52 protein-coding genes, 1 pseudogene and 1 riboswitch (1 of these 54 running past the window's edge) are annotated in these 55,693 nt (G+C 69.2%); of the genes and pseudogenes, 19 read left to right on the top strand and 34 right to left on the bottom strand.

The features are described 5' to 3' along the window. The 5 genes from argF to argC form a co-directional block, all read right to left on the bottom strand. Positions 1-338 carry the start of an ornithine carbamoyltransferase gene (gene argF, locus ABD255_RS22525; protein WP_344217040.1) on the bottom strand. 595 nt of this gene lie to the left of the window's left edge, so only the first 338 of its 933 coding nucleotides appear in the window; the start codon lies at positions 336-338; its stop codon lies off the left edge, out of view. Positions 339-369: 31 nt separating this feature from the next. Continuing rightward, positions 370-1,587, bottom strand: coding sequence for an acetylornithine transaminase (locus ABD255_RS22520; RefSeq protein ID WP_344217037.1), 1,218 nt, complete (start codon positions 1,585-1,587; stop codon positions 370-372). Then, positions 1,584-2,462, bottom strand: a complete 879-nt coding sequence (gene argB, locus ABD255_RS22515; protein ID WP_344217035.1) for an acetylglutamate kinase — start codon at positions 2,460-2,462, stop codon at positions 1,584-1,586. Before argB ends, ABD255_RS22520 begins: the two co-directional genes overlap by 4 nt. Before the next feature lie 162 nt (positions 2,463-2,624). Further along, positions 2,625-3,842 carry a bifunctional glutamate N-acetyltransferase/amino-acid acetyltransferase ArgJ gene (argJ, locus tag ABD255_RS22510; protein WP_344217033.1) on the bottom strand — a complete coding sequence of 406 codons (1,218 nt, stop codon included), beginning with the start codon at positions 3,840-3,842 and terminating at the stop codon, positions 2,625-2,627. Next, a complete protein-coding gene (gene argC / locus ABD255_RS22505; RefSeq protein ID WP_344217031.1) occupies positions 3,839-4,870 on the bottom strand; it encodes an N-acetyl-gamma-glutamyl-phosphate reductase in 1,032 nt (343 codons plus the stop codon). The genes argJ and argC overlap by 4 nt, the downstream gene beginning before the upstream one ends. 93 nt (positions 4,871-4,963) lie before the next feature. Between argC and ABD255_RS22500 the strand changes: the two genes are divergently transcribed. The 4 genes from ABD255_RS22500 to ABD255_RS22485 are packed head-to-tail and all read left to right on the top strand — an operon-like array spanning position 4,964 to position 7,806. After that, on the top strand, positions 4,964-5,515 hold the full coding sequence (locus ABD255_RS22500; RefSeq protein WP_344217029.1) for a carboxymuconolactone decarboxylase family protein: 552 nt from the start codon (positions 4,964-4,966) through the stop codon (positions 5,513-5,515). Next, the gene (sigJ, locus tag ABD255_RS22495) at positions 5,512-6,417 is read left to right on the top strand and encodes an RNA polymerase sigma factor SigJ (RefSeq protein WP_344217027.1); all 906 of its coding nucleotides are present in this window, start codon (positions 5,512-5,514) and stop codon (positions 6,415-6,417) included. The genes ABD255_RS22500 and sigJ overlap by 4 nt, the downstream gene beginning before the upstream one ends. Positions 6,418-6,441: 24 nt before the next feature. Beyond that, on the top strand, positions 6,442-7,233 hold the full coding sequence (locus ABD255_RS22490; protein WP_344217025.1) for a class I SAM-dependent methyltransferase: 792 nt from the start codon (positions 6,442-6,444) through the stop codon (positions 7,231-7,233). 54 nt (positions 7,234-7,287) lie between these two features. Next, positions 7,288-7,806 (top strand): GNAT family N-acetyltransferase, encoded by a 519-nt coding sequence (locus ABD255_RS22485; RefSeq protein ID WP_344217023.1) that lies wholly within the window; start codon positions 7,288-7,290, stop codon positions 7,804-7,806. Between the two features lie 52 nt (positions 7,807-7,858). Here ABD255_RS22485 and ABD255_RS22480 read toward each other — a convergent pair whose 3' ends face one another. The 7 genes from ABD255_RS22480 to ABD255_RS22450 form a co-directional block, all read right to left on the bottom strand. Beyond that, positions 7,859-13,729, bottom strand: a complete 5,871-nt coding sequence (locus ABD255_RS22480) for an Ig-like domain-containing protein (RefSeq protein ID WP_344217021.1) — start codon at positions 13,727-13,729, stop codon at positions 7,859-7,861. Between the two features lie 100 nt (positions 13,730-13,829). Further along, on the bottom strand, positions 13,830-16,118 hold the full coding sequence (locus tag ABD255_RS22475) for a hypothetical protein (protein ID WP_344217019.1): 2,289 nt from the start codon (positions 16,116-16,118) through the stop codon (positions 13,830-13,832). Continuing rightward, the gene (locus ABD255_RS22470; RefSeq protein ID WP_344217017.1) at positions 16,115-17,086 is read right to left on the bottom strand and encodes a glycosyltransferase family 2 protein; all 972 of its coding nucleotides are present in this window, start codon (positions 17,084-17,086) and stop codon (positions 16,115-16,117) included. Before ABD255_RS22470 ends, ABD255_RS22475 begins: the two co-directional genes overlap by 4 nt. 55 nt (positions 17,087-17,141) lie before the next feature. Further along, positions 17,142-18,686, bottom strand: coding sequence for a gamma-glutamyltransferase (locus tag ABD255_RS22465; protein ID WP_344217015.1), 1,545 nt, complete (start codon positions 18,684-18,686; stop codon positions 17,142-17,144). Between the two features lie 7 nt (positions 18,687-18,693). Beyond that, positions 18,694-21,195, bottom strand: coding sequence for a phenylalanine--tRNA ligase subunit beta (pheT, locus tag ABD255_RS22460; RefSeq protein WP_344217012.1), 2,502 nt, complete (start codon positions 21,193-21,195; stop codon positions 18,694-18,696). Beyond that, positions 21,195-22,304, bottom strand: coding sequence for a phenylalanine--tRNA ligase subunit alpha (pheS, locus tag ABD255_RS22455; protein ID WP_344217010.1), 1,110 nt, complete (start codon positions 22,302-22,304; stop codon positions 21,195-21,197). Before pheS ends, pheT begins: the two co-directional genes overlap by 1 nt. A gap of 210 nt (positions 22,305-22,514) precedes the next feature. After that, positions 22,515-24,038, bottom strand: a complete 1,524-nt coding sequence (locus ABD255_RS22450; RefSeq protein WP_344217008.1) for an MFS transporter — start codon at positions 24,036-24,038, stop codon at positions 22,515-22,517. Positions 24,039-24,093: 55 nt separating this feature from the next. Between ABD255_RS22450 and ABD255_RS22445 the strand changes: the two genes are divergently transcribed. Then, positions 24,094-24,798 (top strand): TetR/AcrR family transcriptional regulator C-terminal domain-containing protein, encoded by a 705-nt coding sequence (locus ABD255_RS22445; RefSeq protein ID WP_344217006.1) that lies wholly within the window; start codon positions 24,094-24,096, stop codon positions 24,796-24,798. Here ABD255_RS22445 and ABD255_RS22440 read toward each other — a convergent pair whose 3' ends face one another. From ABD255_RS22440 to infC, 4 genes are all read right to left on the bottom strand, one after another. After that, the gene (locus ABD255_RS22440; RefSeq protein WP_344217004.1) at positions 24,799-25,617 is read right to left on the bottom strand and encodes a TrmH family RNA methyltransferase; all 819 of its coding nucleotides are present in this window, start codon (positions 25,615-25,617) and stop codon (positions 24,799-24,801) included. A 38-nt stretch (positions 25,618-25,655) separates the two neighbouring features. Beyond that, the gene (rplT, locus tag ABD255_RS22435) at positions 25,656-26,045 is read right to left on the bottom strand and encodes a 50S ribosomal protein L20 (protein ID WP_132196459.1); all 390 of its coding nucleotides are present in this window, start codon (positions 26,043-26,045) and stop codon (positions 25,656-25,658) included. 76 nt (positions 26,046-26,121) lie between these two features. Further along, positions 26,122-26,316 (bottom strand): 50S ribosomal protein L35, encoded by a 195-nt coding sequence (gene rpmI / locus ABD255_RS22430; protein WP_344216999.1) that lies wholly within the window; start codon positions 26,314-26,316, stop codon positions 26,122-26,124. A gap of 97 nt (positions 26,317-26,413) precedes the next feature. After that, a complete protein-coding gene (infC, locus tag ABD255_RS22425) occupies positions 26,414-27,058 on the bottom strand; it encodes a translation initiation factor IF-3 (protein ID WP_425554503.1) in 645 nt (214 codons plus the stop codon). A gap of 388 nt (positions 27,059-27,446) precedes the next feature. Between infC and ABD255_RS22420 the strand changes: the two genes are divergently transcribed. Then, positions 27,447-27,875, top strand: a complete 429-nt coding sequence (locus ABD255_RS22420; protein ID WP_344216997.1) for a DUF1844 domain-containing protein — start codon at positions 27,447-27,449, stop codon at positions 27,873-27,875. Positions 27,876-27,879: 4 nt separating this feature from the next. Here the strand turns inward: ABD255_RS22420 and ABD255_RS22415 are convergent, their stop codons facing one another. Then, a complete protein-coding gene (locus ABD255_RS22415) occupies positions 27,880-28,842 on the bottom strand; it encodes an ArsR/SmtB family transcription factor (protein ID WP_344216995.1) in 963 nt (320 codons plus the stop codon). A 71-nt stretch (positions 28,843-28,913) separates the two neighbouring features. On the opposite strand from ABD255_RS22415, the gene ABD255_RS22410 reads away from it, so the two are divergent. Beyond that, the gene (locus tag ABD255_RS22410) at positions 28,914-29,885 is read left to right on the top strand and encodes an SMP-30/gluconolactonase/LRE family protein (protein ID WP_344216993.1); all 972 of its coding nucleotides are present in this window, start codon (positions 28,914-28,916) and stop codon (positions 29,883-29,885) included. 80 nt (positions 29,886-29,965) lie between these two features. On the opposite strand, the gene ABD255_RS22405 is transcribed toward ABD255_RS22410, so the two are convergent. The 5 genes from ABD255_RS22405 to ABD255_RS22385 all read right to left on the bottom strand — a co-directional run bounded on the left by ABD255_RS22405 (position 29,966) and on the right by ABD255_RS22385 (position 36,332). Continuing rightward, the gene (locus ABD255_RS22405) at positions 29,966-31,357 is read right to left on the bottom strand and encodes an MFS transporter (RefSeq protein ID WP_344216991.1); all 1,392 of its coding nucleotides are present in this window, start codon (positions 31,355-31,357) and stop codon (positions 29,966-29,968) included. 202 nt (positions 31,358-31,559) lie between these two features. After that, the gene (locus ABD255_RS22400) at positions 31,560-32,906 is read right to left on the bottom strand and encodes a galactose-binding domain-containing protein (RefSeq protein WP_344216989.1); all 1,347 of its coding nucleotides are present in this window, start codon (positions 32,904-32,906) and stop codon (positions 31,560-31,562) included. A 220-nt stretch (positions 32,907-33,126) separates the two neighbouring features. Continuing rightward, positions 33,127-34,056, bottom strand: coding sequence for a carbohydrate ABC transporter permease (locus tag ABD255_RS22395; protein WP_344216987.1), 930 nt, complete (start codon positions 34,054-34,056; stop codon positions 33,127-33,129). Between the two features lie 100 nt (positions 34,057-34,156). Further along, positions 34,157-35,035 (bottom strand): carbohydrate ABC transporter permease, encoded by an 879-nt coding sequence (locus ABD255_RS22390; protein WP_344216985.1) that lies wholly within the window; start codon positions 35,033-35,035, stop codon positions 34,157-34,159. A gap of 4 nt (positions 35,036-35,039) precedes the next feature. Next, positions 35,040-36,332, bottom strand: coding sequence for an ABC transporter substrate-binding protein (locus ABD255_RS22385; protein ID WP_344216984.1), 1,293 nt, complete (start codon positions 36,330-36,332; stop codon positions 35,040-35,042). Between the two features lie 93 nt (positions 36,333-36,425). Between ABD255_RS22385 and ABD255_RS22380 the strand changes: the two genes are divergently transcribed. After that, positions 36,426-37,448: a LacI family DNA-binding transcriptional regulator gene (locus tag ABD255_RS22380; RefSeq protein WP_344216981.1), complete on the top strand. Its 1,023-nt coding sequence runs from the start codon at positions 36,426-36,428 to the stop codon at positions 37,446-37,448. Between the two features lie 43 nt (positions 37,449-37,491). After that, positions 37,492-38,658, top strand: coding sequence for a glycoside hydrolase 5 family protein (locus tag ABD255_RS22375; RefSeq protein ID WP_344216979.1), 1,167 nt, complete (start codon positions 37,492-37,494; stop codon positions 38,656-38,658). 32 nt (positions 38,659-38,690) lie between these two features. Here the strand turns inward: ABD255_RS22375 and ABD255_RS22370 are convergent, their stop codons facing one another. Then, entirely contained in the window at positions 38,691-39,182 is a 492-nt protein-coding gene (locus ABD255_RS22370) for an SseB family protein (RefSeq protein WP_344216977.1), read from the bottom strand. An 88-nt stretch (positions 39,183-39,270) separates the two neighbouring features. Here ABD255_RS22370 and ABD255_RS22365 point away from each other — a divergent pair, with 88 nt between their 5' ends. The 3 genes from ABD255_RS22365 to ABD255_RS22355 are packed head-to-tail and all read left to right on the top strand — an operon-like array spanning position 39,271 to position 41,350. Next, entirely contained in the window at positions 39,271-39,786 is a 516-nt protein-coding gene (locus ABD255_RS22365; protein WP_344216975.1) for a hypothetical protein, read from the top strand. Further along, positions 39,773-40,435 carry a uridine kinase family protein gene (locus ABD255_RS22360; RefSeq protein ID WP_344216973.1) on the top strand — a complete coding sequence of 221 codons (663 nt, stop codon included), beginning with the start codon at positions 39,773-39,775 and terminating at the stop codon, positions 40,433-40,435. The genes ABD255_RS22365 and ABD255_RS22360 overlap by 14 nt, the downstream gene beginning before the upstream one ends. A 27-nt stretch (positions 40,436-40,462) precedes the next feature. Then, positions 40,463-41,350 carry an aldose 1-epimerase family protein gene (locus tag ABD255_RS22355; RefSeq protein WP_344216971.1) on the top strand — a complete coding sequence of 296 codons (888 nt, stop codon included), beginning with the start codon at positions 40,463-40,465 and terminating at the stop codon, positions 41,348-41,350. On the opposite strand, the gene ABD255_RS22350 is transcribed toward ABD255_RS22355, so the two are convergent. The 4 genes from ABD255_RS22350 to ABD255_RS22335 are packed head-to-tail and all read right to left on the bottom strand — an operon-like array spanning position 41,347 to position 43,174. Beyond that, positions 41,347-41,805: a PH domain-containing protein gene (locus tag ABD255_RS22350; RefSeq protein ID WP_344216969.1), complete on the bottom strand. Its 459-nt coding sequence runs from the start codon at positions 41,803-41,805 to the stop codon at positions 41,347-41,349. The genes ABD255_RS22355 and ABD255_RS22350 overlap by 4 nt on opposite strands. Further along, positions 41,793-42,638, bottom strand: coding sequence for an ATP phosphoribosyltransferase (gene hisG / locus ABD255_RS22345; protein WP_344216967.1), 846 nt, complete (start codon positions 42,636-42,638; stop codon positions 41,793-41,795). The genes ABD255_RS22350 and hisG overlap by 13 nt, the downstream gene beginning before the upstream one ends. Positions 42,639-42,684: 46 nt before the next feature. Then, positions 42,685-42,948, bottom strand: coding sequence for a phosphoribosyl-ATP diphosphatase (locus ABD255_RS22340; RefSeq protein WP_020390973.1), 264 nt, complete (start codon positions 42,946-42,948; stop codon positions 42,685-42,687). Positions 42,949-42,988: 40 nt separating this feature from the next. Next, on the bottom strand, positions 42,989-43,174 hold the full coding sequence (locus ABD255_RS22335; RefSeq protein WP_344216964.1) for a hypothetical protein: 186 nt from the start codon (positions 43,172-43,174) through the stop codon (positions 42,989-42,991). Between the two features lie 44 nt (positions 43,175-43,218). Between ABD255_RS22335 and ABD255_RS22330 the strand changes: the two genes are divergently transcribed. Beyond that, positions 43,219-44,205 carry a P1 family peptidase gene (locus ABD255_RS22330; protein WP_344216962.1) on the top strand — a complete coding sequence of 329 codons (987 nt, stop codon included), beginning with the start codon at positions 43,219-43,221 and terminating at the stop codon, positions 44,203-44,205. Positions 44,206-44,297: 92 nt separating this feature from the next. Further along, positions 44,298-45,044 (top strand): DUF2382 domain-containing protein, encoded by a 747-nt coding sequence (locus ABD255_RS22325; RefSeq protein ID WP_344216961.1) that lies wholly within the window; start codon positions 44,298-44,300, stop codon positions 45,042-45,044. A gap of 5 nt (positions 45,045-45,049) precedes the next feature. On the opposite strand, the gene ABD255_RS22320 is transcribed toward ABD255_RS22325, so the two are convergent. Then, complete coding sequence (locus tag ABD255_RS22320; protein WP_344216959.1) at positions 45,050-46,039, bottom strand: helix-turn-helix transcriptional regulator; 990 nt, start codon at positions 46,037-46,039, stop codon at positions 45,050-45,052. A gap of 61 nt (positions 46,040-46,100) precedes the next feature. Between ABD255_RS22320 and ABD255_RS22315 the strand changes: the two genes are divergently transcribed. Then, a complete protein-coding gene (locus tag ABD255_RS22315) occupies positions 46,101-47,057 on the top strand; it encodes a hypothetical protein (RefSeq protein ID WP_344216957.1) in 957 nt (318 codons plus the stop codon). Positions 47,058-47,112: 55 nt separating this feature from the next. Here the strand turns inward: ABD255_RS22315 and ABD255_RS22310 are convergent, their stop codons facing one another. Then, positions 47,113-47,586 (bottom strand): carboxymuconolactone decarboxylase family protein, encoded by a 474-nt coding sequence (locus ABD255_RS22310; protein WP_344216955.1) that lies wholly within the window; start codon positions 47,584-47,586, stop codon positions 47,113-47,115. 167 nt (positions 47,587-47,753) lie between these two features. Between ABD255_RS22310 and ABD255_RS22305 the strand changes: the two genes are divergently transcribed. Then, positions 47,754-48,644: an RNA polymerase sigma-70 factor gene (locus tag ABD255_RS22305; protein ID WP_344216954.1), complete on the top strand. Its 891-nt coding sequence runs from the start codon at positions 47,754-47,756 to the stop codon at positions 48,642-48,644. 48 nt (positions 48,645-48,692) lie between these two features. Here the strand turns inward: ABD255_RS22305 and ribH are convergent, their stop codons facing one another. The 5 genes from ribH to ribD are packed head-to-tail and all read right to left on the bottom strand — an operon-like array spanning position 48,693 to position 52,711. Continuing rightward, entirely contained in the window at positions 48,693-49,163 is a 471-nt protein-coding gene (ribH, locus tag ABD255_RS22300) for a 6,7-dimethyl-8-ribityllumazine synthase (protein WP_344216952.1), read from the bottom strand. After that, a complete protein-coding gene (locus tag ABD255_RS22295; protein WP_344216950.1) occupies positions 49,163-50,395 on the bottom strand; it encodes a bifunctional 3,4-dihydroxy-2-butanone-4-phosphate synthase/GTP cyclohydrolase II in 1,233 nt (410 codons plus the stop codon). The genes ribH and ABD255_RS22295 overlap by 1 nt, the downstream gene beginning before the upstream one ends. A 2-nt stretch (positions 50,396-50,397) precedes the next feature. Next, positions 50,398-51,078: a nicotinamide riboside transporter PnuC gene (gene pnuC / locus ABD255_RS22290; RefSeq protein ID WP_344216948.1), complete on the bottom strand. Its 681-nt coding sequence runs from the start codon at positions 51,076-51,078 to the stop codon at positions 50,398-50,400. Then, positions 51,075-51,680 carry a riboflavin synthase gene (locus tag ABD255_RS22285; protein ID WP_344216946.1) on the bottom strand — a complete coding sequence of 202 codons (606 nt, stop codon included), beginning with the start codon at positions 51,678-51,680 and terminating at the stop codon, positions 51,075-51,077. Before ABD255_RS22285 ends, pnuC begins: the two co-directional genes overlap by 4 nt. A 2-nt stretch (positions 51,681-51,682) precedes the next feature. Beyond that, positions 51,683-52,711, bottom strand: coding sequence for a bifunctional diaminohydroxyphosphoribosylaminopyrimidine deaminase/5-amino-6-(5-phosphoribosylamino)uracil reductase RibD (gene ribD, locus ABD255_RS22280; RefSeq protein ID WP_344216944.1), 1,029 nt, complete (start codon positions 52,709-52,711; stop codon positions 51,683-51,685). Positions 52,712-52,820: 109 nt separating this feature from the next. Then, a riboswitch (FMN riboswitch) is annotated at positions 52,821-52,952 on the bottom strand. 132 nt (positions 52,953-53,084) lie between these two features. Here ribD and ABD255_RS22275 point away from each other — a divergent pair. The 3 genes and pseudogenes from ABD255_RS22275 to ABD255_RS22265 all read left to right on the top strand — a co-directional run. Then, positions 53,085-53,999: a 2-dehydropantoate 2-reductase gene (locus tag ABD255_RS22275; RefSeq protein WP_344216942.1), complete on the top strand. Its 915-nt coding sequence runs from the start codon at positions 53,085-53,087 to the stop codon at positions 53,997-53,999. Further along, positions 53,989-54,540: a CGNR zinc finger domain-containing protein gene (locus ABD255_RS22270; RefSeq protein WP_344216940.1), complete on the top strand. Its 552-nt coding sequence runs from the start codon at positions 53,989-53,991 to the stop codon at positions 54,538-54,540. Before ABD255_RS22275 ends, ABD255_RS22270 begins: the two co-directional genes overlap by 11 nt. A 192-nt stretch (positions 54,541-54,732) precedes the next feature. After that, positions 54,733-55,693 (top strand): annotated as a pseudogene (locus ABD255_RS22265) (serine/threonine-protein kinase); the annotation flags it as partial.

Here is a 55,693-nt window from a genome sequence, read left to right as displayed (position 1 = left end):
CCGGCCATCTCCTCGATCCGCACCTGCCCCGAGGTCCGCCAGACGATCGCGCCGACCTGCCGGTCCAGCACCTTCGCGGTGTCGGCGATCGGCTCGCCCCGGCCCATCTGCGAGGTCTGCGCGTCGATGATCAGCGGTATTCCGCCGAGCTCGGCGATGCCGACCGCGAACGAGATCCGGGTCCGGGTGGAGGTCTTGTCGAAGATCACCGCGACGGTCTGCGGGCCCTTCAGCGGCTGGTGGCCGAACCGGTCGGTGACCATCTGCTCCGCCAGCGTCAGGACCTCGTCCTGCTCGATCGGGCTGAGGTCGTCGTCCCGCAGGAAGTGCCTGGTCATGGGGCCTCCCGGAGGCGTGGCATCAATACCGTCATACGCCCTCCTCCTGGTCGAGCCCCACCTGGTCCAGCAGGCCGGGCAGCGCGGCGACGAAGCTGTCCGCGTCAGCCTTGCTCAGAATGTACGGCGGCGCCAGCCGAATCGCCTCCGGAATCGGGTTGTTCACCACGAATCCGGCTTCCAGGGCCAGCGCGGCGACCTGGTCCGACACCGGCCGGGTCAGCTGGATCGCGAGCAGCAGCCCACGCCCCCGGACGCCGGAGATCAGCGGGTGGTCCAGCGCCTCGATGGCCGACACCAGGTGGTTGCCGACGGCATTGACGTTGGCGAGCAGGCCGTCCCGCTCGATCACCGTGAGGACGGCGAGCCCTGCGATCGCGGCGACCGGGTTGCCACCGAACGTCGTGCCGTGGTTCCCCGGCTGCAGCAGGTCGGCCGCGGCCCCGAAGCCCAGGCACGCACCGATCGGGATCCCCGCGCCGAGCCCCTTCGCCACGGTGACGAGGTCGGGCGTGATTCCCTCGGCCTGGAAGGCGAACCAGTCGCCGGTCCGGCCGACGCCGGTCTGGATCTCGTCGATCCACAGCAACGCGCCGTGCGCGGAGGTGATCTGCCGGGCGGCCGCGAGATACCCGTCCGGCGGGACGACGACGCCGTTCTCGCCCTGGATCGGTTCGAGTACCACCGCCGCCGTCTCGTCGTCGACCGCGGCGGCGAGCGCGGCCGCGTCGCCGTACGGGACGAAGGTGACGTCGCCCGGCAGCGGGGCGAACTGCTCGCGGTACGCGGGCTTCCAGGTGATGGCGAGCGCGCCCATCGTCCGGCCGTGGAAGGCGCCGACGGTGGAGACGATCTTGGTTCGGCCGGTCTTGCGGGTGATCTTGAAGGCGGCCTCGTTCGCCTCGGTGCCGGAGTTGGTGAAGAACACCTTGCCCGGAGCGTCGAACAACGACAGCAGCTTCTCGGCCAGCGCGATCTGCGGCGCGGAGGCGAAGAAGTTCGACACGTGGCCGAGGGTGGCGAGCTGGCTCGTCACGGCCGACACCACGAACGGGTGCGCGTGGCCGAGGCTGTTCACCGCGAGCCCGCCGAGCAGGTCGAGGTACTTGCGGCCGTCGGCGTCCCACAGGTAGGCGCCTTCGCCGCGGACCAGTACGCGCTTGGGTGCGCCGAAGGTGTTCATCAAGGCGCCGGTGTAGCGCTCGGTGAGGGCGGACTGGGAGCCCTCGACAGTGACTAGCTCGGTCATGACGGAATCACCTGGGTTCCACTTCCGGCGTCGGTGAAGATCTCCAGCAGCAACGAGTGCGGCACCCGCCCGTCGATCACGGTCGCCCGGGACACCCCGGACTGGACCGCGCGCAGGCAGGCCTCCATCTTCGGGACCATCCCCGAGGCCAGCGAGGGCAGCAGTTCGGCCAGTTCGGCGGCGTCGATCTCGGTGACGATCTCGTCGCTCTCGGGCCAGTTGCGGTACAGGCCCGCGACGTCGGTCAGGACGACGAGTTTCTCGGCGCCGAGGGCGACGGCCAGGGCGGAGGCGGCGGTGTCGGCGTTCACGTTGTGCGCCTGGCCGTCCTCGTCCGGGGCGATCGTCGAGACGACCGGGATCCGGCCGGCATCGATCAGGTCGACGACGGCCTCCGGACGGACGTGCACCACGTCGCCGACCAGGCCGATGTCGACCGACTCGCCGTCGATCATCGCGCCCCGCCGTTCCGCGGTGAACAGGCCCGCGTCCTCGCCGGACATGCCGACGGCGAACGGGCCGTGCGCGTTCAGCAGCCCGACGAGTTCGCGGCCGACCTTGCCCACCAGGACCATGCCGACCACGTCCATCGCCTCGGGCGTGGTGACCCGCAGCCCGCCGCGGAACTCGCTGTCGATGCCGAGCCGGCCGAGCATGTCGCTGATCTGCGGGCCGCCGCCGTGCACGACGACCACCCGGACGCCGCAGTGGCGCAGAAACACGATGTCGGAGGCGAACGCCTGCTTGAGCTCGTCGTCCACCATCGCGTTGCCGCCGTACTTGACCACAATCGTCTTACCGTGGAACTCCTTCAACCACGGCAGCGCCTCGGTGAGGACCGCCGCCTTCTCGAGCGCAGTCGCAAGGACGGTCATTGGGCCTCCCGGCCTGGACTGAGGACTGGAGGGAGCCCGGTCATGGGGCCTCCCGGCCTGGACTGAGGAGTGGAGGGAGCGAAGCGACTGGAGCGACGAGGGAAGGCCGGGAGTTCCAGCCCCATGACCACGCCGGCGCCGGAGGCCCGGCCGAAAGTACCGTCATGAGGAGTACGCCGAGTTCTCTTCGACGTAGGCGTGTGACAGGTCCGTGGTCAGTACGGTTGCCGACGCGTTGCCGGCGTGCAGGTCGATCACCACGTCGATCTCGAGGCCGCTCAGGTCGGCCTCGGACCGGTCGACGCCCTTGCCGCCCGCAACGCAGATCGCGGCGCCGTTCAAGGTGATGTCCAGCAGCGACGGGTCGAAGGCGGTCGGGGCATTCCCGACGGCCATCGCGATCCGGCCCCAGTTCGGGTCGGCGGCGAAGAAGGCGGTCTTGCAGAGGTTGTCCTCGGCCACGACCTTGGCGGCGGCGACCGCCTCGGCCTCGGTGGCCGCGTTCAGCACGGTGATGCTGACGTGCTTGGTCACGCCCTCGGCGTCCGCCTGCAACTGCTTCACCAGGTCAGCAGCCAGGGCGGTGAGAGCCACCTCGAACTCGTCCGGATCCACCGTGACACCGGAGGCACCCGAGCTGAGCAGGAGCACGGTGTCGTTGGTCGACGTACCGCCGTCCACGTCGAGCCGGTTGAAGGTCTTGCCGACCGCGTTCCGCAGTACGTGGTCGAGGTGCGGCTGGTCGACGATCGCGTCGGTGGTGATGACGCTGAGCATGGTCGCCATGTTCGGGGCGCACATGCCGGCGCCCTTGGCGAAGCCGCCGATGCTCCAGCCGTCCGGGTGCGTCAGCACCGCCTGCTTCGGCACGTTGTCGGTGGTCATCACCGCGGTCGCCGCGGCCAGACTGTGGCCGGCAGTGTTGCCGAGGGCATCGACTGCCGCCTGGAGACCGGGCAGCAGCTTGTCCATCGGCAGCCGCTCGCCGATCAGGCCGGTGGAGCAGACGCCGATCTCGATCGCGCCGACGCCCAGGATCGCGGCCAGTTCCTCGGCGGTCTTGTGGGTGTCCTGGAATCCCTCCGGGCCGGTGCAGGCGTTGGCGCCGCCCGAGTTCAGCACGACGGCCTTCAGCTTGCCGTCGGTGAGCACCTGCTGGGACCAGAGCACCGGAGCCGCCTTCACCTTGTTCGTGGTGAAGACGCCCGCGGCGAGGTCGTACGGGCCGTCGTTGACGACGACGGTGAGGTCCGGCTTGCCGGCCGGCTTGATCCCGGCGATCACCCCGGCCGCACGGAAGCCGGCCGGCGCGGTCACTCCGGCGCTCCGATCGACTTGGGTGTCCTGGGATGTCACAGCTAGGGTCCCGCCGGATGTCATGGCGCTACTCCTACGAGGGGAAGGGCCAGGGTCTCGTCGAGACCGGCGGCCAGGTTCATGCACTGCACGGCGGCGCCGGTAGTACCCTTGGTGAGGTTGTCCATCGCGGCGACGACCACAGCGCGGCCGATCCGCTCGTCCAGCGTCACTTGCAACTGGACTGTGTTCGCCCCGAGCGTGGCCTGCGTCTGCGGCCACTGTCCTTCGGGGAGCAGGTGGATGAAGGGCTCGTCGCCGTAGGCCTCTTCATAGGCCTGGCGCAGAGTCTCGTCGGTGGTGCCTTCGGTGACCGGCGCGCTGCAGGTCGCGAGGATTCCCCGCGCCATCGGTGCCAGGACCGGGGTGAAGGAGACGGACACGGGCTGGTCGGTGACCAAGCCGAGGTTCTGCTCGATCTCCGGAGTGTGTCGGTGCACGCCGCCCACGCCGTACGCGGTCGCCGAGCCCATCACCTCGGCACCCATCAGGTGCGTCTTGGGACCCTTGCCCGCTCCCGACGTCCCGCTCACCGCGACCACCACCAGTTGGCCGGGATCAACGAGACCGCCCTGTACTGCGGGGAGCAGGGCAAGGGTGGACACAGTGGGATAACACCCCGGTACTGCGACCCGGTTCGCGCCGCGGAGCTTGTCCCGTTGACCGGGCAGTTCGGGCAGACCGTACGGCCAGTGGCCGGCGTGCTTGCCACCGTAGAACTCCACCCACGCCTCGGCCTCGACCAGCCGGAAGTCCGCGCCGCAGTCGATCACGGTGACGTCCTCGCCGAGTTGCTCGGCGATTTCGGCGGACTGCCCATGGGGAAGGGCCAGAAAGACCACGTCGTGCCCGGCCAGCGTCTCCGCCGAGGTCTCGAGCAGGATGCGCCCGGCCAGTGGTAGAAGGTGTGGATGGTGGCCGCCCAGCGCAGTACCGGCGCTGCCGCCGGCGGTGAGCGCCCCGATCTCGACCTCAGGGTGGACCGACAGCAGCCGAAGCAACTCTCCCCCGGCATACCCACTGGCGCCGGCGACCGCGACCTTGATGCTCATATGAATGAGTATGTCAGAGATCGGAAGAATATCCAACGATGTCACATCCGAGCCGGTCCGCCGTGTCCGGAAGGGCGACCGGAGGAGGTTGAGATGGCTCGGATCGAGTTGGAGCACCGGCGGACGGTGCTCGTGCGGGCGGCTGAGTGGTTCAGCCGGAAGAAGTACGGCCAGGTGCTGGATCCCGGGAAGGTGGGGTTGCACAATCGGCGGGTGCTGACCACGACGCTGTTGATGGAGGCGTCGGCGGCGCGCTGGAACACCGCCGATCCGACGTTGAAGGCGCTCGCGGTGATGGCGACGAGCGCCAGGGTCGGGTGCAGTTGGTGCATGGATTTCGGCTATTGGGAGTACCACCACCAGGGCATCGCCCCGGCTAAGCTGCGCGCCGTGCCACGCTGGCGGGACAGCGACGTCTACACGGATCTGGAGCGCGCGGTGATGGAGTACGCCGAGGCGATGACAGCGACGCCGCCCGAGGTGACCGACGAGCAGGTCGAACGGCTCAGGCGCGACCTGAGCGACGCCGAGATCGTCGAACTCACGTCGATGGTCGCGCTGGAGAACCTCCGCTCCCGGACCAACGCCGCCCTCGGACTGACCAGCCAGGGATTCAAGGAGTACTGCGAAGTGAGGCCGGCGTGACGGGAGAGGACGAACTGGCCACGGAGTTCGCGGAGCACCGGGCGGTCCTGATCGGAGCGGCGTACCGGGTGGTCGGGAGTGTGGTCGACGCGGAGGACGTCGTACAGGAGACCTGGTTGCGGTGGTCCGCCGCGGAGCGCGAGGAGGTGCGCGACGTCCGGGCGTATCTGATCAGGATCACCACCAGGCTCGCGCTGAACCGGCTCCGGCAGCAGAAGTCCCAGCGCGAGCAGTACGTCGGTCCGTGGCTGCCCGAGCCGCTGATCTCGACCGCCGCCGAGGACGACCCGGCCGCGGTCGCGGAAGTCGCGGACTCGGTGTCGATGGCGATGCTGGTCGTGCTCGAGACGTTGTCGCCGCTCGAGCGGGCGACGTTCGTACTGCGCGAGGTGTTCGATCTGCCGTTCGCGGAGATCGCCGAGACGCTCGGGCGGTCGGAGTCCGCGGTACGGCAGTTGGCGCACCGGGCTCGGGAGCACGTCCATGCCCGCCAGCCGCGGCACCAGGTCGACAAGGCGCGCCACACCGAGATCACCAGCCGGTTCCTGGCCGCCGCGTGGTCGGGTGACTTCGAGCAGGTCGTCTCACTCCTTGCCCCCGATGTCGTCCTGGTGAGCGACGGTGGCGGCAAGAAGAGGGCCGCGCTCCGCCCGCTGCATGGTCCGGAGAAGGTCGCTCGCTGGTTGTTCGGGGTGCTGGCGACCGATCCCGACATCCAGAACTTCGAGGTCCGGCTGGCCGAACTGAACGGGGAACAGGCGTTCATCGCCTACAACGGCGACGAGGTCGACAGCGCGGGGTTCATGGAGATCGATGAGTCCGGCGTGATCAGCGAGCTGTATCTGATCCGGAATCCGGACAAGCTCACGCTGCTGCCCCGCTTGAGCGAGCTTCCTCACTAGATTGACGGCTGAGGAGTGGCAGCCATGGACGAGATCCGGCGGATCAACAAGGCAGTCTGGTCGGCTGGCGAGTGGGACGAGGTCGCCGCGCTGATCGCGGCGGCCGGACCGCGCCTGCTCGACGAAGTACCGGTCGGCGCGGGGATGGAGGTGCTCGACGTCGCCACCGGGTCGGGCAGTTCGGTCGCGATCCAGGCGGCGCTGCGGGGCGCGACGGTGACGGCGTCGGACCTGACGCCGGCGCACTTCGAGGCCGGCCGGCGACGAGCGGCGGACGCGGGCGTCAGCATCGACTGGGTGGAGGCGGATGCCGAGGATCTGCCGTTCGACGACGGCCGCTTCGACCGGGTGTTCTCCACCTTCGGGCACATGTTCGCGCCCGACCAGCAGCGGGCCGCCGACGAGTTGGTCCGGGTCTGCAAACCGGGCGGCATCGTGGCGCTCGCCACCTGGACGCCGGCCGGGTACAGCGGGCAACTGTTCGGAGTGATCGACCGCCACCTGCCGCCCTCGCCCGAAACCCGCTCGCCGGTGCTCTGGGGCGATCCGGAGGAGGTCACCCGGCTGTTGCCCGGGCTGGACCTCGACTTCCACCTCGACCACATCCTCTTCAAGTCGCCGTCGGCCGAGGCGCGAGTGCGGTTCTACGAGGAGAAGTTCGGTCCCCTCGTGATGGCCCGGCAGGTGCTCGGCGACCGGTGGCCGGAGCTCAGGGCGGACGTCGTGGCCTTCGACGAGGAATGGAACACCGCGACGGACGGCACGCTGGAGATCTCGGCGGAGTACCTGGTGACCATTGGGCGGAAGCCCGCGTAGTGCGGCCGTTCCGTACACTTCCAGGTGCAAATCAGTCGCATCTGGGAGGCATTGATGGAGTACGTCGTGATCGAGGCGGACGGGGTCGCCGATCCCGGGTTGCGGGCGGATCTGCTGGACACCTGGATCGCCGCGACCGATGCCGGTGGGAGCGTCGGGTTCACCGCGCCGGCGCCGGTGCACCTGGTCGCCGAGGAGTTGGACCTGGCCCTCGAGCGGGTTGCCGGTGGCAAGGATCTGCTGGGCGTGCTGCACAACGGCGAGCGGTATGTCGGGATGGGCCTGCTGGTCGGCAAGGGCAGCGCGCTGAACACCCATTGGCGGACCGTGCTCCGCGTGATGGTGCATCCGAAGTATCAGGGCGGCGGCGCGGGGCGGCTGTTGATGAACGGGCTCCGGCAGTCCGCGGTGGACCTGGGCCTGGAGCAACTACAACTCACCATCCGTGACGGCGGCGGCCTGGAGCAGTTCTACCAGCCACTCGGCTACCGCATCGTGGGGGCGCATCCGCGCGCGGTACGGGTCGCGGCGGACGACTACCGCGACGAGATCATGCTGGTGATGGACCTGTAGCCACCAGTGCCGGGTCCCGCTCCTCAGCGGGACCCGGCACCACGGTTCCCCACTATTGGCGGCCCCGGCGGGCCAGTCCCAGCAGCGTGATACCCAGCGCGACCAGCAGCGTCGCCAGGGTGAGGAGCAGGGCCGAGGGGCCGCCGGTGTCCGGCAGCGCGGCCTTGTCCACCTGGGTCTGCGTGGCCGGCTTGGCCCCGACGGTCATCCTCACCTGGGAGGTCACTGTCACGCCGTTCGTGTCAGCGACCCGGTACGACTGTTTCGCCGTCCCGAGGAAACCCCGCTCCGGAACGAGCCTGATCGACCCGTCGGTACCGACCGTCCAGACTCCGACGTCCGGTACGACCACCCGCTTCCCACAGGTGGCCGGTCCGGTCACCAGGCACACAGTGCCCGGATCCCAGACCGCGCCCTGCGTCGCGGCGTCGTTCAGGAGGGGGTTGACGACCACCGGGTTGCCGGGGCTGCCGGTACCGCTGTCCGGGATGGCCTTCGCCCCGCTGGGACCACTGACGGTGATCTCCAGGCGAGCCGTGTCCGACGTCCCGTTCGCATCGGTCACCCGGTAGGTGAGCGATCTGGTGGTACCGGTGAAACCCTTCACCGGGGTGTATCCGACGGTGCCGTCCGGGCCGGCCACGAACGTGCCCTCACCCTGGATCGTCACCGAAGCCTTGTCCTTGCCGTCCGCCGGGTCGCGCAGCACGACCGACCCGGGAACCAGCGCGGCCGACGGATCGCCGGCCTTGTCGTTGCCGAGCACCCGCACGCTCACCGGTACGCCGTACGCCGTGGTCGCCGTGTCGTCCACGGCCACCGGCCGGACCGGGAGCACGGTCACGCTCACGGTCGACCGCGCGGCGTTCCGGTTGCTGTCCTTCACCTCGTACGCCGTCGGCCGCGAACTGCCCGTGAAGGTGGCCACCGGAGTGAAGGTGATCTTGCCCGCGGCAACCACATGGACGCCTTGCCCGGGCACGGCGACCTTGTCGACCAACTTGCCGGCAGCATCCACCAGCAGCAGCGTCGCCGGATCGAGCTTCGCGCCGGCGCCGGGCTTGTCGTTGACCAGCGGATCGAAACTCACGGGCAGGTGCTGCTTCGTCTGCGCGACGTCAGGTAGTGCGATCGGCTTGGTCCCGACCGTCACCGTCAAGGTCGCGGTTCCGGCAGTCCCGTTCGCGTCGAGAACCTGGTACGCCACCGGCGTGGCCTCACCGGTCAAACCGCCGAAGGGCAGCAACCGGATGCCGCCGTCGGGCTGCACTGTGTACGTGCCCTGCCCGGGAACGAACAGGCTCGTCACCGGATCCCCGCTGGCGAAGTCGATCAGCCGGACGCTGCCCGGCACCAGCGGCGCACTCGGATCCCCGGCCTTGTCGTTCGTGAGCACCGGCACGGTCACTGGTGTGTCGAAAGCGGTCGAGGCCGTGTCGTTCGCCGGGTCCGGAAGGATCGGGTCGACCGTCACGGTCACCGTCGAGGTCGCCGTATTCCGGCTCGTGTCGGTCACCTGGTAGGCGATCGAACTCGGCCCGCTGAACGTCGGCACCGGGTCGAAGGTGATCTTCCCGGTCACCTGATCGACCTTGTACGTGCCCTGCCCGGCGATCGTGACGGTCCTCCCCCACGATCGCGTGGTCGCACCGAACAACTGCACCGAGGTCTTCTCGATCTCGGCGTCCGTGCCCGGCTGGTCGTTCACCAGCGGGTCCACCTTGACGTCGAGGTTCTGCTTCGTCGTACTGGTGTCCGGTTTGGCCTGCGGGCCCTTGCCGACAGTGAGGAAGATCAGTCCGTCCGAGGAGGTCCCGTTGGCGTCGCTCACCCGGTACGTCGCCGGCGTGGTCATGCCCTGGTAGTTCTTCACCGGGGTGAAGGTCACCGAGCCGTCCGGGTTCGCGGTGTAGGTGCCTTCGCGTGGTTGCGTGACGGTTTTCTTGTACGACGTGAGGTCGGCCGGGTCCTGCAGCAGCAGACTGGCCGGGACCAGCGGCGCGCTCGGATCGCCGGGTTTGTCGTTGGTCAGCACCTTCAGCGTGATCGGCTGGTTGAACGGCGTGATCGCGGAATCGTCGACGGTGAACGGCTCGACCGGGGTGACCGCGACGCCGAGAGTCGACCCGGCGACATTCTTGTTGGAGTCGGTGACCTGGTACGCGATCGGCCGGCCGGCCCCGCGGAAGGCGGGCACCGGGTCGAACTGGATCGCCCCACTCGGCTGGACGGTGTAGATGCCCTGTCCGGCCACCCTCACGGTTTTACCGAAGCCGGCCGCGCGGGTGGTCGGGTCGTCGATGACCACCGAGGCCGGATCGAGCTTCGCGCCGGTGCCGGGGCTGTCGTTGGACAGCACGTTCACCGTGACGGTGACGTTCTGCAGGGTCGAGGCGTTGTCGGCCTGCGCGACCGGCGGCAACCCGACGGTCACCCATACCGTGGCGGTCGCGATCGTCTCGTTGTCATCGGCGACTTGATAGGTCAGCACCGTCCCCGGTCCGCTGAACGACGGCGCGGGCACGAAGACGATCACCCCGGCCCGAGCCGTGTAGACACCTTCACCCTTGATCGTCGCCGCGGTCTTGAACAGCCCGTCGGCCGGGTCCTTCAGCACCAGGCTGCCCACGACCAGCGGCGCGCTCACGTCGCCGGCCTTGTCGTTCGAGAGCACCTTGACCGTCGCGGTGGTACCGAACGGCGTGGTGGCGATGTCGTCCTCGGCCGTCGGGACGATCGGCGTCACCGTGACGGTGATGGTCGATCGAGTGGCCTGGTCGAACCAGTCGGAGACCCGGTAGGTGATCGGGGTCGCAGTACCGGTGAAGGCCGGCAGCGGGTCGAAACCGACCGTACCGTCGGGGTTCGCGTGCAAGCTGCCCTGCCCGGCGATCGTGACGACCTTCTTGAGCGAACCGTCGGCGGGGTCGATCAGGACCAGGCTGAGCGGATCGAGGCCGGTGCCGTGACCGGACGTGTCGTTGGCCAGCGGGTCGAGCGTGACCGGGTTGTCCTGCTTCACACTGGCGGTGTCGGGCTTCGCGGTCGGCGCCGGCGGCTTGGCGACGGTGACCGTCAGCGTCGCCGTCGCGATCGTGCCGTTCACGTCCGAGACCGTGTAGGTCAGCGGCGTCGCGACGCCGGTCCAGGTCGGCAGCGGGTCCACCTCGACCGTGCCGTTCGTGAGCGCCTTGAAGGTCGCCTCGCCGTCGACCACCATGGTCGTCTTCGGCTGGTCCGTCAGCGGGTCGATCAGCCGCAGGCTGCTCGGCACCAGCGGCACGGCCGGATCGCCGGCGCTGTCGTTGACGAGCACGTTCACGCTGACGTTCCGGTCGTACGCCGTACTGGCGGTGTCGTCCGTCGCGTCCGGCTGGACCTTGGTGACCTCGACGGTCAGGGTCGACTTCCCGATCGCGCCGTTGCCGTCGGCCACTTGGTAGCCGACCGGGGTCGCCTTGCCGCTGAAGGCCGGGACCGACTCGAAGAGCACCCGGCCGTCGGACATCACCGTGTACTTGCCCTGACCGGGGACGACAAGCGTCGTCACCGGCTGACCCTTGACCTGCGCCGGGAGCAGACGCACGCTGCCCGGTACGAGCGGGGAACCGGTCGGACCTGGTTTGTCGTTGTCCAGCACCGCGATGTAAGCCGAACCACCCTGTAGCGCAACAGCCGTGTCCGGGTTGGCGACGGGCGGGCCGGGCGCATCGACGGAGACGGTGAGTTGGGCTCGTGCGGCAGTGCCGTTCTTGTCGAGCACTTGGTAGGTCAGCGGGGTGGTAACGCCCTGGAAACCCGACACCGGTTCGAAGGTCACCTTGCCGTCGGCAACGGCGAAGCCGCCCTGACGCGGCACGGTCACCTTGTCGACCAAAGCCGAACTGGCGGGGTCGACGAGCTTCAGGCTGAGCGGGTCCAGCGGCGCGTCGGGCGACCCGGGCAGGTCGTTGTCGAGCACCGGGACGACCGCATTGGTGTCGAACGGGGTGCCGGCCGAGTCACCGGCCGCCGTCGGAGTCACTGGCGTGATCGAGACGGCCAGGGTCGACTCGGCGAATTGGCCGGTGCTGTCGGTGACGCGGTACCCGATCGACGTCGCGGCCCCGGTGAACTGGGGCAACGGAACGAAGTCGACGGCACCGCTCGGTTTCACCGTGTAACTGCCCTCGCCCGGCACGATGACCTTCTTCGTGAAGATCGCGTCCGCCGGATCCCGCAGGACGACGGATGCGGGGACGAGGGTGACGCCGGGCGCCGCCTTGTCGTTCGCGAGCGGGGCGAGTGCGAGGCTGACGTTCTGCGGGGTGGTCGCCGTGTCGGGCGCGGCCACCGGCCTGGCGGGGAGCGAGACAGTGACGGTCAGCGTGGCCGTCGCGGTCGTTCCGTTGCTGTCGGCGATCCGATAGGTGACGGGCTTGCCGACGCCGACGAATCCGGGCACCGGCTCGAAGTCGATCTTGCCGTCGGTCTTCGCCACGTACTTGCCCTGGGCGACGACGTTGACCATCTGCACACACTCGTTGCCCTGGACAAGGCAGAGCGTGCCGGGCTGCAAGGGACTGTCGGGATCGCCTGGCTTGTCGTTGCCGAGCACCTCGGCCGTAAGCACGGTGTCGTACGGCGTGGTGGCGGTGTCCGGGGTCGCCACGGGCGGAGGAGGCGGCGCGATCGCGAGTTGGTAGTCCTCGACCTCGCCGCTGTCCGATGCGCCGATCGGCTTCTCGATCTGCGCCGCCGTGTAGCCGGCCCGCACCCGCAGGTACGTCGTACCGGCTATCAGCTTGGGGAGTTTCGGCCAGTTCAGGGTGGCGGTGGTCTGGCCGGCGGCGAAGGTCGCACACGAGCGCTCGCCCGGCTGGAACGTGCCGCTCTTGTCGAGGTCGAGCCACCCGCAGACGCGACCGGGCTTCGTCGTACCGGTGGGGGCGACGGACGCCGCGTACTCCTTGGCCCTGGTGGTCAGCGGTTTGAAGGTGACTCCGTCGTCACCTCGCTCGGGCGTGGTCGGAGTGCTGGTGCCGTTGGCAACGGCCGCGTTGTCCTCGGTCGCCTCCGTGCCGAGCCGGACATCACTGAGCACCGACCAGGCAGCGCCGTACGACGCGGGCGCGTCGCCGAAGTCCTCGCCGGTGGACGCGACGATCGAGAACGCGTCGCCGGAGGATGCCGTGTTGAACGCCGGGAGCGTCGGGTTCTTGGTGAAGACGGCGGTCAGGTCGAAGGCGATGGACTTCGCGACGCCGTTGACCTGGACCGAACCGCAGGCCGCGGTGGCCGACGCGTCGGGTCCGTCGCCGGTGTCGGTGTTGACGCAGTTCGGCCCGGCGTCCGGATTCGCGGGAGCGATCGTGTCGCTGCCGACCGCGAGGTTGTTGCCCTGCCCCACCTTCGTCAGGCTCAGCCCGGCCGTCGTCAGCTTGAGCACGGAGTGCAGTTCGGACTGCGCGCTGATCCGGCCGTTCACGGTCTGCGTCGCGGCGCCGCCGATGCCGGCGAGGTGCAGGATCGGGTTGCGCACCGGCTGGGAGAAGGTGATCGTCACCGTCCCGCGGTTGCCACAGGTGCCGGTCGCGGCGCAGGTGCCGGTGTTGACCACGAGGTCCTGGGCGGGGGTCGTGCGCGGGATCTCCGGCGAGTAGGTCTTCGCCGTTGTTCCCCGCACCCCGGCGGTGGTTGCGTCGAGCAACTCGGTCTGGCCAGTCACGGCGACCGTCTGGATGAGGCCGGAGCCGGGCATCACCGCCGTCGCGGTGGCGGCCTGCTCGAAGGGGGCCGAGGGCACCTGATAGGCGGCGGCCTCAACCGGGCCGAAGGGCCCGACGCCGACAGGTCCGATGCTGAGCGGGCCGATGCCGAGCGGGCTGACGATGCCGATGGCGAGGCAGACGGCGATGAGCCGGCCGGACCGTGTCGCCGTCATTCCCACGCCCTCCCGAGCTCACGTTTCCGCATGCGTCGGCCTCGGGGCGAGCGGGCCAGCGTAGAGGTAACGCTCTACGCCAGCCCGATGTTACGCGGGATCAGCGGGTGAGTTCGTAGATGCGGACCCGTTGCCAACTGTGTCGCAACACGGCCAGGTCGTTCAGCGCCGGAGACACCGGGCCGCCGAACAGATCGGCGTACAGCCAGCGGACGCCGTACTCGTCGCGCAGCCGGCGCAGTACTTCGGGGGTCGGCTTGTAGAGCGCCTGGTTCGTCAGGTCGACGCGGTCCGGCCATGGCGACGGCTGCTGGTTGTAGCGCAGCCCGCCGACTCCTTGGTTCTTCATCGCCTGCGAGGTGTAGCCCCAGCCCTCGAGGAACGTGCGACGGCCGGCGATCCCGCTGACGAGGTAGCCCCGCGCGTCGCAGCCCGGCCCTTGTTTCGGCGCCGGGCGGCACCAGGTGTTGCTCACCACGATGTCGGTGGGCGCGGAGTTCTGCGCCAGCCAGAGCGCGGCGGCCTTCTCATCCGGGTAGACCCACCAGGTGGCGGAGGTGAAGGTCTGCGCCCGCTTGTCTTGCTGCAGGCTCTGCTCGAGGGTGCGAGCCGAGGGAATCACCAGGAGCGTCAAAAGGACGAGCACCCCGCCGAGACCGGCCAAGGCTGGTCTGCGCTTGGTTAGCAGGACCCAGACGAGCGCAAGAACAGCGGTGAGCACGATGACGACGATCACCGGACGAGCGACCAGGAAGATCCGCTGCAGTTGTGATCCGCGCGGTGTCGCGTCTGTCGTCAGCAGAACGAAGGCGTAGAGACCGCCGAGAAGTACAGCCGCGGAGGCGAGCTTGAGCAGGACCGCTCGCCGGGGCGGCCGAAGCGTCGCCCCTGACGTGCCGTAGGCGCGCGTCCAGGATGCGGCGAGCCAACCGGCTGCGGCCAGGCTGAAGGGGACGATGCTGTGGACGAAGTACGCCTCGCTCACGGACGGGTGGTCGATCACCAGGAACCCGGCCCAGCCCGCGATCAGCCCACCCAGCAGGAACCAGCCCAGCGGATCGCGCCGCAGTTCCCGCCCAACGAGCAAGCCGTAGCCCACGACAGCCAGCAGTTGCCCGATCAGCAAGAGCAACGAGACAACCACGACGCCGGCAACCGGCAACAGTCCCGACGTCAGCGCGGGCAGGATCAACCCGCCCTCACCGGCCTGCGTCAGATCGCCGGTCGCCGCCGCATAGCCGCCGGTCGTCTTCACGACCGCCAGAAGCTGAAGCCCGGAACCGCTGGTACTCCCCGCGACTGTGACCATCGTCGCGACAGCGGCCGCCACCAGCAGAGAGCCCGCGGCAACGAACCGCCAGGGCATGCGACGATCCCGGACCAGCAGGAATAGCGCCGACAACCCGACCGCGCCGACCAGGATCGGCAGGATCGTCGGCTTGGAACCACCTCCGACGACCGCGACCGCGAAAGCCAGCAGCCACAACCCCTTGCCACCGGCACCTTTGAAGAGGACGTGGATCAGGAACACGGCGGCCGCGGTACCGGCGATCATTCCGAACGTCTGGGACGGGCTGAGCAGGCTCAGCGGCGGTGTCAGGTTCACCGAGGTGTCGAAGAACAGGAACAGCTGCGGCCCGGCCAGCGCGGCAGCCGCCAGTACGCCGGTCCACCACGCGCGGCTGACCGTGCGAACCAGAGTGGCGGTCACCAGCAGCGCCACCACGAGTTGCGGCAGCAACCACAGGCGGTAGAGCACGATGATCGGCGAGAGCTTGGTGATGTCCACCGAAGCGGCCATGTCGGCGTTCGCGAACCAGTGGTACTCCAGCGACTCCCCCGCCACCTGCGGCAACTCCGGCGGCACCGAGCGGGTCAGTTCGGTCAGCATTGACAGGTGGTAGAGCAGATCCTGATAGTACGACGTACCGTCCGGTGGCGCCGGGTGGTAGCTCATCACCCCCAGAACCGTCCCGCCGAGCAGCACCGCCGCGGCGATCGCCATGCCCCACGTCCAGAACAGTGGAAGCGGCTTGGGCTCAGCGATCCGCCAGTACGTGCGCAGCCGCGGCACCACGCCGAACGCGATAAGGACGAGCGCCGGCCAAACCGCCAGCCAACCCTGCCAGCCGAGCGCGGTGAAAATCGCCCATCCAACCAGTTGGTTGGTTGCGCCGACGGCCGAGCCGAGCCCGACATCCTCCGCCCAGTTGCCCGTACTGCGCCACAACGCCCGCAGGATCAGGATTCCCGGCAGCGCGACGGCCAGAGCGAAGTACAGGGTGTACTTCGCGATCGGGCCGAGCGGCACGTCCAGGGAGAGCAGCGCGACGATCGTGAGAAGGAGCGGGAGCAACCAGGGCAGCAGCCGTGGCAGACAGCGGGTCATCGACGGGCGACCTCGTTGACGGCCTGATGCCCGGTGTCCTCGAGGCTGTCGTAGCCGACCAGGAACTGCGGGCGCCGCTGGCTCGACTGGAACAGCCGCGCCACGTACTCACCCAGCAAGCCCAGGCAGAGGAGTTGGATCGCGCCGATCACGCTGACCGCGAGCACCGTCGACGTCCAGCCAGGCACGCTCTCCCCGGACAGCTTGATCACCAGAGCACCGACCGCGAACAACCCCGACAGCAGACCGCCCAGCAAGCCGAACCAGGTCGCCAGCCGCAGCGGCGCCGCCGAGAACGCCGTCACGCTGTCGAAGGCCAGCCGGAACATCTTCGACCAGTTGTACTTCGTCACGCCTGCCGCCCGCTCGGCGCGTACGTACTCCACTTCCGCGCTCGGGAAGCCCAGCCACGGGATCACCAGCCGGAACACGCGGCCGTCCTCCGGCAGCGCGTTCACCGCGTCGACCACCCGGCGTGAGACCAACCGGAAGTCGGCCGCGTCGAACGGGATCTCCCTGCCGACCAGCCGGCAGATCAGCCGGTAGTAGAGGCGGGCCGTCGTCCGCTTCGCCCACGAATCACTCGAGCGGTCGGAGCGGACGCCGTACACGACATCGACCTGCTGCTCCCGGGCGGTGGCGAGAAAGTCCGCGATGATCTCGGGCGGGTCCTGCAGGTCGGCGTCGATCGTGACCAGGAACCGGCCGCGGGCGCGGCGGAATCCCGCCGACTGTGCGGCCTGGTGCCCGGAGTTGCGGAGCAGCCGGACGACACGAAGCTCGGGCCAGCCGGTGGCCGCCGCGAGCAGCATCGACGCGGTCGCGTCCCGGCTGCCGTCGTCGACCACGAGCACCTCGTAGCTGATCCCGAGCCCGTCCAGCAGCGGCCGCATCCGCTCGAAGAAGATCGGCAGCACGTCTTCCTCGTCGTACATCGGCACGACCACGGAGAGTTCGGGGTCCCGCATGTCCGGCTGTCCTCCATGGCTGATGTGGTGTGGCCGGTGTGAAAGTAGCAGTTCGTCAGGAGGGCGGTGACACCGCGATGGCTCCGGTGCGTCGCGGGTCGCCTACGGCGAGCAGCCCTTCGGCCGGATCCCAGAAGGCGGCGGCGACCCCACCGAAGTACATCGAATGGGGTGGCATCGGCCGGGACGGCAGGTTGCTCGCGTACCCCGAGACGGCCAGATCGTCCTCATAGTCGACGACCACGTTCTCGCGGACCCGGACGTGCAGCCGCGGGTGCTCGATCGCCTCTTCGAGCGACAACCCGCCGTGCGTGTAGAGCGCGTAGACCTGCGCGATCGCGGTCGGGATCCGGTCGGAACCGGGTGAGCTGATCGCCAGCACCGCGCCGTCGCTGTCGCGCCGGGCCACGCTGGGCGCCATGTTCGAGGTCAGCCGGGTGCCCGGCGCGAGGCTGTGCGGACCGGCGTGCACGAGTTCCTGCTCGCCGAGCGCGTTGTTCAGCCAGATCCCGGTGCCGGGCGTCATCACCCCGGAGCCGTAGCCGGACGAGACCGTGATCGCGCAGGCGTCGCCTTCGTCGTCGACCACGGAGACCGTCGCGGTACTGGGCGAACCGAGGGCGCGCGGATCGCCGCCCGCCGCGAGGTCGAGCAGCTTCTGCCCTTCGAGCCGGCGCACGTCCTCCTCGTCCAGCTCAGCCAGCCGACGGCCGAGAACAGCGTGCTGTACTTCGATCAGCCGCTCGAGCTCGGCCGGATTCCAGCTTCCCTGGCGGGGGACTCCATCGAGCAGCGCGAGCATGGCGGCGACGGCGACTCCCCCGACGGCCGGCGGCGGGTTGGTGGCCAGATGCCAGCCGTTCTGCCGGACGATCAAGGCCGGCCGCACGATCGCCTCGTACGCCGCCAGGTCCGCCGCGGTCAGGATGCCGTCGTTGTCGGCCATGTCGCGGACGAGCAGTTCGGCCAGTTCGCCCGTGTAGAGCGTCTCGGCCCCGGCGGCGGCGATCAGCTCGAGCGCTTCCGCGAGCTCGGGGATGACCACGGTCGTCCCGGCCTTGATCACCACGCCTTCGTCGTCGTGGACGACGCCGTGGCTCGGCTTGTGCCAGCCGAAGATGATGTCGTGGGTGTAGTCGAGGTAGTACCCCGAGGTCCGGCTCAGCGTGAACCCCTGCCGGGCGACCTCGATCGCCGGCTGGACCACTTCACTCCAAGGCGCCTTGCCGGAGCGCTGATGAGCCAGGTCGAGCGCCTTCATACCGCCCGGGGTGGCGACCGAGCCGTGCCCGATGGTGGTCCTCGTCCCACCGCCGTACTCGGTCGTGACGTCCCAGACACCCTGGCCGAACTTGTGCTCCGGCAGGCCGCGGCCGGGCATCTCCACCCACCCGTCGATGGTGACGGCCTCGCCACCCTTGACCTGCAGGGTGACGAACCCACCCGAGGCCGGCGAGACGACGCCGATCTCGTTCACCATCGTGACGAGGGTGGCGGCGATCGCGGCGTCGACCGCGTTGCCGCCCTCCGCGGCAAGCCGGACCCCAGCCTGGGCCGCCACCAGGTTAGGCGCCGAAACCGCAACCCGCGGGGTCGTCATCTCGAGCTCAGCCGACGCGCTGGACCGCGCCGAAGCGGTCGACGGTGACCTGGACGGCGGCCTGGCGGGCGGCCGCGACCTCGGTCTCGGTCAGGGTCCGGTCCGACGCCCGGAACCGCAGCGCGAACGCGAGCGACTTCTTGCCCTCGCCGATCTGCTCGCCGGTGTAGAGGTCGAACAACCGGATCGACTCCAGCAACTCGCCCGCGCCCTCGACCAGCGCGGCCTCGACCTCGGCCGCCGATACGTCGGCCGCGACGATCAGCGCCACGTCCTCCTTGGCCACCGGGTACGACGAGAACGGCTGCGCGGTGACCGAACTCGGACCGGCCGCCATCAACGCGTCCAGGTTCAGCTCGACCGCACTCGACCGCGTGGGCAGGCCGAACGCCTGGCACACCTTCGGGTGCAGCTCACCGGCATGACCGATGACCTTGCCGCCGACCGACACCTCGGCGCACCGGCCGGGATGCCACGGCGCGAGCTCGACGTTCCGCAATACCGGCTCGACGCCGACCGCGGCAGCAACAGTCCGAGCAACCTGTACTGCGTCCGACCAGCCCGCCGGCTGGCCCTTGCCCCACCAGCCGGTGGGGGTCCGGGAACCGGTCAGCACGACGCCGACGTGGAGCGGCTGGTCCGGCAACGCGTTGTTGAGCGCCTGGATCTCGTCATCGCTCGGGCGCTGCGCGACGGACGGCAGCGGCGCGGGCTTGGCGTCCGAGCGCGGCAGGAAGACCAAGCTGGTCTGGAAGATCGCCAGGTCGGTGGCGCCGCGGCCGACGTTGCGCTCCGCGGTACGGAGCAGGGTCGGCAGCAGCGTCGTCTGCATCGAGGGCTCTTCGTCCGACAGCGGGTTGGCCAGCTTGACCGTGGTCCGGCGGCTGTCGTCGGCCGGCAGCCCCATCGCGTCGAAGTCGGCGTCACCCACGAACGGGTACGACACCACCTCGGTCAGCCCGGCGCCGACCAGCGCGGTCGCGATCCGCCGGCGGCGCTTCTGCGCGACCGTCAGCCCCTGCCCACCCGGCGCGGACGGCAGAACCGACGGCACGTTGTCGTAGCCGAACAGCCGAATGACCTCTTCGGCGAAGTCGTTCGGATCCCGAAGATCCGGCCGCCACGACGGCGGCGTCAGCCTCAGCAACTCGCCGTCACCGGTAGCGGCGTCGTTGCCTTGGGCAACATTGCAGCCGACGGCCCGCAGGTGCCGGACGCTGTCCTCCGTCGAGATCGACGCACCCGCGACCCGCGCGGGGTGATCCGCCCGGATCGTCACCGGCGCCGGCGCGGAATGCGTGTCGACGACGGTCTCCTCCGCCTCGATGGTGCCGCCGGCCAGCTCGGCGAGAAGGTCGGCGACGCGCTGGGCGGCGTACCGCGGCAGCCGCGGGTCGACCTCGCGCTCGAAGCGGCGGGACGCCTCCGAGGAGAGCTTGTGCCGACGCGAGGCCCGGGCGATCACGACCGGGTGGAAGTGCGCCGCCTCGATCACCACGTCGGTGGTGGAGTCGGAGATCTCGGTGGACGCGCCACCCATCACGCCGGCGATGCCGATCGGGCCGGAGTCGTCGGTGATCAGCAGGTCCTCGGCGTCCAGCTCGCGGGTCTGGTCGTCCAGCGTCATCAGCTTCTCGCCGGCGGTCGCCCGCCGGACCACGATCTCGCCCGACAGCCGCGCCTTGTCATACCCGTGGATCGGCTGGCCGAGCTCGAGCATCACGTAGTTGGTCACGTCGACACCGATCGAGATCGGCCGCATCCCCGCCATCACCAGCCGCTGCTGCAACCACCGCGGCGACGGCGCCTTCGGGTCGACCCCGGTCACCGTCCGGGTGACGAACACGCTGCAGCCGTCGGCGTCCTCGACCCGCACCGGATACCCACCCGAGCCGCTGCCCGTGAGAGTCAGCGCCGCCGGGTCCTCGAGCTCCACCCCGTACGCCGTGGCTGTCTCGCGGGCCACACCACGGATCGACAGGCAGTACCCGCGGTCCGGCGTGACCGCGATGTCCAGCACGTCGTCGCGCAGACCGAGCAGCTCGATCGCGTCGTCGCCCGGCTCGGCCTCGCCCGGCTGCAGCACGACGATCCCGTGCGTGCCGTCGTCGCCGAGACCCAGCTCGGAGCTCGAGCAGATCATCCCGTTGGAGACGTGGCCGTAGGTCTTGCGTGCGGAGATGGCGAAACCGCCGGGCAGCACCGCACCCGGCAGCACGACGACGACCAGGTCGCCGACCTCGTAGTTGTCCGCACCGCACACGACCCACTGCGGCTCGTCGTTGCCGATGTCGAGCGAGGTCCAGCGGATCGTCTTGCCGTTCTTCTGCGGCTCGGGGTCGAAGCTGAGCACCCTGCCGACCACCAGCGGCCCGGTCAGGCCGGCGCCGGCCTCGTGGACGGTTTCCACCTCGAGCCCGGCGCGGACCAGTTTCTCGCCAACCTCGCGGCCGGTCACGCCGGCCGGCAGTTCGACGTACTCACGAAGCCATGACAGTGGGACCCGCATCAGATCTCCATCCCGAACTGGCGGCTGAACCGCACGTCACCCTCGACCATGTCCCGCATGTCCTCGACGCCGTTACGGAACATCAGCGTCCGCTCCAGCCCCATCCCGAACGCGAACCCGGAGTACCGGTCGGTGTCGATGCCGCAGGCCTGCAGGACTCGCGGGTTGACGACACCGCAGCCGCCCCACTCGATCCAGCCCTCGCTGCCACAGGTGCGGCAGGGCCGGTCCGGGTTGCCGACCGACGCGCCCCGGCAGACGAAGCACTTCAGGTCGACCTCGGCGGACGGCTCGGTGAACGGGAAGAAGTTCGGCCGCAGCCGCGCCTCCAGCCCTTCGCCGAACATGGACACGACGAAGTGGTCGAGCGTGCCCTTCAGGTGCGCGAGCGTGATTCCCTCGTCCACGACCAGGCCCTCGACCTGGTAGAAGACCGGTGTGTGCGTCGCGTCCAACTCGTCGGTGCGGAACACGCGGCCCGGGCAGATCACGTAGATCGGCGGCTTGCGGGTGAGCATCGAGCGGGCCTGCACCGGCGAGGTGTGAGTACGCAGTACGGTCCCCGAGCCGGGCGGGTCGACGAAGAAGGTGTCCTGCATCTGCCGGGCCGGGTGGTCCGGCTGGAAGTTGAGCGCGTCGAAGTTCAGCCACTCGGCCTCAACCTCGGGGCCTTCGGCGACGTCCCAGCCGAGCGCGGTGAAGACGTCCGCGACCTGCTCGGAGATCAGCGACAGCGGGTGCCGGGCACCGAGCTCGGGAGTGTGCCAGGGCAGCGTCACGTCGACGCGCTCGGTGGCGAGCATCCGCTCCTCGTGCTCGGCCTCCAGCACCGCCAACCGGCCGGCGAACGCCTCGTTGATCGCCTTGCGGGCGGAACCGATCCGCTGGCCGGCCTCCTTGCGTCCCTGCGGCGGCAGCGCGCCGATCTCCCGGTTCGCCAGCGCGATCGGCGACCGCTCGCCGAGGTGCGCGACCTTGGCCTGCTGCAACGCGGCCAGGTCGGCCGCCGTCGCGAAGGCGTCGAGAGCCTGGTCTCGCGTCCGTTCGACCTCGTCGGCGTGCAGGGGTGTCACCTCGACGGGGTCGTAGTTCTTGTTGGGACCGGACATGGCTCTCTTCCCGGGGTCGCTGATTTCTGAAACTGCTCAAGGCAGTCTAGGAACCCGCGGCCCCGGACCGTGAATCGGCCGTCCGGATCCCCCGCCCCCAACCACCTCACCGGCGCCCCACCTGTCCCCCTCCCCACTCCCCTCGGCGAGTTCGGGGAGGATTTCACCTCAATCCAGGGGTGCAATCCTCCCCATACCCACCTATGCCAGCTACGGCTCTACCTGAGACATCATCCGCTCCACGTCGTCGACACCTTTCACCTGCGCTTGGCGGCGTGGCAGGACCACCAGGGCGACGACCGCACCGGCGAAGGCGCCGACCAAGCCTGCTGTCATCGCTATCGACATCGCTTCGGTGAAGGCCTCCCGGGCCGCGGCCACGAACTGTGGACCCAGAGCGAGGGTGTCGGCGATCGAGTCCCGGGCTGCGTCCGGGACCGAGGCCGGGAGGGCCGCGGAGTACGCCGCCGCAAGGACGCTGCCGAGGACCGCCACCGACAAGGCGGCTCCGGTCTGCTGCACAGTGTCGTTCATCGCCGAGCCGACGCCACGATGCTCGGCAGGGACCGCCTGCATGAGAAGCGTGTACGCCGCTGGACCGGCCAGGCCGCCGCCGACCCCCATCACCAGAAGTCCCGCGATCAGCAGTCCATACCCGGACGACTCGCTGACCTGCGTCAAGATGCCGAATCCCGCGGCGATGACCACAAGGCCGACCACGATCAGCGTGCGGTCGGCGAGTTTCTTGCCCAGCGTGGCACCAAGACCGTTGAACACCATCGCCGAGAAGGCGTACGGAACCAGTGCGAGCCCTGCCTTCAGCGGGCTGTAGTTCAGCACGAACTGCAGGTACTGCGTCAGCGCGAGCAACAGTCCGCCGGCCGTGAACGACAGCAGCACGATGGAGAAACTGGTGCCGCTGAAGTTGCGGTCCCGGAACAGCGCGAGGGGCAGCATCGGGTGGGCACTGCGCCGCTCCCAGAGCGCGAAGCCCACCAAGGCCCCCACCCCGATCACCAGGCCACCGAGCACCTTGGCGGAGCCGAGCCCGTCGGCCGGGATGGAGATGATCGCCCAGACGACGGCCGTCATACCGACGATCGAGAGGACCGCGCCGACGGGGTCGATGGTCCGGGCCGGTCCCTTGGACTCGGGGATCAGCAGCACCGCACCCACGATCGCCAGGACCGCGATCGGCACGTTCAGCAGGAAGATCGAGCCCCACCAGAAGTGGTCGAGCAGTACGCCGCCGACCGTCGGCCCGGCCACCACGCCGACCATCGCGACGGCCGACCAGCCGGCCATCGCCTTGCGCTGCTCCTCGGGCGGGAAGACGGTGAACAGCAGTGAGAGCGTGCTCGGCATCAGCAGCGAGCCGCCGATCCCCATCAGCGCCCGGCAGGTGATCAGTTGCCAGGGGTTGGTGGCCAGCGTGGCCAGCAGCGACGCCGCGCCGAACAGCACCAGGCCGATCACCAGCATCCGCCGCCGGCCGAACCGGTCGGACAAACTTCCCGCCGTCAGCAGCAGGCCGGCGAACACCAGGATGTACGCGTCGATGATCCATTGCACGTCGGCGGGCGTCGCGGACAGGTCGCGCATCAGCGACGGGATGGCCAGGTTGAGCACGGTGTTGTCGACCACGAGCACCAGCAGGCTCAGGCAGAGGATGAGCAGGATCCACCACCGGCGCGGATGCCCCACGGTGGAGGACTCGAACGCTGTACTAGTCATTCGCACACTGTACGAGAAACTCGCACAGTGTTCTAGTCAGCCTAGAATGGGCCTCATGGTGGATTCGATCTGGACCCGGTCGCGGGCGTCCGCGCCGGCACGGGACACGCTCAGCCGGGAGCAGATCGTCAAGGCCGCGATCGAACTCCTGGATCAGGAGGGCCTGGCCGGGCTGAGCATGCGGAAACTGGCCACCAAGTTGGCGTCCGGCGCGACGAGCCTGTACTGGTACGTCCAGACCAAGGACGACCTGATCGATCTGGTCATCGACGAGATCTACGGCGAGGTCGACGTGCCGGAGGCCGAACTGGCCGGCTGGCGGGCCGGGACGTTGCTGTTCGCGCACAGCCTCCGCGCCACCGTACTGCGGCATCCGTGGCTGCCCGAGGTCATCTACACCCGGCCGAGCATCGGCCCGAAAGCCGTCTCCCTCGGCTCGCGCGGGCTCGCGCTCTTCGGAGCCGCGGGCTTCACCTCACGTGACCTCGACTACGCGATGGGCAGCGTGATGGCCTACGTTCTCGGCCAGGCCAGCGCCGAGGTCGCCATGCACAGCGCGGTCAAAAAGTCGGGCCGCACGGTCGAGGAGTGGACCGGCGACGTGATGGAACAGGCCAAGGCGACAGTCGACGACCACCCCGAGATGCAGGAGTCCCTGCGCCGGCGGTCCGCACTGGACGCGGCCCAACTACAGAACGAGTACTTCGCCTTCGGCCTCGACAGTCTCCTCGACGGCATCGAGGCCCGCCTCAGAACCTGATCAGCCCGTACTGCGCTGCGCCCGGGCCGAGGCGTAGAGGCAGACAGCCGCGGCGGTGGCGAGGTTGAGGGACTCGGCGCGGCCGTAGATCGGGACCTTCACCGAGCGGTCGACGATCGCGTCGAAGCCGTCGGGCAGTCCGTGCGCCTCGTTGCCGAACAGCCAGACGGTCGGCTTCGCGAGGGTGCCGTCGTCGACGCACTCGTCCAGGTCGCTGCTGCCGTACCCGTCGGCGGCGAGCACCTGCAGACCCTGCTCTCGCCAGGCATTGGCCGCGGTGACCACATCGGCGTCGAGGGTGATCGGCAGGTGGAACAGGCTGCCCACGCTGGCCCGGACCGCCTTGGGATTATGGGGATCCACCGACTCGGCCGACAGGACGACCGCGTCGGCGCCGGCCGCGTCCGCAGTACGGATGAGGGTGCCGACGTTGCCGGGATCGCGCACCTGGACGCCGACGGCCACCAGGCGGGCGGTTCGCAGTACGGCGTCTTCCAGCGGTACGTCGACCAACTGGCAGACGGCGACCACCCCTTGCGAGGTGACCGTCTCACTGAGCGCCTCGACGGCCGCGCGGTTCACGTCGAACCACGGGACGTCGGCGATCTGGGCCAGGTCCCGCAGGTCCCGGTGCCGGGTGGCGACGTGGGGCTCGGCGTAGACCTCGACCACCAGTTCGCGGTGCTCGAGCGCCTCCCGGACGGCCTGTGGGCCCTCGACCAGGAAGCGGCCGGACTTGCGCCGGAACGCACGAGTGGCGAGCCTCCGGGCCTGCTTGATCCGCACGGATTGCGCGGTCAGCAGACCTGGGCTCGCCACTGTGAGGCTAACGGAGTGCTATCGGAGAACGTCGCGGCTCAGGCCGCGGCGTCGCTCTTGGCGTTCAGGTCGGCCGGCAGGGCCGCCTTCGCCAGCGCCACCAGGGCCGAGAACGCCGGAGCGTCGTTGACGGCCAGATCGGCGAGGATCTTGCGGTCGACCTCGACCTCGGCCAGGCGAAGACCCTGGATGAGGCGGTTGTAGGTCAGGCCTTCGGCGCGGGCCGCGGCGTTGATCCGCTGGATCCACAGCTTGCGGAAGTCGCCCTTGCGCGCCTTGCGGTCCCGGTAGGCGTAGACGAGCGAGTGGGTGACCTGCTCCTTGGCCTTGCGGTACAGCCGCGAGCGCTGGCCGCGGTAACCGCTGGCCTGCTCGAGGACGACGCGGCGCTTCTTGTGGGCGTTGACTGCCCGCTTCACGCGTGCCATGAGGTGTTACTCCTTGTATTTCTGCGCCGAGAAGGTGGTCCACCCGGCGGGGTGTTCGGGGGGTGGGAAAGCAGGCTCAGATGCCGAGCAGCTTCTTGGCCTTCTTGACGTGCGACTCCGCGACCTCGACCGTGCCGGACAGGCGACGCTTGCGCCTGGTCGACTTGGCCTCGGCGAGGTGACGCTTGCCGGTCTGCTCGCGGCGCAGCTTGCCCGAGCCGGTGATCCGGACGCGCTTCTTCATCCCCGAGTGGGTCTTCATCTTCGGCATGGCTATGTGCTCCTGGTTTTCTTCGTTGACTCGATCTGGTGACTGCTCCGGCTTGCCCTGTGAGGGCTACCGAGGACCCGGCGGCCGGAGCGACACGTCACTCCGGATCGAGGTTGTCTGCCGGACCCTTCGGCTTCTTCGTCGCGCCGGCGGCCTGCTCGGCCTCGTGCTGCTTCAACTGCTCGGCACGCTCCTGGCGCTCGGCCTCCTGCTCGGCCTCGTGCTCGGCGAGTTTCTTGGCCTTCTCGGCTTCCACGTCCACGCGCGCCTCGGACTTCTTCTTGTGCGGTCCGAGCACCATGATCATGTTCCGGCCGTCCTGACGCGGCGAGGACTCGACGAAGCCGAGTTCGCTGACGTCCTCGGCCAGCCGCTGCAGCAACCGGAACCCGAGCTCGGGCCGGGACTGCTCGCGGCCACGGAACATGATGGTGATCTTGACCTTGTCGCCGCCGCGCAGGAACCGCACCACGTGACCCTTTTTGGTCTCGTAGTCGTGCGGGTCGATCTTCGGCCGCAGCTTCATCTCTTTGATGACCGTGTTGGTCTGGTTCCGGCGAGACTCCCGCGCCTTCTGCGCGGTCTCGTACTTGTACTTGCCGAAATCCATCAGCTTGCAGACCGGCGGACGGGCCGTGGCCGCGACCTCGACCAGGTCGAGATCGGCTTCCTGTGCCAACCGAAGTGCGTCCTCGATCCGGACGATGCCTACCTGCTCACCGTTCGGGCCGACCAGGCGCACCTCAGGAACGCGGATGCGCTCGTTGACGCGCAGTTCAATGGTGATGGGTCCTCCTGGGGTTGTCCGTGTACTGGTGCCACCTCGTGCCGCCCGGGGGAATTCCGCCCGGTTCTGTGGTCCCACAGAAATGACGAAAGGCCCTCGTGCGTCCACACGAAGGCCCAATTCCCAGATCGACGGCCGTCCAACCCCGACGGGGAAGTACGCCGTACGATCGCCGTGGTGATCCGGCCGGAGCCGGTACCTCGACGTTGACCGGGACCCGCCGACTCTTCGTCGACTGGGTGGGAGGTGGCCCTCCGCTTAGACCTGAACCACCGGCTTCCCTCGACTATTCCGCTCAGGGGTCACCGTTGGACCGGGTCGGTCGCCATGCAAGAGTAACAGCATGAGCGACCCAGTCTCCACTCCGCTGCCAGACCCCACTCCCGCCGACCTCCCGGCCGGTGCCGACGGGCCGCGTGCGGACCCGCTCTCCACCGTGTCGCGCGACATCGCCGAGGTGCCGAGCGTGGAGATCATCTCGACCGCCGCCCTGCACCTGATGAGCGCGGCCGCCGTCCACCTCGGCCTGGCCGAGGACCTGCCCGAGCACCGCGACCTCGACGAGGCCCGCTCCCTGATCGACGCACTGGCCGGCCTGCTCGACGCTTCAGCCCAGAGCCTCGGCCACCACCACGCCGCTCCCCTGCGCGACGCCCTCCGCTCCCTGCAACTCGCCTTCAAGGAAGCCTCCACCATCCCGGACGAGCCCGGCACCGGCCCCGGCGAGAAGTACACCGGCGAGGTCCACCCCACAGCAGCCCGCCGCCGCTGAACCCTCAGGAGGACCCGGCCTCCAGCAGGGAGAGGCCTAGCGGGGTGAGGGAGTGGCGGACGGCTGGGCCGGTTCGGTGGGTGGTGATGAGGCCGGCGGAGCGTAGTACGGAGGTGTGTTGGCTGGCTGAGCCTGCTGAGATGCCGACCTCGTGGGCCACTTCCGTCGTACTGCGACCGCCGGCCACCGCGGTCAGGACGGTGGCGCGGGTGCGGCCGAGCAGGTCGGCGAGGGGTTTGCGGCCGGCGAGATCGGGCGGCCTTCGCTCAATCGGGTAGCAGACCGCGACCGGACCTCCGCCGACGTCGGCGAAGCTCGGCACGATGCCCAGGTAGGACGGCACCAAAATCACACCGTGACCGGCGGGGGCCAACTCCACATCCGCGCCGCCCGGGCACTCGTACGACAGCTTCGACGCATTCCACCGCAAGTGCGAGCTGAGCGTGTGCAGCACCCGGTCGATCCCGTGCTCGACCATGGTGGTGCCACGGGCAGCCCGGTCGGCGTGCACGGCCGTCGTGATCTCGGTCCAGTACGGCGCGACGGCAACATCGTGGAAGGCCACGATGGCGGCCCGGAGCTGTCGCCGGGCGCTCTGGTCACCCGCCGCCAAGGCGCCGACCCGAGCGGGCAGCCGGCCTGCCTCGATCATCGGCTGCAGTTCCTCGCGCATCAGGGCCGCCGGAGTGTTCACCACCTCGTCGATGACTGCCGCGTCGAAGTCACTGCTCCAGCCGGCGGGCGTGAGGAAGTCCGGCACCCAGCGGGGCACGCGGCACAAGTCGAGGTACGGACGCATGATCGGCCGCAGTGCAGCCCTGGTTCGGGCGTTCCAGCCGGCCAGGTAAGTCGGTGCGTCCGCCTGTGTCACCCGGCGACCGGCCGCCGCCAACTCCTGCATCACCGCGGGCCTCGAGCGCACCACCGTGCGGCTGAGGTCGATCGCGTTCAAGTGCACCGTCAGCATGGGCCGTAACCACCTTTTAGGCAGGACCGAAGGGCGTGGACCGCGCCGGGACCGCCGCCGAGCCTGCCTGCATGAAGAAAATCATCGCCGCGACCACCGCGGCCTTCCTGTTCGTCGCGATCGCTCCCCAGCAGGCCGCCTCCGCGCACGGAGGACTTCCGGCCACCTACATCGTCTCGCAGGAACCGGGGGTGAAGCCGGAAGGCATCGCGATCACCCGCACCGGCACCATGTACGTGACCAGCTACGGCACCGGCGCCGTGTACCGCGGAACGACCGACCGGCGCACGCTCAAGCCGTTCCTCCCGGCGGGCTCCGACGGCCGCACCCGGGCCACCGGGATCCACCCGGACAACCGCGGCCGGCTGTTCATCGCCGGGTTCGACACCCGGGCGCTCTTCGTCTACCGGACCGACGGCTCGCTCGTGGCCAAGCGCTTCGCCTCCGACCCCGGCGCCCTGCTGAACGATCTCGTCATCACCGACGACGCCGTCTATGTCACCGACTCCGGGACCGGCATCCTCTGGCGTGCCCCGCTCGCGGGTGACCACATCGGTGAGCTGGAACCATGGCTGACCCCGACCGACTTCCCCATCCGGCCCGGATTCCTGAACGGCATCGTGGCCACGCCGGACGGCCGGACCGCTTTGGTGTCGGACAACGGCACCGGCAGTGGCGAGCCGGGCGACGAGCATGTCTTCCGGGTGAACCTGCGCGACCGCACTTCCACCGAGGTGACTGTGAGCAACGGACAGTTGGGTTCGTCCGACGGCCTGCTGCTGGAGGGCAACAGGCTCTACGGCGTGATCGACCTGCCCGCCGACGAGACCGGGAAGCCGCCGACCGCGGTGAACCTGGCGATCCTGAGCTCCGACCTGACCACGGCCCACGTCGTACGGCAGTCGGAGTCGGTGCCGCGGGAACAGACCCCGACGACGATCGCCCGGGACCCCGCCGGCCGGCTCCTCTGGGTCAACAGCCAGATCGGCAACCCGACCCCGACCGCCCCGTTCACCGTCACCGTGGTGCCCGGCCTTCGCTGATCGAGGCACGGTCGAACACCTCCGGGCTCGCGGACAGTCGTCTCGCGACGATGCCACGAGCCCGGAGACTTCGCCATCCCTTAGACCAGCGTCGAACGATCAGCCTTCGAGGTGCTCCTCAGGCGGAACCAGATCAGTACGGCGCTGGCCAGCGTCAGCGCGACGTTCACACTCAGCGCGAAGTGGATGCCGGTCAACTGTGCGGTCTGCGTCGCGGCGATCGCACTCAGGATCGGGATGCCGACCGTGATGGCGACCTGCTGCGTCATCGAGGTCAGGCCGGTGGCCAGGCCCTGCTCCTCGTTCGGCAGTCCCGAGGTCGCGACGACCGTGTACGCGACGATGGCGGCCACGTGCCCGAAGAACCCGATGAACAAGGCGGGCACCAGCACTGCCAGCGCCGACCGGTCGGCGCCGAGGAACACCAGGGGCAGCGTCGCCAGGCCCTGCACCGTCATGCTCACCGCCAGCACGTTCCGGCCGCCGAACCGTCCGATGAACCGCCCTGCCGCCACGCCGGCGACGACCGACGCCAGGCCTGGGATGCCGAAGATCAGGCCGGTCGCGAACGCCGAGTAGTTCAGCACCTGCTGCAGGTACAGCGTCATCAGGAAGATCATCGCGGGCTCCATCACGAAGATGACGAACCCGGCGTAGTTCCCCCACCTCACCGACGGCCGCGAGAGGATGCGCACCGGCGCGAGTGGCGCCGGCGACCGCAGTTCGATCAACCAGAACGCGACCAGCAGCACCACACCGGCGACGGCCGCCGGCAGGCTCCGCTCGATCACCGCATAGATCACCGCCAGCAGGCCGCCGGTCACGGTGATCGCTCCGGGCAGATCCAGCTTCACCCGCTTGGCCGGCCTGCTCTCGCCGATCACGACCGGAGCCACCAGCAGGATGACGGCCGCGACCGGGACGTTGATGAAGAACGCGGACCGCCAGCCGAGCGTGCTGATCAGCGTGCCGCCGACCAGCGCGCCGACGGTGAACCCGCCGGACAGCAGCGCCCCGTTGAGCCCGAGCACCCGCGCCCGCAACGCCCCCTCGGGAAAGGTGGTCGTGATCAGCGACATCGCCGCCGGCAGCGTCATCGCGGTGGCGAAACCCTGCAGGGCGCGGGCGGCCAGCAGCATCTCGGCGTTGGTCGCGAAGCCGCCGAACAGCGACGCGCCGGCCAGCAGGACCATGCCGCACAGCAGCAGCCGGCGGCGTCCGAACAGATCCGCCAGCCGGCCGAACAGCAGGGTGAACCCGGCCGCCGGCAACGCGTAGGCGGAGGTGATCCAGGGCAGTTCGGCCGGTTTCATCGCGACTCCCGACCCCACCTCGGGAAGAGCGACGTTCAGGATCGAGAAATCGACCGCCAGCATGAAGCCGGCACCGAGCAGGACCAGCAGCACCACGCGTTGCCGCGCGCTGAACCGCGGCGGCGAGGTGGTGTCGATGGCGACGGCGGGAATACCCATGACATCCTCCGTTAGTAGCAACCCAACGGTTGCAACCGTATGGCAACCGGCTGGTTGCGTCAATGGCTTGGAGGAAAGACGAACGAGCGGCCCGGTCGATGGACCGGGCCGCTCGTCGGAAGGGAAGGAAAGAGAAAGGAGAGGGAAGGAAGGCGTGGGAAGGGAGGGGTGGGCGGAGAGGCGTGCGCGGGAGGGGTGGGAACTAGGCGAAGATCTTCAGGTCGTAGATTCGGGCGGCTGGGTCGGAGCCTTGGGTGGGGGCGGTGATGGTGAGACGCACGTACCGCGCTGTCACGCCGGCGACTGAGTGCGTGGTCACGGCCGCGGTGTTGCTGGTGACGGTGGCCCGGGTGGTCCAGGACGAGCCGTTGGTGGAGGTCTGGACGGTGAAGGCGCGAGTGTTGAAGGACGCCGACTCGCCACCGGCCGACGCGTGCGAGATCTCCACGGAGCCGAGAGCCTGCGAGGTACCGAGGTCGACCTGCAGCCACTTGGACGAGGCGAGCGTGCAGAACTTGTCGGCGTTGCCGCCTGAGACGCTGCCGTTGACCGCCTTCGCCGGCCCCTCGGAGGAAGCGCAGGCAGCAGAGCCGGTCGCCGCTTTGTTCAGGGCGAGGTTGACCGGGCCGCCGGAACCACCCGACATCGCCGACGTCATCTCGCGCGCCCACTGCCACGGCGCGGAGGTGCCGCCCGGGTCGGAGTTGAAGTACTCCCAGCCGTCGACGCCACCGAAGGTCGGGTACTTGGCGACGAGCGCGGCCAGCGTGTTCTTCAGGGTCGGCAGCGCCACGTACCCGCCGCAGTTGGCGGAGTTCGTGACCACGCCGGCGACGACCTTGGCGGGCGGGAAGACCCCGCGGTTGATGATGTTGTCGTAGCCGGTGGTGTTCGCCATCGAGCCCCAGCCGCAGTAGAACTGCGCGTTGTACCAGTCGATCTTCGCGCCGCGGTCCCGCTCGAGGGTCTCGTAGTTGAAGCCGGACAGGTTGCCGCCGCCGCTCAAGGCGGTCGCGACCGGCGCCAGCGTGATGATGAAGTCGGTGCCGAAGTCGGTGGTCAACTGATCGATCAGCCGGTTGATGCCGGCCTGCGACATGTTCTCTTCGACATCCAGGTCCAGCCCGTCCAGCCCGTACGTCGTGACGATGTTCTTCAGCCGCGGGTAGTACGTCTCGAACTCGGTGTCGAGCCGCTGGAACGACCCCTGCGCGGCACCGCCGACGAACGCCGACACGTGGACGCCCTGAGCCTGCATGGCGTGCAGGTCCGCCCACATCTGGGTGAACCGCGGATCCGACGGCGGGTGGTCGTTCAGGTGGGTGGTGCCGTCGCCGTTGAGGTGGATCGCGCCGACCAGGACGTCAGTGACGCCGGTGGTGTTGTCGGTCGGCGCCCTCGGCGAGACGTACACGCCGTTCAGGTACTGCGTCTGGTAGTAGACGACCACCCGCTTGCTGTCCGCGGTCGGGGCAGCGTGGGCGGGAGCGGTGAGCAGCGTGCCAGCGAAGACGGCCGCCGTCGCAGCGGCCAGTGTCTTTCGGAACATCGAGTAACTCCTTCGAACCAAACTGCTAGTGACCTGCGCCGGGCTCCGTGCGTCAGCTCCGGTGTCCAGGTGGGTGCATCGCAAGGCGGAGTGAAGGGTTCGATGTTTGTCCATCGTGCCCTTTGCTCCAACGCCGCGAGGCGCCCGCCTGGACACCGGAGATGGCGTGCGGAGCCCGGTGGAGGTCGCTAGGGGCGGTGGGGATGGTCGAACAAGTGCGTTAACCCTTGACGGCGCCCTCCTCCACGCCCTTGAAGAAGAAGCGCTGCAGGGTCGCGAACACGATCACGATCGGGATGAACGCGATCATCGTTCCCGCGGCGATCAGCCGGGGGTTGTTGCTGAAGGTGCCGGACAGGTATTGCAGGCCGACGGTCAGCGTGTACTTGTCGGGATCGGTCAGCACGATCAGCGGCCAGAGGAAGTCGTCCCAGGCGCCGATGAAGGCGAAGATCGCCACCACGCTGATGGTCCCGCGCACCGACGGCAGGCCGATGTAGACGAACCGCTGCCAGACGTTCGCGCCGTCCACGATCGCCGCCTGGTCCACCTCGACCGGCAGCGAGCGGAACGCGTTGTACATCAGCAGCACGTTCAGCGCCCCGATCATGCCCGGCAGCGCGACCCCGAACAGCGTGTTCGCCAGCCCGAACTCCCGGACCGTGACGTACTGCGAGATGATCGTCACCTCGCCGGGCAGCACCAGCGTCGCCAGGAACAACCCGAGCACGAGCTTGCGGCCCTTGAACTGCAGGCGCGACAGCGCGAACCCGGCCAGCGACGAGCCGACGATGTTGCCCCCGACAACCAGTACGGCGACCTGCAGCGAGTTGCGCATGTAGTCCCAGACCGGGATGGTGTCGGCCACCGCGGCGTAGTGCGACAGCGTCGGCTGGGCCGGCAGCAACCGCGGGATCCGGGTGTAGATGTCCTCGCCGGATCCCTTCAGCGACGTGGACAACTGCCACAGGAACGGTCCGATCGTGATCAGCAGCACGAACACGAGCAGCACGTACCGGACCACCTTCTCCCGCGGGGAGACGGTGTTGAACCCGAAGGTCCCACCCTTACGCCGGCGGCGCCGCCCGTTCGCAGCACCAGTCTCATCCGGCACTGCGACCGGCCGCGCGGGCTCGGTGACCACGGTCATGGGGCCTCCCGGCCTGGACTGAGGAGCGGAGCGACGAGGGAAGGCCGGGAGTTCCAGCCCCATGACCACGCCGTGCCGGAGGCGCGGCAATTCAACACCGTCATGCGTCAGCCGCCTTCTTGTTCAAACGTGCCAGGGCGAGCATCGGGACCACGGTGACGAAGAACAGCACGATCGACAGTGCGGAGGCGTAGCCGAGGTTGCCCTCGAAGCCCTGGCTGTACTGCTGGATCAGCATCACCACGGAGCTGTCCCGGCCGCCCGGGCCGCCGTTGCCGCCGCTGAGGATGAAGAGTTCGGAGAAGACCCGCAGGGCCGACACCGAGATCAGGATGGCGATCAGGATCATCGTGCCGCGGACGCCGGGAATGGTGATGTTGGTGAACCGCCGGAACGCGCTCGCACCGTCGACGGCCGCGGCCTCGTGCAGCTCCCGGCCGACGTTCCCGAGGGCGGCCAGGTAGATGATCATGTAGTAGCCGAGCCCCTTCCAGATGGTCAGGCTGATCGCGCTGAACAGCAGCAGCCACTGGTCGCTGAGGAACGGCAGCGGCCCGGAGATCACGCCCAGCTTCTCGGCCATGCCGTTGACCAGGCCCCGATCGTCCAGGATCCACTGCCAGATCAGCGCGACGACGACCGCCGACGCCACCACCGGGGTGTAGAAGGCCGTCCGGAAGAAGGTGATCCCGGGCAGCTTCTTCTCGACCAGGACCGCCAGCCCCAACGGCACGATCGTCAGGAACGGCAGGCAGACGATCATGTAGATGACGCTGTTCAGCAGCGCGTAGCGCAACTGCTCGTCGTGCAGCAGGGCCTCGAAGTTCTTCAGCCCGACGAAGGTCCCGCCGCCGATCGGCTTGGCGTTGGTGAACGACAAGATGACGGTGTTGATCGACGGCCACAGGTTGAACACCAGCAACCAGGCGAGTGCCGGGACGACCAGCACCCAGGGAGAGAACCACCGGTGGTAGCGCATCGATCTACTGGGCGAGCAACTGGTCGGCCTTGGCGACGGCGGCGTCGAGGGCCTGCTGCGAGCTGACCTTGCCGGCGATCGCCAGCGAGATCTGCTGGTTGATGAAGTCGTTCGTCGCGCCGCTGATCACGGCCGGCTGCAGCGACTTGGCCTTGGCCAGCGACTCGAAGGCGAGCACCTTCGCGTCACTTTCCGGGGTGCCGTCGCTCTTGGAGAAGTACGGGTCGTTCGCCGACGCCTTGGTGGAGGGGAAGATGTTGACGATCTTGGCGAACGCGGCCTGGTTCTCGGCGTTGGTGACGAACCGGGCCAGCGCGATCGCGGCCGCCTGGTTCTTGCTCTTCGACGAGACCGAGAGTCCCTGCACGTACAGCGGCGGGGTGTCGAGCGCCGGGGACGGGACGACCTTGCCCTTCAGCGACGGGTTGTCCTTCTGGAAGTCGACGATCGCGTTGCCGCCGCCGGTGGTCCAGGCCACCTTGCCCTGGGTGAAGAGCTTGGAGTTGCCCAGGTACTCCTGGGTCAGGATGTCGCGCGGCAGGTAGCCGGCCTGGTAGGCGGCGCGGTACTTGTCCAGCAGGGCGACGGCCTCGGGGGTGTTGAAGGTGAACTTCTTGCCGTCGTCGGAGACGATCTTGACGCCCGCGTTGGTGAAGTCGCCGATGCCGGGCAGCCGGCTCATCAGGTACTCCTTGCCGCCGGACTTGTCGTGCATGATCTTGGCGGCGGCGAGCAGTTCGTCGAAGGTCTTCGGCGGGTTCTTCGCGTCCAGGCCGACCGCGGCGAACTTGGTGGAGTTCCAGTAGTCGATGTCGGTGTTCAGGTACCACGGGTAGCCGAAGGTGCCGGTCAGCCCCTGGTACTGGTACGCCGTCAGCCCGCCCTCGACGTAGTCCGTCGTCACGGCCGGGTCGGCGGCGGCGACGTCGAGCAGCAGGCTCTGCTTGGCCAGCGGCAGCGCGAACTCCGGCGGCAGGTTGGTCACGTCGGGCAACTGGCCGGCCGACGCCTGGCTCAGCACCTTCTTGTCGTAGCCGTCACCGGGCTGGTCCAGCCAGGTCACCTTGGTGCCGGGGTACTTCGTCTCGAAGGCCTTGATCACGCCTTCGACGTAGGAGGTGAACTTCGGCTTGAGCGCCCAGGTCTGGAAACTGACCTCGCCGGTCACCTTGGCGTTCGCATCGACGGTCGGCTGACTGCCGGCCGACGTGTCCTCGCCGGAACCGAGCCCGCAACCGGCGAGAGTGAGGGCCGCGACGGCAAGAGCTGCCACCGGTATCGAACGACGACTACGCATGAGATTCTCCTGAAGTGATAAACCGGTATAGCTCCTGCACTATCCACATCGTAGAATCCGCTGTCAAGGGTGGACCGAGGGCAGGAGGGGCTGATGGCTCGACCGACCATCGCCGACATCGCGGACCGGGCCGGCGTCTCCAAGGGCGCCGTGTCGTTCGCGCTGAACGGGCGTCCGGGCGTCAGCGACGCGACCCGGGCGAGGATTCTGCAGATCGCCGAGCAGATGAGTTGGCGGCCGCACAGTGCGGCCCGGGCGTTGGGTGCCTCCCGGGTCGACTCGGTCGGTCTCGTGATCGCCCGTCCGGCCCGCACCCTGGGGGTCGAGCCGTTCTTCGCGCACCTGCTGTCCGGGCTGCAGTCGGGCCTGTCGGCGCGCTCGATCTCGCTGCAACTGCTCATCGTCGAGAACACCGCGGCCGAGATCGAGGTGTACCGGCGGTGGGCCTCGGAGCACCGCGTGGACGGCGTGATCCTGGTCGACCTGACCGTGAAGGACCCGCGGATCGACGCGCTGCGGGAACTGGAACTCCCCGCGGTGGTGATCGGCGGCCGGGGCGGCAAGGGCGCGCTCGCGTCCGTCTGGGCCGATGACCGGGACGCGATGCTGTCGATCGTGGACTACCTGGCCGCGCTCGGTCATCGCCGGATCGCGCACGTCGCCGGGACGCCGAACTTCCAGCACACCCAGCGGCGGATCCGTGCCGTCCGGGACGCCGCGCCCCGGCTGGGCCTGGTCGACGCCCCCTCGCTGACGACCGACTTCAGCGACGCCGAGGGCGCCGCGACCACCCGCAAACTGCTCTCCCAGGCCGACCGCCCGACCGCGATCGTCTACGACAGCGACGTGATGGCGGTGGCCGGACTGGGCGTCGCGATGGAGATGGGCGTCTCGGTGCCGGGCGACCTGTCGATCGTGGCCTTCGACGACTCGATCCTGACCCAGTTGATGCACCCGGCCCTGACCGCGCTGTCCCGGGACACCTTCGAGTTCGGCCGGCAGGCGGCCGAGGTGCTGCTCGAGGTGGTCGCGGACCCGGCCAAGGTGATCAACCTGCGCACCGCCGACCCGGTGCTGACGGTTCGCGAGTCCACCGCTCCCCCGGCGACCCACTGACCCCGGCTGGCATAATTCGCTAAACCGATTTAGCATCCCTGTCATGCTCTCGGATCCCGCCACGCCCCGGTTCGGTGCGAACTACGTCCCGTCCCAGGGCTGGTTCTACAGCTGGCTCGACTACGACCCCGCCGCCACCCGCCGCGACCTGGCGGACCTGGCCGGGCTCGGCCTCGACCACGTCCGGGTGTTCCCGATCTGGCCCTGGATCCAGCCGAACCGGGCGATCATCCGCGAGCGCGCGATCGAGGACCTGCTCGACCTGATCGACGCGGCGGCCGAGAACGGCCTGGCCGTCGCGGTGGACCTGATCCAGGGACACCTGTCGAGCTTCGACTTCCTGCCGTCGTGGGTGCTCACCTGGCACCGCGGCAGCCTGTTCGAGAGCGACCTCGTCCGCGACGGACTGACGGCGTACGTCGAGGCGGTGGCGGGCGCGGTCGCCAGTCGGCCGAACGTCTTCGCGATCACCCTCGGGAACGAGGTGAACAACCTGTGGCCGGACAGCTCGACGACCCCCGCGAGCTCGACCAGCTGGGCCCAGGACCTGCTCGTCGCGGTGAAGAAGGCGGCACCCGAGGTGCTCGCGCTGCACTCGGTGTTCGACGACGCCTGGTACAAGCCGGACCACCCGTTCCACCCGGTGGACGTGGTCGATCTGGGCGAGCTGAGCACTGTCCACTCGTGGGTGTTCAACGGGGTCTCACGAGTGGACGGCCCGCTCGGCCCGGCCACGCTCACGCATGCGGACTACCTGGTCGAGCTGGCGGCAGCCACCTCGCTGGACCCGTCGCGACCCGTCTGGCTGCAGGAGATCGGCGTACCGGGTCCTGACATCCCGCTGGACCTGCAGGCCGAGTTCGTCCGCCGTACGGTCGAGTTGGTCGTGCACAACCCCGCGCTCTGGGGTGTCACCTGGTGGTCGTCGCACGACATCGACCGGCGGTTGCTCGACTTCCCGGACCGGGAGTACGACCTCGGGTTGTTCACCGTCGACCACCAGCGCAAGCCCGCGGCGCAGGCGCTGGCCGACGTGATCGCCGAGGTCCGCGCGAACGGCGTCCAGACACAGCCCGCCACCACGCTCACCGCGCCGCTGAACCTCCGCACCGAACCACACCGCCGCGCGGAGATCGCCCCCGGCAGCTCGTTCCACCTCGAGTGGGTCGCCGCCCGCGAGCAAGGCCCGGTCCGGATCGCACTGCCCTAGCCTCGATCGATCAAGACCTGGACGCGGTCGGGTCACTCCTCGGTTGAGACCCAGGCGTAGTCGCCGTCCTCCAGGCGAACCACCTGCAGGCCGGCGGCCAGGCGCCGTACGTCGTCCGTCTCCAGTACTGCGGGCGCCGGCCCGGCCACGTCGAGGACGATGGCGGCGGCGCCTTCCTGGATCGCGGCGGTGGCTACCAACTGTGACTGGGCGGGCATCGGCCGCGCCTCCGGACTCCACCGGGCCAGGCTCTCCGTGCTTGTGAACGCGAGCAGCGCGTTCCGGCCGTCCTGGCCCTGCAGCAACGCCACGGCCATGTCGGAGGTCTTGTCGTGCGCCAGCCCGCGTTCGTCGTACTCGACCTCGCCCAGCATCGCCACCACCGGCACCAGCAGCCGGGCCTTGGTCAGCGCGGCCAGGATCGCGCCCTGGTTCCCCGCCTGCAGCGCCTGGCTCAGGGCGGGATCGGCCGACCCGTCGTCGTGGTCGAATCCGGTAAAGGCCAGGCGGCGTTCTGGTTGCACCCCGTCATTGTCCCCGGAGGGGCGTTTCAGGGTGGTACCAGGGCTGTTCCCCTCTTGGATCGTGGCTTATCTGTGCAAGCCTGGGTATGTGCCTGACTTCAATGATCTGTCGCTGCTGCCGTTCTGCGTCGGCCTCACGCTGCTCGGCCTGATCGGTTCGTGGGCCGCCTGGCGGCGCCGCGGACTCGCTTCGGGCGTCCGCGGCGTGGCCTGGTCGCTGCTTCCGGTCTCGCTGTACATGACCGGACTGCTCGAGCTGCTCTGGGACGTGGTGAAGAGCGTCACGAGTTGGGTCGCGCACCTGATCTTCTCCCCCACCGTCTGGGCCGGCGTGGCGCTGTTCGGCGTCTCGGTCGTGCTCTACGTGGTCTCCGGCGTCGCCAAGGCCCGCCGCGGCGACGCTCCGGAGAAGACCGCCAAGCCCAAGCCGGCCACTGACGCGCTCGGAGAACTGACCGCCTCCGGACCGCCGCCCGCCAGCGTCACGCCGTCGAAGCAGGACAAGCAGAGCAAGCCCGCGAAGGCCCCCAAGGCGGCGAAGGGCCAGGAGTCGTCGGAGTTCGACGAGATCGAGGACATCCTTAAACGCCATGGCATCAACTGAACGCCTGACCAGCGACCCCCTGACCATCGACAGCCTGCTGGACCACGCGCTGTCCACCCCTGCCCGGCTCGGCCGGACCAGGCTGATCAGCATCGACGGCCCGGCCGGATCCGGGAAGAGCACCTTGGCCGACCGCTTCGCCGCGCGTGCGGAGGCGCGCGGCCTGCACACCCTGGTGCTCCGCATGGACGACCTGTACGACGGCTGGGACGGCGCGGTGCGCGGTTTCGGCCTGCTGCGGGACCACGTGCTGAAGCGCCTGGCTGACGGCCGCGAAGGCCGCTACCGCCGGTACGACTGGAAGACCGGCGCGTACGCCGAGTTGCACGTGGTGCCGGTCACCCTCGACCTGCTGATCGTCGACGGCGTCACCTCCTGCGACCGGGACGCCGAGCCCTGGCAGTCGCTGCAGGTGTGGATCGAGACCAGCAACGAGGTCCGGATGCACCGCGGCATCGAACGCGACGGCGAGGCGCTGCGCGACCAGTGGCTGGAGTGGATGCGCTGGGAGCGCGACCACTTCGCCGTCGAGCACACCCGTGAGCGGGCCCAGGTGATCGTCGACGGCGACCCGGCCGTCCCGCACTCCCCAGACACCGAACTCATCGTCAAGTCGATCAACCTCACCCACGACTCCGCCGCCTCCTGAAGGGCCGCCTCCTGAAAGGATGGAGGCATGATCTTGCCTTCAGGGGAACAGTGGACGATCAGGTCCGGCGCGTACTCCGGAACCGTGGTGAGCGTCGGCGGAGGACTCCGCGGGCTCTCGCACGACGGCCGCGAGGTGCTCGTCGGGTATCCCGAGAACGAGCCGGCCCGGGCCGGGATCGGCCAGCACCTGTTCCCGTGGCCGAACCGGGTCACCGACGGGAAGTACACCTTCCGCGGCGTCGACCAGCAACTCCACCTGAGTGAGCCCACCCGGTCCAACGCGATCCACGGCCTGACCCGCTGGGCGAACTGGGAGCGGGTGGACGACGGCACCGACGAGTCGGTCGTCGAGGTCGCCTACCGGTTGCACGGTCAGCCGGGTTATCCGCACCAGCTCGACCTGAGCCTCGGCTACCACCTCGACGCTTCCAACGGCTTGACCGTCACCGCCCGGGCGAAGAACGTCGGCGCCGACGAGGCGCCGTACGGGTACGGCACGCATCCGTACCTGACGGTCGGCCGCCGGATCGACGAGTGCGAACTGGAGTTCACGGCCGACCACTGGCTCGAGGTGACCCCGGACCGGCTGAGCCCGATCGGACTCGCGCCGGTCGCCGATTCGCAGTACGACTTCAGCCAGGCGCGGCTGGTGCAGGATCTCGACATCGACAACGCGTTCACCGGGTTGCCGCGCAGTTGGGAGGTGCGGCTGACCGATCCCGCCACCGGCAACACCGCCCGCCTGACCAGCGACACCAAGTGGATGCAGCTCTACACGGCCAACGCGCTCGACCGGGTCGGCCTCGCGGTGGAACCGATGACGTGCCCGCCCGACGCGTTCAAGACCGGCGACGACCTGGTCGTGCTCGCCCCTGGGGACGAGCACACCACCAGTTTCCGGGTGAGCGTCTAGCCGGCGCCGTGCGAGCGGGCCACGGCCGCCAGTTCCTTGGCGGCTTTGCCGGCCCGCTCCCCTTCGGACGCCTGCACCGCGAGCACGCCCAGGCGGTTGCCTTCGGCATCGAACAGCTGGAGCCACGGGTCACCGGCGCGGAACCGCAGCGCCTTCACGTCGGTCCAGTCGAAGCGGTAGCTCTTGAACACGTTGCGGATCCGCAGCCCGTCGTCGTACGCCGTGACGCGGACCGTCCCCATCCGGTAGAGCAGCCAGAGGACCGTGCCGAAGAAGGCCAGCAGGGTGAGCCGCTGGAACAGGGTGAAGGTGTCCCGGGCATCGTCGGACAGCCGGAACCAGATCACCCCGAAGATGGCGACGATCGACAGTCCCATCGCGCCGGCCATCATCGCGATGATCCAGGGATGGAAGGTCCACAGCGCCTTCGAGGTGGTCACGCTCAGATCCGGCACGCGTGGATGTCCGTCGTCAGGATCGCGCGCGCGCCGACCTCCCAGAGCTGGTCCATGATCCGCTGTGCGTCGGCTCGGAGCACCATCACCCGGACGGCGACCCAGCCTTCCCGATGAAGCGGCGACACCGTCGGCGACTCGAGGCCGGGCGCGACCGCGTTCGCCGCCTCGACCGCCTCGGCGCGGATGTCGTAGTCCATCATCACGTAGTTGCGCGCGACCAGGACGCCCTCCAGCCGGCGGACCAACTGCTCCAGCCCGGCGGGGTGGTCGACCCCGTTCCGCTTGATCAGCACGGCCTCGGACTTGAGGATCACGTCGCCGAACACCTCGAGCCCGGCCTGGCGCAGCGTCGTACCGGTCTCGACGACGTCGGCGATCACGTCGGCGACACCGAGCTGGACCGCGGACTCGACCGCGCCGTCCAGCTTCACCACGGCGGCGTTGACGCCGTTCTCCTCGAGGTGGTCGCTGAGGATGCCGGCGAACGAGGTGGCGATCCGCTTGCCCTCCAGGTCCTTCACCGACTGCGCGACGCCCGGCCGGCCGGCGAACCGGAAGGTCGAGCCGCCGAAGCCCAGCTCCAGGATGGTGTCGGCGGCGGCGTGCGAGTCGAGCACCAGGTCACGCCCGGAGATGCCGACGTCGAGGGTGCCCTCGCCGACGTACACGGCGATGTCGCGCGGGCGCAGGTAGTAGAACTCGACCCCGTTGTCGGGGTCGGTCAAAGACAGGTCCTTGGTGGTCCGGCGCTGCCGGTAGCCGGCCTCGCTCAGGATGGATGTCGCGGCCTCGCTCAGCGAGCCCTTGTTCGGTACTGCGACGCGCAGCATGAAACGGCCAATCTGTAGAGGTGAACCGGGTGATCTGTCGGGACTCCTACAGATGTCGGTACACGTCGTCGAGGCTCAGGCCCAGCGCGTGCATCATCACCTGAGCGTGGTAGAGCAGCTGGCTCAGCTCCTCCGCGGCCCGTTCCTTGCCTTCGTGCTCGGCGGCCATCCAGGACTCGGCGGCCTCCTCGACCAGCTTCTTGCCGATCGTGTGCACGCCGGCGTCCAGCGCGGCCACCGTGCCGGAGCCCTCCGGTCGGGTCAGCGCCTTCTCGCCCAGCTCGGCGAACAGTTCGTCAAAGGTCTTCATCGCAGGCTCAGCCTAGAGGTCGGCGGCCGGGAGGTTGCGCTCAGGTCTCGCTCTCCGGACCTTCCCGCCGGGCCACGCGCAGGCTCCGGGGCGCCGAGTGGGCGTCGCCGTACCAGGCGTGACGCTCGGTGAGCAGCCGTTTCACGATCCCGAAATCCAGTTCGTCGCCCTCCTCGCGCAGTGGAACGGCGGCGGATAGAAGCAGTCCCCCAGCAGCATCCGGCAACTTTCTCGACCATCCGCCCGGCGAGAACGCCTAATCTTCCCCCCATGCCTCCTTCTCAGCCGCCGGCCCGTGCTCGTGACCTCGGCGTCCTGATCGGCACCCTCCCGACCGGCCCGCTGAACGCGATCACCGACGTGCCCGGCGTGCGGGTCGGCCAGACCACGATCGACGACGGCGCCGACCTGCACACCGGGGTGACGGCGATCGTGCCCGCCGACTATCGCGGGCTGCCCGCGGCGGTTGCGGTCGGCAACGGGTACGGGAAGCTGGTCGGCTCCACCCAGGTCGACGAACTCGGCGTGATCGAGACGCCGATCCTGCTCACCGGCACGCTGTCGGTCTTCCGGGTCGCCGACGCGCTGCTGACCTGGCTGCTCGACCGTGACCCGGCGGCGACCAGCCTCAACCCGGTGGTCGGCGAGACCAACGACGGCTTCCTGTCCGACATCCGGCGCCGCCCGATCACCCCCGAGCACGTCGTCGCCGCCCTCGACTCCGCCTCTGCCGACCTCCCGGCCGAAGGTTGCGCCGGCGCCGGTACGGGCACCTGTGCCCTGGGTTTCAAAGCGGGCATCGGCACCGCGTCCCGCCGACTGAGCAACGGCGGCGTGCTGGGGGTCCTGGTGCAGGCGAACTTCTCGGGGACCCTGACCGTGCTCGGCACGCCGATTCCGGCGACCGAGGCGGTCGGGGAACCTGGTGGCAACTCGTGCATGATCGTCGTCGCGACCGATCTCCCGCTCGACGCCCGGCAACTCGGGCGGGTGGCCCGACGCGCGGTGTTCGCGATGGGCAGGGTGGGCTCCGACTTCGCCCCCGGCAGCGGCGACTACGCGATCGCCTTCAGCACGACGCGATCGGCAGCCTTCGACGAAGGTGAACTACGCGGGGTGTTCCAAGCGACCACCGAAGCGGTCGAAGAGGCCTTGCTCAACTCGTTGACCGCAGCCCACTCCGTCACCGGCTACCAGGGCCACACTCGGTATGCGGTACCGCATCATCTGGTGACCGCCGCCAGTACTCAGCTCTAGGAATCGCCAACTGCACAAGATTTCTCCGGCCTGGCAGGGATAGCGGGGTGATCCGGGGGTACCGCGTCCGCTTCCGACCCAGGAGGTGCAGGATGCTCACCAACGAGCAAGTCAGAGACGTGATCGGCAGCGACGCGTACGATCCGGCGGGCGACAAGATCGGGCGGGCCGACGAGGTCTACCTGGACGACGACACCGGCCGGCCCGAGTTCGTCGCGGTACACACCGGGCTGTTCGGGATGAACACGTCGCTGGTGCCGATCGCCGAGGCGTCGTACGAGAACGACCGGCTGGTGCTGCCGTACGACAAGGACCGGATCAAGGGCGCGCCGAACATCAAGCCGGACTCCGGGCACTTGAGCCCCGACGAGGAGCAGACTCTCTACGACTACTACGGGATGGCGTACTCGTCGGGCAACGGCCGGCACTCCGAGGGTGAGGATGTCTCCGGGCCCGAGACGGACGAGGCGATGACGCGGTCGGAGGAGCGGCTCTCCGTCGGCACGCAGCAGCAGGAGGCGGGCCGGGCGCGGCTGCGCAAGTACGTGGTGACCGAGGAGGTGCAGCAGACCGTGCCGGTACGCCGGGAGCGCGCGGTGGTGGAACGCGAACCGATCACCGACGGCAACGTCGACCAGGCGATGTCCGGGGCGGACCTGTCCGAGGAGGAGCACGAGGTGGTGCTCCACCAGGAGACTCCGGTGGTGGAGAAGCGCACCGAACCGGTGGAGCGGGTGCGGTTGTCAACCGAGACCGAGGTGGACCAGGAGACGATCTCGGAGGACGTGCGCAAGGAGCGGATCGAGGCCGAAGGCGAGCTCGACCGTCGCGACCGCTGAGGCGGTCAGGTGGGCTGCGGCCCGTCCGCGTAGAGCTCCAGCAGGGAGCGCGCGAGGCGGGCCAGTTCATCGCGCAGTTCCGCCGGTTCGAGAACCTCCAGCAGGTCGCCGTAGCGGATGAACTGGGCGGCGGCGTTGCCGAGGGACTCGATCGGTACCGCGACCGTGACGCTGCCGTCGTCGGCCGGTCCGGCGCCGGTGTCGGCGATCGCCTTGAGCAGCACCGCCGCCGAGAGATCCGCCAGCCGGGCCACCAGCGGCGCTGAGATCCGAACCACCGCCTGGCCGGTGATGCGGCGTCGCTCGAACTGGTCCAGATGCTCCTGCCAGTGCCGGGCGAGGTCGAAGTCGGCCGGGCGGCTGAACTCCTCGTCGGTGGGAGCCAGTTGCAGGATGTTCGAGACGCGGTACGTGCGGACACCCCCGGGCGCGGCCGCGACGACGTACCAGCTGCCGTGTTTGAGGACGAGCCCGTACGGCTCGAGCGTGCGTTCCACCTCGCGGGGCGCTTCCCAGCGTCGGTAGAGCACCTTGATCCGCCGGTCTTGCAGGACCGCCTCGGCCACCGCGGCCAGGTACGGCGAAGTCTCGGCCTCGCGGTACCACGCGGGCATGTCGAGGTGGAACCGGTTCTTCAGTCGCCCGGCGCGATCCCGCTGATCGGGCGCGAGCGCGGCCAGCAGCTTGAGCTCGGCCGCACTCGTCTGCTCGGTGAGCCCGAGCGCGGCCGCGGGACCGGGCATACCGACCAGGAAGAGAGCGGCCGCCTCCCCCTCGGTGAGCCCGGTGAGCTTGGTGCGATAGCCGTCGACCAGGCGGTAGCCCCCGGCGCGGCCCTGGTCGGCGTACACCGGGACGCCGGCGGCGGCGAGCGCGTCGACATCGCGGTAGATCGTGCGCAGCGAGACCTCGAGCTCCTCGGCCAGTTCACGGGCGGTCAACTGACGGCGCGTCTGCAGCAGCAACAGGATCTGCAACAGCCGGCTCGAACGCATGCTTCGAGGTTAGCGCCAAACACTGCCACTCGCTGTCAGGTATAGCCGCCAGGCTGGTCCCATGACGACTTGGACCAAAGAAACCGGCGACTTCGACTTCCTGAACGGCCACTTCGACGTCCGGCACCGGACGCTGACCAAGGTCTTCGTCGGCAGCGACGACTGGCAGGAGTTCGACGGCACCTGCAGCGCCCGGACCCACTTCGACGGGGCGATCAGCATCGACGAGATGCAGTTCCCGACCAAGGGCTCGTACGGGATGTCGGTGCGGCTGTTCGACCCGGTGAGCAAGGACTGGACGATCTACTGGATCAGCAGCAAGACGATGGAGGTCCAGCCACCCGTGAAGGGCGGCTGGCAGGACGGGTCCTGCTGGCTGGTCGGTGAGGAGGTACTCGACGGCCGGAAGATCCTGGTCAGCTACGCCTGGTCCGACATCACCGAGACCACCGCGCACTGGGAGCAGTCCTTCTCCGACGACGGCGGCGAGACGTGGGAGGTCAACTGGACGATGGACTTCACCCGGCGCGACACCGAGCCGCCGCGGGTCGACCTGCCCAAGCCGACCGGCGACTTCGACTTCCTGGTCGGTGAGTGGGACATCCACAACGAGCGCCGCAAGCCGGCCCTGGGCGAGCCGGCGCAGTGGTACGAGGTGCCCGCCACCATGAAGGTCTACAGCTACTTCGACGGCGCGATCAGCTTCGATGAGGGCTGGTTCCCGACCGAGGGCTTCCGGGGCGCGACGCTGCGGCTGTTCAACCCGGAGACGAAGCGTTGGTCGATCCACTGGATCAACAGCCTGCGCGGGAAGCTGGAGACTCCGGTGCGGGGTTCCTTCGGCGCCGACGGCCTGGGGATCTTCGAAGGCCCGGACGAGTGGGAGGGCCAACCGATCGACGTCCGCTTCCTGTGGACGCCCGGCACCGACCAGGCCTCCTGGGAGCAGTTCTTCTCCACCGACGGCGGCCAGACCTGGGTGCCGAACTGGAAGATGACCCACACGCGCACGGCGTGAAGACATCCTGGCCCTTCCCCCACCGCGAAGGGGGGAAGGGCCGGGGCTTGCTGTTTCAGCCGAACTGGCCGGGCTGGTAGTCGCCGACGGGCTGCTGCACGGCGACGTTCAGCCGGTTGGCCGTGTTGATGAACGCGATCAGGCACACCAAGGCGGCGAGTTGGTCCTCGTCGTAGTGCTTGGCGGCGTCCAGCCAGGCCTCCTCCGTCACACCGCCGGCAGCGTCGGCGATCCGGGTGGCCTGTTCCGTCAGCTCCAGCGCCGCACGCTCGGCGTCACTGAACTGAGGCGCCTCCCGCCAGGCCGCGACCAGATTGATGCGGGTGGCGGAGTCCCCGGCGTGGGCGGCGTCCTTGCTGTGCATGTCGGTGCAGACCGCGCAGCCGTTGATCTGACTGGCCCGGAGCGTCACCAGGTGCTGCGTCGCCACGGGCAGCGTCGAGCCCTTGATCTCCTTGCCCGCCGAGTGGAGGTATTTCAGGATCTTGGCCGCGACCGGGTTGGCCATCAGGTTCATGCGAGCTTCCATCATGTTCTCCTTGTTGTCGTGGCTGTCGGACACAAGGCGCTCGCCGGTCGATGCTTGTGACGGTCCGGCTACGTGACGTACACCACCGGGCGGAGATGTCACAGCGGACCGGGAACCGGCGTCTTGTGCGTGTGCCACAGTCGAGAGCGAACAGACAGGAGCCACCGATGAGCGACCGCACCGACTCCGCCACCGCGGCTTTCGTTGCCCACCGCAACCTGCTCTTCACCGTCGCCTACGAGATGCTCAGCTCGGCCGCCGACGCCGAGGACGTACTGCAGGAGACCTGGCTGCGCTGGGCGGACGTCGATCTCGCCACGGTGCGGGACCAGCGGGCCTACCTGGTCCGGATCACCACCCGCCAGGCGCTCACCCGGCTACGCACGCTTGGCCGGCGCAGGGAGTCGTACGTCGGTTCCTGGCTGCCCGAGCCGCTGCTGACCGCGCCCGACGTGGCCGACGACGTCGAACTGGCCGAGAGCGTCTCGATGGCGATGCTGCTGGTGCTGGAAACCCTCACGCCGACCGAGCGGGCGGTGTTCGTGCTCCGCGAGGTCTTCGCTCTGGGGTACGACGAGATCGCCGAGGCCGTCGACAAGACGCCGGCCACGGTCCGCCAGATCGCCCACCGGGCGCGTAACCACGTCGGCGCGCGGCGGCCGCGCGGAGTGACTTCCCCGGCCCAGGCCAAGGGTGCGCTCGAGGCGTTCCAGCGGGCGGTCGAGACGGGCGACCTGCAGAGCCTGCTCGACCTGCTCGCGCCGGACGTGGTGCTCCTGGGTGACGGCGGCGGAGTCAAGCAAGCCGTGCCGCGACCGATCATGGGGGCGGACAAGGTGGCTCGCCTGCTGACGGCCGGCTTCCACCGGGTGGGTGCTCAGCTGTCGGTCGAGCCGGTGCAGGTGAACGGCTGCCCGGCTCTGGCTGTCCGGCTGGACGGCGAGCTCGACGGTGTGATGGCGATGCGCTTCGACGACGGCCTCGTCACCGGCTTCTACTACGTGCGCAACCCCGACAAGCTCTCGCGGATGCACAGCGAGACCGTCGTCAGCCGCTGAACCCTTTCCGCCGCCGGGCCACGTCGCGTGGCCCCGCGGCGTTCTCCTTCAGAGTGCGCGGGTCGCGAGCAGGGTGGACAAGGCCGCTTGAGCCGACTCGTAGCCCTTGTCCTCGCGGCTGTCCGGCAGGCCCGCCCGGTCCAGCGCCTGCGGGTCGTTGTCGCAGGTGAGCAGCCCGAACCCGACCGGTACTCCGGTGTCCGTGGCAACCCGCATCAGCCCGTCGGTCGCGGCCTGGCAGACGTACTCGAAGTGCGGCGTGTCCCCGCGGATGACCACGCCCAGCGCGACCACCGCGTCGTACCCGCCCTTGGCCGCGTGCAGTGCGGCGACCGGAAGCTCGAACGACCCCGGGACCCGGACCACCTTGTAGTCGGTGACGCCGGACTCGGTCAGGGCCCGCTCGGCCCCGGCGACCAGGGCGTCGGTCACCTTCGGGTGCCACTGGGCCGCGATGACCGCGACCCGGACGCCCTCAGCGCGCGGGATCTCGATGGTGGGTGCTCCACTGCCCGACATCAGCCGGCTCCGTTCTCGTCAGTACCGGTGGGCAGGTGGTGACCCATCCGGTCACGCTTGGTCCGCAGGTACCGCAGGTTGTGTTCGGTCGGATCGATCGAGATGCCCCGGCGCTCGACCACGTCGATGCCGTAGCCCTGGACGCCGGACAGCTTGTCCGGGTTGTTCGTCAGCAGCTTCACCGAGGTGAACCCCAGGTCGGCCAGGATCTGCGCGCCCGTGCCGTAGTCCCGAGCGTCGGCCGGCAGGCCGAGGTCGAGGTTCGCGTCGACCGTGTCGCGGCCCGTGTCCTGGAGCGCGTACGCCTGCAGCTTGTGCAGGAGGCCGATCCCACGGCCCTCGTGGCCGCGCTGGTAGACCACGACGCCGCCCTCGGCCGCGACCTGGCGCATCGCCTCGTCCAGTTGCGGACCACAGTCGCAGCGCAGCGAGCCGAAGACGTCACCCGTCAGGCACTCGGAGTGCAGCCGGACCAGCGTCGGGCCATCCCCGATCTCACCGCGGACCAGAGCCAGTTGCTCGGACCCGTCGACGGTGTTCCGGTAGCCGTGGGCAACGAAATCGCCGTACTGAGTCGGCAGCGTGGTGGTGGCCACCCGCTGAATCTGGCTCTCGGTCCGGCGCCGGTAGCGGATCAGGTCCGCGATCGAGACCAGCACCAGGCTGTGCTCGTCGGCGAATTCGCGCAGGTCCCCGCCGCGCTTCATCGTGCCGTCGTCGTTCACCAGTTCGGAGATCACCGCGGCCGGTGTCAGTCCCGCGAGCCGCGCCAGGTCGATCGAAGCCTCCGTGTGTCCCGGCCGGACCAGGACGCCGCCCTCGCGAGCGCGCAGGGGGAAGATGTGCCCGGGCTGGACCAGGTCGTACGGTTCGCTGGCCGAGTCGGCGAGCACCTTGATCGTCCTGGCCCGGTCCGCCGCCGAGATCCCGGTGGCGATGTTGTCCCGCGCGTCGACAGAGATCGTGTAAGCCGTCCGAAGTTTCTCGCGGTTGTTCGGGGTCATCAACGGGATGCCGAGCCGGTCGAGCTCGGCCGCCTCCATCGGTACGCAGACGACACCGGAGCTGTAGCGGATCAGGAATGCCAGGAGTTCCGGCGTCGCCTTGGAGGCCGCGAAGATGAGGTCGCCCTCGTTCTCGCGGTCCTCGTCGTCCACCACGATGACCGGCCGGCCGGCGCGGATCTCGTCGATCGCATGCTCGATCGTGTCCAGCTTGAGTACTTCACCCATGATCAGCCCACCACCACTGGCTCAGGCGTGGACGTTGTCGCCGACGCGCGATTCTGGATCCGCCACCAGGCGACGAATCCGATGACACAGAACAGCCCGTAGACGACGTACATGGCAGCCGACGGGTAGAACTTGGCCTGCACGAGCAGCGGTACGCCGACGACGTCCACCGCGATCCAGATCAGCCAGAACTCCACGAAGCCACGGGCCATGCCGTACGTGGCCAGGATCGAACCGGTCAGAATCCAGGCGTCCCACTGCGGTCCCCAGGAGCCCAGCGCCTTCAGCACCGGGTAGGCGATCGCGTAGAGGACCACTGCGGCGCCGAGCAACTCGATGCGCTCTCTCGTGGTCGCCCAGCGCGGGTTCACGCCGGTGGACGCGCCGCCGTGGCGGGTCTGGTACCAGCGGTACCACCCGTACAGGCTGACCAGCGCGAAGAAGATCTGCCGTCCGGCCTGACCCCACAGGTCCTTGTCCTGCGGGGTGTCGAACAGCCCGCCGACGAACACGGTGAACAGCAAGACGTTGCCGATGATGCCGACGGGCCAGGCCGCGACCAGCCGGCGCATCCCGAACAGCGCGCTGCCGAGCCCGAAGACGTTGCCGACGATCTCTCGGACCAGGACCGGCGAGCCGGCGATGGTCACCTGCTCGTGCAGCAACCAGTCGAAGAAGTTCATTCCTTGCCTCCAACCAGCAAGCGCTCTACGTACTTCGCGATGACGTCGACCTCGAGGTTCACGGTGTCGCCGACTTTGTTGCGCCCGAGCACGGTCAGCTCGAGAGTGGTGGGGATTAGGCTGATACCGAACGTCCCGGTGCTGTCGTCGACGTCCGTCACGGTCAGGGAGACCCCGTCGACCGCGATCGAGCCCTTCTCGGCGACGTACCTGAGCAGCTCCGGGGCGGCCGCGATCCGGACCAGCTCCCAGTGCTCGGCCGGTTCGCGGCTCGCGATCGTGCCGACGCCGTCGACGTGTCCCTGGACGATGTGGCCGCCGAGCCTCGCGTGGGCGGTGACAGCGCGCTCCAGGTTCACCGTGGCGCCCTTGGTGGCGCTGCCGAGGCTGGTGCGCTGCAGCGTCTCGCGCATCACGTCCGCGGTGAAGGTGCCGTCGCCGGTGCCGACCACCGTCAGGCAACAGCCGTTCACCGAGATCGAGTCGCCGTGGCCGGCGTCCTCGGTCACCTTCGGGCCTCGGATGGTGAGCCGGGCGGCGTCACCTTCCAGCAGGTCGAGCGCCTCGACGGTGCCGAGCTCTTCGACGATTCCGGTGAACATGGTCAGGCCTTCCTGTGCGGGGTGAGCGTGAGCCGGACGTCGTCGCCGAGACGAGTGACGTCCGCAAGGGTGAAGCGCCGGAGCTGGCCGATAGATTCCGCGCCCAGGTCCCCGACGGCGGAGAAGCCGGAGCCGAGCAGCGCCGGCGCGACGTACGCGACCACCTGGTCGACCAGGCCGGCGCGCAGGAACGCGGCCGCGAGGGTCGGGCCGCCCTCGAGCCAGAGGTGCCGGATCTGGCGGTCGTCCAGCTGGCGCAGTACCTCGGCGGGATCGTGCGTCGGGAGCAGCAGCGTCTCGGCCCGGTCGTTGCGGACCCGGGCGGTCGCCGGGATGTCGCGGTCGCCGACGACGACGCGGAGCGGTTGGCGGACTGTCGGCCGGTTCTGCTCGTCCCGGGCGGTCAGCTCCGGATCGTCGGTCAGCACGGTCTGGGTGCCGACCGCGATCGCGTCGCACTCGGCCCGCTTCCGGTGCACGTCGGCGCGCGCGGCCTCGCCGGTGATCCACTTGCTCGACCGGTCCGGCGCCGCGCTGCGGCCGTCGAGGGTGGTGGCGAACTTCCAGGTGACGAACGGGCGGCCCACCCGGACGCTGTGCAGCCAGACGTGGTTGACCGCCTCGGCCTCAGCCTCGAGCACGCCTTGCTCGACGACGATGTCCTTGGCCCGCAGCTTCTCGGCGCCACCCGCCGCAAGCCGGTTCGGATCCGGTACGGCGTACACGACGCGGGCGACACCCGCCGCGATCAAGGCGTCGACACAGGGCCCGGTCCGGCCGGTGTGGTTGCACGGCTCCAGCGTCACGTACGCCGTACCGCCGCGGGCGCGGTCGCCGGCCATCCGAAGCGCCTCGACCTCGGCGTGCGGGCCGCCGCTGCGGGCGTGGAATCCCTCGCCGACGGGATGCCCGTCCCGGGCGGTGATGACACAACCGACCACCGGGTTCGGATGGGTGCTGCCGAGGCCGCGGGCGGCGAGGTCGACGGCACGCCGCATCCAGGCGACGTCGATCGGCGAAGCGTTCTTCACTGACGGTCCCTCGTTGTCACGGACGCGTCCCGAGAAATGACCAGCGCCATGGCAACCGACGCGTGCGTCCCCCACCCACGCCACGCGCAGGCGGAGCACACCCGCCGATCGCGTGCGCCTCCCATCCGGACTTTCACCGTCGGTCCTGGAATTCCACCAGGTCAACCGGCCGAGATGTTGCTACGGCCGGGTCGCGGACTATCACCGCCGGTTCGGAATTACACCGACCCCGGAGCACGCGAGTGGGTTCACTCGTACTTGAAGTGTGCCACGCCCGAGCAATCCCGCCAGGATCTGGGTCACATCCTGGACCCGCTGATTCCCCGGAGCCCTGAGATGTTGCTGTTACCGGGTTGATCGGTAACATGCGGGGATGACGACTTTCGCGGTGCTGGGGACTGGTGGCGTTGGTGGGTACTTCGGTGGGCGGCTGGCCGCGGCCGGGCATGAGGTGAGTTTTGTTGCCCGGGGCGATCATCTGGCGGCGCTGCGGCGGGACGGTCTGGTGGTGGAGAGCGTGGCGGGAGACTTCTCTCTGGAGACGGTCCGGGCCACCGATGACACCGGGGAGATCGGCGAGGTCGACTATGTGCTGCTGGGTGTGAAGACGTGGCAACTCGAGCCCGCGATCGCGTCGCTGAAGCCGCTGATCGGCGCCGGCACCGCGGTGGTCACCACCCAGAACGGGGTCGAGGCTCCTCAGCAGGTCGCCGACGTGGTCGGCCGGGAGGCGGTGATTCCGGGAGCGGTCGAGGTGATCGCGTTCCTCGACGGGCCGGGGCGGGTGCGCCAGATCGGTGGCGGCGGGAAGTTGACGTTCGCCGAGTGGGACAGCCAGTCGAGCCCGCGGGTCGAGCGGCTGCGCGACGCCTTGGATGGCTCCGGGCTGATCGCTTCCGTCTCCTCCGACATCTGGGCCGCGCTGTGGAAGAAGTTCCTCGCCCTCGGCTCGGTGGGCGCGATCGCGACGCTCGCCGACGCCCCCTTCGGCGTACTTCGGACCCTGCCGGGCACTCGCCAGTTGATCCTCGACAGCATGGGCGAGATCCAGCGGGTCGCCGCGGCCCGGGGTGTCCAGTTGCCCGCCGACAGTGTCGACACGACGATGGCCTTCCTCGACAGCCTGCCGCCGGCGGGGACCACCTCGCTGCAGCGCGACCTGATCGCGCGCAAGCCGTCCGAACTGGAAGCATGGACCGGCGCCATCGTCCGTCTCGGCCGCGAGGCCGGAGTACCAACGCCACTCAACGACGTCCTGTACGAACTGGCGAGTGCGCGTGGCCGTTGACCTGCTGACGTTCCCGTTCATCAGTGGACGCCACGCCCTCGACTTCGTCGGCACGGTCGGCAAGCGGGGGTCCGCGGACATCGAGCGGTTGCAGACCGCGGACGATCTGGCTCGCTGGTCCGAGGAGGCCGGTCTCGGCCGTTCCATCGCCGACGACGCGGACTTGGAGGCGGCTCGGCGGCTGCGGGAAGCGCTGTATTCCTTGGTGTTGTCGACGCTAGGGGATGATCCGGCTCGGCCTGTGGACGTGGCTGTCGTGAACGAGTTCGCCTCGGTTGAGACGGCTGCTCCGTCGTTGGGACTGCGGTCGGGGACGATCTACCGGAAGGACTCGGCCGCGCCGGCGAGCGCAGTACTGGCTGTGGTCGCGCGGGACGGGATCGATCTGCTCACCGGTCCCGACGCGGCGCTGATCCGCGACTGTGAAGACCCCACCTGCACGCTGCTCTTCGTCGACACCAGTCGCAGCCACCGCCGCCGCTGGTGCTCGATGAACAGATGCGGCGCGCGGGCGAAGATGCGCACGCTCCGGTCGACCTGAGCAAAGCCCGTGGGTGCGCAGAGCCTGGGAAAAGCCCGCGCACCCACGGACGATCATCAGAGATTCACGTGATCCCGTTCACTCGTCGTGGCAGTACTGGCCCAGCGAAACAACGGACCAGACCAGAACGGGTGGGCTTCGATGGTGCTCTAACTGATCGGCCGCACCGGTGGACCGGTACCTTCGTGCCTCGTGGAAGCGTTTGCTGGGCGGTACGTGCTGATCGATCTGGTCGGCACCGGCGGGATGGGGTCGGTCTGGCGGGCCTGGGACCTGCGGCGGAAGGGGTACGTCGCGGCGAAGGTGCTCGGGCAGCACGACGCGGCGACGCTGCTGCGGTTCGTCCGGGAGCAGTCGCTGCGGATCGACCACCCGCATGTGGTCGCGCCGCACGGGTGGGCCGCGGACGACGACAAGGTCGTGTTCGCGATGGACCTGGTCCGGGGTGGATCCGTCGCCACCTTGCTCGGCGACCACGGCCCGCTGCCGGAGTCGTACGTCGCCGTCTTGCTCGATCAACTGCTGCACGGGCTCTCGGCGGTCCATGCCGCGGGCATCGTGCACCGCGATCTCAAGCCCGCCAACCTGCTGCTGGACGCCACCGGTACCGGGCGTCCTCATCTGCGGCTCTCGGACTTCGGGGTGGCCGGTCTGCTCGACGAGCCCCGGATGACCCGCCACAGCACGGTCCTCGGCACTCCCGGCTACATCGCGCCTGAACAGCTGGCAGGTGCCGACCCGGACCCGCGCCAGGACCTCTACACAGTCGGAGCAGTAGCCGCCGAACTGCTGACCGGCATCCGGCCCGACCACACCGGCGCCCTCCCCGCGGTCTCAGGCTCCCTCGCTGAGCTGATCCAGGCTCTTACCGAGACCACCCCCGACGCACGCCCCTCCTCCGCCGCCGCAGCCGGCCGCCTCCTAGCCCAAACCGCCCTACTACCCGCCCCCCAGACAACTCCCTGGTCCACCCAACCCGACCCACCCGAGGTCTTCGACCAACTCCCACCCCTCCCCACCAACTGGACCCCCACCGGCCCGGCCCCGAGACCACCCGAGGCGCGATCCGGCGCGGCAGCCTCCAGTGCTCCCGCGCCGGCGCCCGCCCCCCTGGCACCAGCCCGCGTCCCGGCCCCCACAGCGCCTGCTGCCC

It is taken from the genome of Kribbella sancticallisti, assembly GCF_039530625.1.
Lineage (GTDB): Bacteria > Actinomycetota > Actinomycetes > Propionibacteriales > Kribbellaceae > Kribbella > Kribbella sancticallisti.
The sequence above is the reverse complement of the archived record's forward strand: the minus strand, read 5'-3'. Positions and strand labels throughout refer to the sequence as shown.

What these genes read in the sequence shown, in the direction of transcription:
- ABD255_RS22520 (WP_344217037.1), bottom strand. Translation starts at nt 1,587, where the DNA reads ATGACCGAGCTAGTCACTGTCGAGGGCTCCCAGTCCGCCCTCACCGAG.
- ABD255_RS22305 (WP_344216954.1), top strand. Translation starts at nt 47,754, where the DNA reads ATGAGCGACCGCACCGACTCCGCCACCGCGGCTTTCGTTGCCCACCGC.
- ABD255_RS22330 (WP_344216962.1), top strand. Translation starts at nt 43,219, where the DNA reads ATGCCTCCTTCTCAGCCGCCGGCCCGTGCTCGTGACCTCGGCGTCCTG.
- ABD255_RS22500 (WP_344217029.1), top strand. Translation starts at nt 4,964, where the DNA reads ATGGCTCGGATCGAGTTGGAGCACCGGCGGACGGTGCTCGTGCGGGCG.
- rplT (WP_132196459.1), bottom strand. Translation starts at nt 26,045, where the DNA reads ATGGCACGCGTGAAGCGGGCAGTCAACGCCCACAAGAAGCGCCGCGTC.
- ABD255_RS22315 (WP_344216957.1), top strand. Translation starts at nt 46,101, where the DNA reads ATGACGACTTGGACCAAAGAAACCGGCGACTTCGACTTCCTGAACGGC.
- ABD255_RS22360 (WP_344216973.1), top strand. Translation starts at nt 39,773, where the DNA reads ATGGCATCAACTGAACGCCTGACCAGCGACCCCCTGACCATCGACAGC.
- ABD255_RS22465 (WP_344217015.1), bottom strand. Translation starts at nt 18,686, where the DNA reads ATGACGACCCCGCGGGTTGCGGTTTCGGCGCCTAACCTGGTGGCGGCC.
- ribH (WP_344216952.1), bottom strand. Translation starts at nt 49,163, where the DNA reads ATGTCGGGCAGTGGAGCACCCACCATCGAGATCCCGCGCGCTGAGGGC.
- ABD255_RS22295 (WP_344216950.1), bottom strand. Translation starts at nt 50,395, where the DNA reads ATGGGTGAAGTACTCAAGCTGGACACGATCGAGCATGCGATCGACGAG.
- argC (WP_344217031.1), bottom strand. Translation starts at nt 4,870, where the DNA reads ATGAGCATCAAGGTCGCGGTCGCCGGCGCCAGTGGGTATGCCGGGGGA.
- ABD255_RS22450 (WP_344217008.1), bottom strand. Translation starts at nt 24,038, where the DNA reads ATGACTAGTACAGCGTTCGAGTCCTCCACCGTGGGGCATCCGCGCCGG.
- rpmI (WP_344216999.1), bottom strand. Translation starts at nt 26,316, where the DNA reads ATGCCGAAGATGAAGACCCACTCGGGGATGAAGAAGCGCGTCCGGATC.
- ABD255_RS22445 (WP_344217006.1), top strand. Translation starts at nt 24,094, where the DNA reads ATGGTGGATTCGATCTGGACCCGGTCGCGGGCGTCCGCGCCGGCACGG.
- ABD255_RS22420 (WP_344216997.1), top strand. Translation starts at nt 27,447, where the DNA reads ATGAGCGACCCAGTCTCCACTCCGCTGCCAGACCCCACTCCCGCCGAC.
- ABD255_RS22405 (WP_344216991.1), bottom strand. Translation starts at nt 31,357, where the DNA reads ATGGGTATTCCCGCCGTCGCCATCGACACCACCTCGCCGCCGCGGTTC.
- ABD255_RS22380 (WP_344216981.1), top strand. Translation starts at nt 36,426, where the DNA reads ATGGCTCGACCGACCATCGCCGACATCGCGGACCGGGCCGGCGTCTCC.
- pheT (WP_344217012.1), bottom strand. Translation starts at nt 21,195, where the DNA reads ATGCGGGTCCCACTGTCATGGCTTCGTGAGTACGTCGAACTGCCGGCC.
- ABD255_RS22375 (WP_344216979.1), top strand. Translation starts at nt 37,492, where the DNA reads ATGCTCTCGGATCCCGCCACGCCCCGGTTCGGTGCGAACTACGTCCCG.
- ABD255_RS22285 (WP_344216946.1), bottom strand. Translation starts at nt 51,680, where the DNA reads ATGTTCACCGGAATCGTCGAAGAGCTCGGCACCGTCGAGGCGCTCGAC.
- hisG (WP_344216967.1), bottom strand. Translation starts at nt 42,638, where the DNA reads ATGCTGCGCGTCGCAGTACCGAACAAGGGCTCGCTGAGCGAGGCCGCG.
- ABD255_RS22490 (WP_344217025.1), top strand. Translation starts at nt 6,442, where the DNA reads ATGGACGAGATCCGGCGGATCAACAAGGCAGTCTGGTCGGCTGGCGAG.
- ABD255_RS22385 (WP_344216984.1), bottom strand. Translation starts at nt 36,332, where the DNA reads ATGCGTAGTCGTCGTTCGATACCGGTGGCAGCTCTTGCCGTCGCGGCC.
- ABD255_RS22410 (WP_344216993.1), top strand. Translation starts at nt 28,914, where the DNA reads ATGAAGAAAATCATCGCCGCGACCACCGCGGCCTTCCTGTTCGTCGCG.
- ABD255_RS22400 (WP_344216989.1), bottom strand. Translation starts at nt 32,906, where the DNA reads ATGTTCCGAAAGACACTGGCCGCTGCGACGGCGGCCGTCTTCGCTGGC.
- ABD255_RS22485 (WP_344217023.1), top strand. Translation starts at nt 7,288, where the DNA reads ATGGAGTACGTCGTGATCGAGGCGGACGGGGTCGCCGATCCCGGGTTG.
- argJ (WP_344217033.1), bottom strand. Translation starts at nt 3,842, where the DNA reads ATGACATCCGGCGGGACCCTAGCTGTGACATCCCAGGACACCCAAGTC.
- ABD255_RS22470 (WP_344217017.1), bottom strand. Translation starts at nt 17,086, where the DNA reads ATGCGGGACCCCGAACTCTCCGTGGTCGTGCCGATGTACGACGAGGAA.
- ABD255_RS22325 (WP_344216961.1), top strand. Translation starts at nt 44,298, where the DNA reads ATGCTCACCAACGAGCAAGTCAGAGACGTGATCGGCAGCGACGCGTAC.
- ABD255_RS22310 (WP_344216955.1), bottom strand. Translation starts at nt 47,586, where the DNA reads ATGGAAGCTCGCATGAACCTGATGGCCAACCCGGTCGCGGCCAAGATC.
- ABD255_RS22340 (WP_020390973.1), bottom strand. Translation starts at nt 42,948, where the DNA reads ATGAAGACCTTTGACGAACTGTTCGCCGAGCTGGGCGAGAAGGCGCTG.
- ABD255_RS22475 (WP_344217019.1), bottom strand. Translation starts at nt 16,118, where the DNA reads ATGACCCGCTGTCTGCCACGGCTGCTGCCCTGGTTGCTCCCGCTCCTT.
- ABD255_RS22415 (WP_344216995.1), bottom strand. Translation starts at nt 28,842, where the DNA reads ATGCTGACGGTGCACTTGAACGCGATCGACCTCAGCCGCACGGTGGTG.
- pheS (WP_344217010.1), bottom strand. Translation starts at nt 22,304, where the DNA reads ATGTCCGGTCCCAACAAGAACTACGACCCCGTCGAGGTGACACCCCTG.
- ABD255_RS22480 (WP_344217021.1), bottom strand. Translation starts at nt 13,729, where the DNA reads ATGACGGCGACACGGTCCGGCCGGCTCATCGCCGTCTGCCTCGCCATC.
- ABD255_RS22355 (WP_344216971.1), top strand. Translation starts at nt 40,463, where the DNA reads ATGATCTTGCCTTCAGGGGAACAGTGGACGATCAGGTCCGGCGCGTAC.
- ABD255_RS22395 (WP_344216987.1), bottom strand. Translation starts at nt 34,056, where the DNA reads ATGACCGTGGTCACCGAGCCCGCGCGGCCGGTCGCAGTGCCGGATGAG.
- argB (WP_344217035.1), bottom strand. Translation starts at nt 2,462, where the DNA reads ATGACCGTCCTTGCGACTGCGCTCGAGAAGGCGGCGGTCCTCACCGAG.
- pnuC (WP_344216948.1), bottom strand. Translation starts at nt 51,078, where the DNA reads ATGAACTTCTTCGACTGGTTGCTGCACGAGCAGGTGACCATCGCCGGC.
- ABD255_RS22275 (WP_344216942.1), top strand. Translation starts at nt 53,085, where the DNA reads ATGACGACTTTCGCGGTGCTGGGGACTGGTGGCGTTGGTGGGTACTTC.
- ABD255_RS22320 (WP_344216959.1), bottom strand. Translation starts at nt 46,039, where the DNA reads ATGCGTTCGAGCCGGCTGTTGCAGATCCTGTTGCTGCTGCAGACGCGC.
- ABD255_RS22390 (WP_344216985.1), bottom strand. Translation starts at nt 35,035, where the DNA reads ATGCGCTACCACCGGTGGTTCTCTCCCTGGGTGCTGGTCGTCCCGGCA.